This is a genomic window from Peribacillus sp. AS_2 (assembly GCF_026891895.1).
Classification (GTDB): Bacteria; Bacillota; Bacilli; order Bacillales; family DSM-1321; genus Peribacillus; species Peribacillus frigoritolerans.
This window is the reverse complement of sequence record NZ_JAPTGA010000002.1, coordinates 346,030-403,700: the sequence shown is the minus strand read 5'-3', so window position 1 is coordinate 403,700 and position 57,671 is coordinate 346,030. Positions and strand designations below refer to the sequence as shown.

The 57,671-nt window shown below is 39.7% G+C and carries 58 protein-coding genes (2 of these 58 only partly in view); 46 read left to right on the top strand and 12 right to left on the bottom strand.

Going from position 1 to position 57,671, the window contains the following annotated elements; all coding sequences use genetic code 11:
- From OTG27_RS04740 to OTG27_RS04730, 3 genes are all read left to right on the top strand, one after another.
- Positions 1-458: the 3' portion of a sulfurtransferase gene (locus OTG27_RS04740; RefSeq protein ID WP_034307856.1), read on the top strand. It extends 370 nt beyond the left edge of the window; 458 of the gene's 828 nt are visible here — the last part of the coding sequence; its start codon lies beyond the left edge, outside the window; its stop codon occupies positions 456-458.
- A gap of 85 nt (positions 459-543) precedes the next feature.
- Positions 544-1,419: a 5'-3' exonuclease gene (locus OTG27_RS04735; protein WP_057277833.1), complete on the top strand. Its 876-nt coding sequence runs from the start codon at positions 544-546 to the stop codon at positions 1,417-1,419.
- Positions 1,420-1,686: 267 nt separating this feature from the next.
- Positions 1,687-1,980 (top strand): DUF6123 family protein, encoded by a 294-nt coding sequence (locus OTG27_RS04730; protein WP_057277834.1) that lies wholly within the window; start codon positions 1,687-1,689, stop codon positions 1,978-1,980.
- A 41-nt stretch (positions 1,981-2,021) separates the two neighbouring features.
- Here OTG27_RS04730 and OTG27_RS04725 read toward each other — a convergent pair whose 3' ends face one another.
- Both OTG27_RS04725 and OTG27_RS04720 read right to left on the bottom strand, forming a co-directional pair.
- Positions 2,022-2,930 carry a DMT family transporter gene (locus OTG27_RS04725; protein WP_063575783.1) on the bottom strand — a complete coding sequence of 303 codons (909 nt, stop codon included), beginning with the start codon at positions 2,928-2,930 and terminating at the stop codon, positions 2,022-2,024.
- The gene (locus tag OTG27_RS04720) at positions 2,914-3,327 is read right to left on the bottom strand and encodes a reverse transcriptase-like protein (protein ID WP_095679364.1); all 414 of its coding nucleotides are present in this window, start codon (positions 3,325-3,327) and stop codon (positions 2,914-2,916) included. Before OTG27_RS04720 ends, OTG27_RS04725 begins: the two co-directional genes overlap by 17 nt.
- 221 nt (positions 3,328-3,548) lie before the next feature.
- On the opposite strand from OTG27_RS04720, the gene OTG27_RS04715 reads away from it, so the two are divergent.
- The 5 genes from OTG27_RS04715 to OTG27_RS04695 all read left to right on the top strand — a co-directional run bounded on the left by OTG27_RS04715 (position 3,549) and on the right by OTG27_RS04695 (position 5,486).
- Positions 3,549-4,220 carry a reverse transcriptase-like protein gene (locus OTG27_RS04715; protein WP_268936367.1) on the top strand — a complete coding sequence of 224 codons (672 nt, stop codon included), beginning with the start codon at positions 3,549-3,551 and terminating at the stop codon, positions 4,218-4,220.
- A 5-nt stretch (positions 4,221-4,225) separates the two neighbouring features.
- Complete coding sequence (locus OTG27_RS04710) at positions 4,226-4,411, top strand: zinc-finger domain-containing protein (RefSeq protein WP_268936366.1); 186 nt, start codon at positions 4,226-4,228, stop codon at positions 4,409-4,411.
- 146 nt (positions 4,412-4,557) lie between these two features.
- A complete protein-coding gene (locus tag OTG27_RS04705) occupies positions 4,558-4,893 on the top strand; it encodes a hypothetical protein (protein ID WP_268936365.1) in 336 nt (111 codons plus the stop codon).
- Positions 4,784-5,185, top strand: coding sequence for an HD-GYP domain-containing protein (locus OTG27_RS04700; protein ID WP_268936364.1), 402 nt, complete (start codon positions 4,784-4,786; stop codon positions 5,183-5,185). Before OTG27_RS04705 ends, OTG27_RS04700 begins: the two co-directional genes overlap by 110 nt.
- Complete coding sequence (locus OTG27_RS04695; protein ID WP_268936441.1) at positions 5,148-5,486, top strand: hypothetical protein; 339 nt, start codon at positions 5,148-5,150, stop codon at positions 5,484-5,486. The genes OTG27_RS04700 and OTG27_RS04695 overlap by 38 nt, the downstream gene beginning before the upstream one ends.
- Here OTG27_RS04695 and OTG27_RS04690 read toward each other — a convergent pair.
- Positions 5,431-5,895, bottom strand: coding sequence for an RrF2 family transcriptional regulator (locus OTG27_RS04690; RefSeq protein WP_057277839.1), 465 nt, complete (start codon positions 5,893-5,895; stop codon positions 5,431-5,433). The genes OTG27_RS04695 and OTG27_RS04690 overlap by 56 nt on opposite strands.
- A 170-nt stretch (positions 5,896-6,065) precedes the next feature.
- On the opposite strand from OTG27_RS04690, the gene hmpA reads away from it, so the two are divergent.
- The 13 genes from hmpA to OTG27_RS04625 all read left to right on the top strand — a co-directional run bounded on the left by hmpA (position 6,066) and on the right by OTG27_RS04625 (position 23,132).
- Positions 6,066-7,274, top strand: coding sequence for an NO-inducible flavohemoprotein (gene hmpA / locus OTG27_RS04685; protein ID WP_268936363.1), 1,209 nt, complete (start codon positions 6,066-6,068; stop codon positions 7,272-7,274).
- Between the two features lie 334 nt (positions 7,275-7,608).
- Positions 7,609-8,697, top strand: coding sequence for a glutamate 5-kinase (proB, locus tag OTG27_RS04680; protein WP_268936362.1), 1,089 nt, complete (start codon positions 7,609-7,611; stop codon positions 8,695-8,697).
- A 35-nt stretch (positions 8,698-8,732) separates the two neighbouring features.
- Positions 8,733-9,980: a glutamate-5-semialdehyde dehydrogenase gene (locus OTG27_RS04675; protein WP_187049678.1), complete on the top strand. Its 1,248-nt coding sequence runs from the start codon at positions 8,733-8,735 to the stop codon at positions 9,978-9,980.
- Between the two features lie 80 nt (positions 9,981-10,060).
- On the top strand, positions 10,061-10,495 hold the full coding sequence (locus OTG27_RS04670) for a general stress protein (RefSeq protein ID WP_063575789.1): 435 nt from the start codon (positions 10,061-10,063) through the stop codon (positions 10,493-10,495).
- A 646-nt stretch (positions 10,496-11,141) separates the two neighbouring features.
- The gene (locus tag OTG27_RS04665) at positions 11,142-13,076 is read left to right on the top strand and encodes a sigma 54-interacting transcriptional regulator (RefSeq protein ID WP_268936361.1); all 1,935 of its coding nucleotides are present in this window, start codon (positions 11,142-11,144) and stop codon (positions 13,074-13,076) included.
- Between the two features lie 167 nt (positions 13,077-13,243).
- The gene (locus OTG27_RS04660) at positions 13,244-14,239 is read left to right on the top strand and encodes a hydroxyacid dehydrogenase (protein WP_268936360.1); all 996 of its coding nucleotides are present in this window, start codon (positions 13,244-13,246) and stop codon (positions 14,237-14,239) included.
- 86 nt (positions 14,240-14,325) lie between these two features.
- Positions 14,326-14,517 carry a DUF3311 domain-containing protein gene (locus OTG27_RS04655; protein ID WP_268936359.1) on the top strand — a complete coding sequence of 64 codons (192 nt, stop codon included), beginning with the start codon at positions 14,326-14,328 and terminating at the stop codon, positions 14,515-14,517.
- Complete coding sequence (locus OTG27_RS04650; protein WP_268936358.1) at positions 14,517-16,013, top strand: sodium:solute symporter family protein; 1,497 nt, start codon at positions 14,517-14,519, stop codon at positions 16,011-16,013. Before OTG27_RS04655 ends, OTG27_RS04650 begins: the two co-directional genes overlap by 1 nt.
- Before the next feature lie 79 nt (positions 16,014-16,092).
- Entirely contained in the window at positions 16,093-17,757 is a 1,665-nt protein-coding gene (locus OTG27_RS04645) for a thiamine pyrophosphate-dependent enzyme (protein ID WP_268936357.1), read from the top strand.
- Between the two features lie 51 nt (positions 17,758-17,808).
- Positions 17,809-18,990: a Glu/Leu/Phe/Val family dehydrogenase gene (locus OTG27_RS04640; protein ID WP_268936356.1), complete on the top strand. Its 1,182-nt coding sequence runs from the start codon at positions 17,809-17,811 to the stop codon at positions 18,988-18,990.
- A 58-nt stretch (positions 18,991-19,048) separates the two neighbouring features.
- Positions 19,049-20,479: an amino acid permease gene (locus tag OTG27_RS04635; protein ID WP_268936355.1), complete on the top strand. Its 1,431-nt coding sequence runs from the start codon at positions 19,049-19,051 to the stop codon at positions 20,477-20,479.
- Between the two features lie 115 nt (positions 20,480-20,594).
- On the top strand, positions 20,595-22,037 hold the full coding sequence (locus tag OTG27_RS04630) for an aldehyde dehydrogenase family protein (RefSeq protein ID WP_268936354.1): 1,443 nt from the start codon (positions 20,595-20,597) through the stop codon (positions 22,035-22,037).
- 63 nt (positions 22,038-22,100) lie between these two features.
- A complete protein-coding gene (locus OTG27_RS04625; RefSeq protein ID WP_063575797.1) occupies positions 22,101-23,132 on the top strand; it encodes an aromatic ring-hydroxylating oxygenase subunit alpha in 1,032 nt (343 codons plus the stop codon).
- Positions 23,133-23,313: 181 nt separating this feature from the next.
- Here OTG27_RS04625 and OTG27_RS04620 read toward each other — a convergent pair whose 3' ends face one another.
- On the bottom strand, positions 23,314-23,760 hold the full coding sequence (locus tag OTG27_RS04620; RefSeq protein ID WP_063575798.1) for a DUF5392 family protein: 447 nt from the start codon (positions 23,758-23,760) through the stop codon (positions 23,314-23,316).
- A 483-nt stretch (positions 23,761-24,243) separates the two neighbouring features.
- Here OTG27_RS04620 and OTG27_RS04615 point away from each other — a divergent pair, with 483 nt between their 5' ends.
- A complete protein-coding gene (locus OTG27_RS04615) occupies positions 24,244-24,624 on the top strand; it encodes a hypothetical protein (protein WP_268936353.1) in 381 nt (126 codons plus the stop codon).
- The gene (locus tag OTG27_RS04610; RefSeq protein WP_057277853.1) at positions 24,614-25,084 is read left to right on the top strand and encodes an endolytic transglycosylase MltG; all 471 of its coding nucleotides are present in this window, start codon (positions 24,614-24,616) and stop codon (positions 25,082-25,084) included. Before OTG27_RS04615 ends, OTG27_RS04610 begins: the two co-directional genes overlap by 11 nt.
- A 186-nt stretch (positions 25,085-25,270) precedes the next feature.
- Here the strand turns inward: OTG27_RS04610 and OTG27_RS04605 are convergent, their stop codons facing one another.
- From OTG27_RS04605 to OTG27_RS04595, 3 genes are all read right to left on the bottom strand, one after another.
- Positions 25,271-25,846 carry a DUF2238 domain-containing protein gene (locus OTG27_RS04605; protein ID WP_048680232.1) on the bottom strand — a complete coding sequence of 192 codons (576 nt, stop codon included), beginning with the start codon at positions 25,844-25,846 and terminating at the stop codon, positions 25,271-25,273.
- 20 nt (positions 25,847-25,866) lie between these two features.
- A complete protein-coding gene (locus OTG27_RS04600) occupies positions 25,867-26,442 on the bottom strand; it encodes a DUF2238 domain-containing protein (RefSeq protein ID WP_268936352.1) in 576 nt (191 codons plus the stop codon).
- A 97-nt stretch (positions 26,443-26,539) separates the two neighbouring features.
- On the bottom strand, positions 26,540-27,652 hold the full coding sequence (locus OTG27_RS04595) for a GerAB/ArcD/ProY family transporter (protein WP_268936351.1): 1,113 nt from the start codon (positions 27,650-27,652) through the stop codon (positions 26,540-26,542).
- A 551-nt stretch (positions 27,653-28,203) separates the two neighbouring features.
- On the opposite strand from OTG27_RS04595, the gene OTG27_RS04590 reads away from it, so the two are divergent.
- The 10 genes from OTG27_RS04590 to OTG27_RS04545 all read left to right on the top strand — a co-directional run bounded on the left by OTG27_RS04590 (position 28,204) and on the right by OTG27_RS04545 (position 38,663).
- Positions 28,204-28,557 (top strand): GNAT family N-acetyltransferase, encoded by a 354-nt coding sequence (locus OTG27_RS04590; RefSeq protein ID WP_057277857.1) that lies wholly within the window; start codon positions 28,204-28,206, stop codon positions 28,555-28,557.
- A 706-nt stretch (positions 28,558-29,263) separates the two neighbouring features.
- A complete protein-coding gene (locus OTG27_RS04585) occupies positions 29,264-30,862 on the top strand; it encodes a spore germination protein (protein WP_374941239.1) in 1,599 nt (532 codons plus the stop codon).
- Positions 30,863-30,888: 26 nt separating this feature from the next.
- On the top strand, positions 30,889-32,076 hold the full coding sequence (locus tag OTG27_RS04580) for a Ger(x)C family spore germination protein (RefSeq protein WP_268936350.1): 1,188 nt from the start codon (positions 30,889-30,891) through the stop codon (positions 32,074-32,076).
- Positions 32,077-32,082: 6 nt separating this feature from the next.
- Positions 32,083-32,316 carry a hypothetical protein gene (locus OTG27_RS04575; protein ID WP_063590757.1) on the top strand — a complete coding sequence of 78 codons (234 nt, stop codon included), beginning with the start codon at positions 32,083-32,085 and terminating at the stop codon, positions 32,314-32,316.
- Between the two features lie 13 nt (positions 32,317-32,329).
- Entirely contained in the window at positions 32,330-33,415 is a 1,086-nt protein-coding gene (locus OTG27_RS04570; RefSeq protein WP_268936349.1) for a GerAB/ArcD/ProY family transporter, read from the top strand.
- Positions 33,416-33,606: 191 nt separating this feature from the next.
- Positions 33,607-34,593: an SIS domain-containing protein gene (locus tag OTG27_RS04565; RefSeq protein WP_268936348.1), complete on the top strand. Its 987-nt coding sequence runs from the start codon at positions 33,607-33,609 to the stop codon at positions 34,591-34,593.
- Between the two features lie 116 nt (positions 34,594-34,709).
- Positions 34,710-35,996 (top strand): ABC transporter substrate-binding protein, encoded by a 1,287-nt coding sequence (locus OTG27_RS04560; protein WP_268936347.1) that lies wholly within the window; start codon positions 34,710-34,712, stop codon positions 35,994-35,996.
- Between the two features lie 41 nt (positions 35,997-36,037).
- Positions 36,038-36,916, top strand: coding sequence for a carbohydrate ABC transporter permease (locus OTG27_RS04555; protein ID WP_034307788.1), 879 nt, complete (start codon positions 36,038-36,040; stop codon positions 36,914-36,916).
- Positions 36,917-37,002: 86 nt separating this feature from the next.
- Entirely contained in the window at positions 37,003-37,809 is an 807-nt protein-coding gene (locus tag OTG27_RS04550; RefSeq protein ID WP_226990416.1) for a carbohydrate ABC transporter permease, read from the top strand.
- A gap of 17 nt (positions 37,810-37,826) precedes the next feature.
- Positions 37,827-38,663: a PfkB family carbohydrate kinase gene (locus OTG27_RS04545; protein WP_268936346.1), complete on the top strand. Its 837-nt coding sequence runs from the start codon at positions 37,827-37,829 to the stop codon at positions 38,661-38,663.
- A gap of 38 nt (positions 38,664-38,701) precedes the next feature.
- Here the strand turns inward: OTG27_RS04545 and OTG27_RS04540 are convergent, their stop codons facing one another.
- A complete protein-coding gene (locus tag OTG27_RS04540; RefSeq protein ID WP_063575808.1) occupies positions 38,702-39,460 on the bottom strand; it encodes a GntR family transcriptional regulator in 759 nt (252 codons plus the stop codon).
- Positions 39,461-39,778: 318 nt separating this feature from the next.
- Here OTG27_RS04540 and OTG27_RS04535 point away from each other — a divergent pair, with 318 nt between their 5' ends.
- Complete coding sequence (locus tag OTG27_RS04535) at positions 39,779-40,972, top strand: M14 family zinc carboxypeptidase (protein WP_268936345.1); 1,194 nt, start codon at positions 39,779-39,781, stop codon at positions 40,970-40,972.
- 399 nt (positions 40,973-41,371) lie between these two features.
- On the top strand, positions 41,372-42,436 hold the full coding sequence (locus OTG27_RS04530) for a M14 family zinc carboxypeptidase (RefSeq protein WP_268936344.1): 1,065 nt from the start codon (positions 41,372-41,374) through the stop codon (positions 42,434-42,436).
- Positions 42,437-42,747: 311 nt separating this feature from the next.
- On the opposite strand, the gene OTG27_RS04525 is transcribed toward OTG27_RS04530, so the two are convergent.
- Positions 42,748-43,365 (bottom strand): transposase, encoded by a 618-nt coding sequence (locus OTG27_RS04525; protein ID WP_268936343.1) that lies wholly within the window; start codon positions 43,363-43,365, stop codon positions 42,748-42,750.
- Between the two features lie 414 nt (positions 43,366-43,779).
- Entirely contained in the window at positions 43,780-44,748 is a 969-nt protein-coding gene (speB, locus tag OTG27_RS04520; RefSeq protein ID WP_063575810.1) for an agmatinase, read from the bottom strand.
- 409 nt (positions 44,749-45,157) lie between these two features.
- Between speB and OTG27_RS04515 the strand changes: the two genes are divergently transcribed.
- The gene (locus OTG27_RS04515) at positions 45,158-46,504 is read left to right on the top strand and encodes an APC family permease (RefSeq protein WP_053535505.1); all 1,347 of its coding nucleotides are present in this window, start codon (positions 45,158-45,160) and stop codon (positions 46,502-46,504) included.
- A gap of 380 nt (positions 46,505-46,884) precedes the next feature.
- Here the strand turns inward: OTG27_RS04515 and OTG27_RS04510 are convergent, their stop codons facing one another.
- The gene (locus OTG27_RS04510; protein WP_374941238.1) at positions 46,885-47,739 is read right to left on the bottom strand and encodes a MurR/RpiR family transcriptional regulator; all 855 of its coding nucleotides are present in this window, start codon (positions 47,737-47,739) and stop codon (positions 46,885-46,887) included.
- 214 nt (positions 47,740-47,953) lie between these two features.
- On the opposite strand from OTG27_RS04510, the gene OTG27_RS04505 reads away from it, so the two are divergent.
- The 7 genes from OTG27_RS04505 to OTG27_RS04475 all read left to right on the top strand — a co-directional run bounded on the left by OTG27_RS04505 (position 47,954) and on the right by OTG27_RS04475 (position 53,402).
- Entirely contained in the window at positions 47,954-48,361 is a 408-nt protein-coding gene (locus OTG27_RS04505) for a PTS sugar transporter subunit IIA (protein ID WP_268936341.1), read from the top strand.
- Positions 48,358-48,828, top strand: coding sequence for a PTS sugar transporter subunit IIB (locus tag OTG27_RS04500; protein WP_268936340.1), 471 nt, complete (start codon positions 48,358-48,360; stop codon positions 48,826-48,828). Before OTG27_RS04505 ends, OTG27_RS04500 begins: the two co-directional genes overlap by 4 nt.
- 39 nt (positions 48,829-48,867) lie before the next feature.
- Positions 48,868-50,454 carry a PTS system mannose/fructose/sorbose family transporter subunit IID gene (locus OTG27_RS04495; RefSeq protein WP_268936339.1) on the top strand — a complete coding sequence of 529 codons (1,587 nt, stop codon included), beginning with the start codon at positions 48,868-48,870 and terminating at the stop codon, positions 50,452-50,454.
- 9 nt (positions 50,455-50,463) lie between these two features.
- A complete protein-coding gene (locus OTG27_RS04490) occupies positions 50,464-51,165 on the top strand; it encodes an N-acetylmannosamine-6-phosphate 2-epimerase (RefSeq protein WP_268936338.1) in 702 nt (233 codons plus the stop codon).
- A gap of 368 nt (positions 51,166-51,533) precedes the next feature.
- Positions 51,534-52,811, top strand: coding sequence for a Glu/Leu/Phe/Val family dehydrogenase (locus OTG27_RS04485; protein ID WP_268936337.1), 1,278 nt, complete (start codon positions 51,534-51,536; stop codon positions 52,809-52,811).
- 34 nt (positions 52,812-52,845) lie between these two features.
- Positions 52,846-53,136, top strand: a complete 291-nt coding sequence (locus OTG27_RS04480) for an SAV0927 family protein (protein ID WP_034307765.1) — start codon at positions 52,846-52,848, stop codon at positions 53,134-53,136.
- A gap of 17 nt (positions 53,137-53,153) precedes the next feature.
- Positions 53,154-53,402, top strand: a complete 249-nt coding sequence (locus OTG27_RS04475; protein WP_057277871.1) for a biotin/lipoyl attachment domain-containing protein — start codon at positions 53,154-53,156, stop codon at positions 53,400-53,402.
- Positions 53,403-53,477: 75 nt separating this feature from the next.
- Here OTG27_RS04475 and OTG27_RS04470 read toward each other — a convergent pair whose 3' ends face one another.
- Positions 53,478-54,218 (bottom strand): IclR family transcriptional regulator, encoded by a 741-nt coding sequence (locus OTG27_RS04470; RefSeq protein ID WP_268936336.1) that lies wholly within the window; start codon positions 54,216-54,218, stop codon positions 53,478-53,480.
- Between the two features lie 175 nt (positions 54,219-54,393).
- Here OTG27_RS04470 and OTG27_RS04465 point away from each other — a divergent pair, with 175 nt between their 5' ends.
- The 3 genes from OTG27_RS04465 to OTG27_RS04455 form a co-directional block, all read left to right on the top strand.
- A complete protein-coding gene (locus OTG27_RS04465; protein WP_048687576.1) occupies positions 54,394-55,272 on the top strand; it encodes a dimethylarginine dimethylaminohydrolase family protein in 879 nt (292 codons plus the stop codon).
- Positions 55,269-56,885 carry a M20/M25/M40 family metallo-hydrolase gene (locus tag OTG27_RS04460; RefSeq protein WP_268936335.1) on the top strand — a complete coding sequence of 539 codons (1,617 nt, stop codon included), beginning with the start codon at positions 55,269-55,271 and terminating at the stop codon, positions 56,883-56,885. The genes OTG27_RS04465 and OTG27_RS04460 overlap by 4 nt, the downstream gene beginning before the upstream one ends.
- A 166-nt stretch (positions 56,886-57,051) precedes the next feature.
- Positions 57,052-57,671 carry the beginning of a YfcC family protein gene (locus OTG27_RS04455; RefSeq protein ID WP_268936435.1) on the top strand. It continues 724 nt past the right edge of the window, so only the first 620 of its 1,344 coding nucleotides appear in the window; it begins with the start codon at positions 57,052-57,054; the stop codon falls past the right edge of the window.

Here is a 57,671-nt window from a genome sequence, read left to right as displayed (position 1 = left end):
CCTGGAGGGATGCGGGCTATCCGATTGACTCGATTCAAATGAATTATATGCCAACCGAATATCGTATCGATTTAAATGAACACGTTTTTGCATCTTTTCGAAAAGTGAAGGATTACACTTTGAATAGACCTGACGATATCGTATTAATGGATTCACGGGAATCTAAGCGCTACGAGGGAATCGAGGAGCCAATTGATAAAAAAGCCGGCCATATACCTGGTGCAGTAAATAAGGTGTGGACGAACGTTCTGGAAAATGGCTATTTTAAAAAGAAGGAAGATCTTCAGTCGAATTTCACAAGCATCGGTAAAGATAAGGAAATCATTGTGTACTGCGGTTCAGGTGTAACGGCCTCACCCAATTATATCGCCCTGAAAGAAGCGGGCTTTAAAGATGTAAAGATTTATATTGGCAGTTTCAGTGACTGGATCTCGTATGATGATAATCCAATTGAATAATATTTTTTCCAATTAAACGATCCTTAAAAAAAGGGACAGTTATGTTAAAATGGAAGTACATCATGATAGAGGTGATAATGTGTTAATGAAAGAAAATGAGCAGCATCCATCCTTTATGCTTGTCGATGGAATGGCGCTTTTATTTAGAGCTTTTTATGCAACGGCCGTTACTGGTCAATTCATGATTAACTCCAAAGGCATCCCGACCAATGCCGTTCAAGGTTTTTTGAAGCATATGCTGACGGCGGTGAATCACTTTTCACCCAGTCATGTAGCGGTATGCTGGGATATGGGCAGCAAGACTTTCAGAAATGAATTATTTGATGGATACAAGGCGAATCGATCAGAAGCTCCAGTCGAAATGATCCCTCAATTCGACTTAGCGAAAAAAGCGGTTGAAGCATTCGATATCCCTAACATAGGACTATCTGGTTATGAGGCGGATGACTGTATCGGAACAATTGCCAAAGCATCTGCACAGCATAGCCGAGTGGGTATATTGACTGGCGATCAAGATATGCTTCAGTTAATAGAGGAAAACATTTCCGTACTATTATTAAAAAAAGGGTATGGTAACTATGAGGTGCATAATCCCGATAGCTTTTTTGAGTGGAAAGGGATTACACCAAGGCAAATGATCGATTTAAAAGCTTTAATGGGTGATACAGCTGATAACTATCCCGGAGTTAAAGGAATTGGGGAGAAGACAGCGTTGAAATTATTGATACAGTATCAAAGTATCGAAGGCATTCTTGAAAATGTTGCATCATTGACGAATGGGCAACGTGCTAAAATTGAATCCGCTGTCGATATGCTTCATTTATCCAGAAAGCTAGCAGAAATAAAATGCGATGTACCAATTTCATGTCCTTTGGACGATGCGGTTTATCAGTATGATCGCGAAAAGGTCAAAAACCTGGCTAGGGATCATGAATTCAGGACATTACTGCGCATGATTTAATCAAACAAGGGGGGCTTCCTAATGGGAGCTCCCCCTTTTGAAATTCCCTTTAAATTTTCGCCTGAATTTAAGAGTTTGGGGATCTGCTAGCCCGCGAGTCGAAGGGAGACCCCGCAGGCGGACCGCCCGCGGAAAGCGAGTGCCCTAGTTCAAATCAACGTTCAAATTGTACAGTCCGGGACATCGGTCCTTTATTTTGTACGATGATTTTTTTGTCGAAAAATGGATAGTCAAATTCTTTGATATACGGTAAGATGAAAATAAGGCATGAAGTATGGAGTGGATGAGCAAGTGGCGAAATCAACTGAAGAGTATGTTAGTTTTTTAGAGGGTAAGGGATTCACTTTTGGTAATGACGCGATTGGTTTTATTTATTTTGGTAAGCGCTACACGGATGCAAGTGATATTTTAGTCAATGCAGCAATAGAGTTGACATTAAAGGTACAAAAGAATTTTGATGGCAGCTTTTATATCTCCTTTTTGGAAAACTTAAAACAAAATGGCATTGAAACGCGTAGTGCAGCGGTATCGTTTGCAAAAGAACAGGGGCTACTTAAATAAATCGGACTTCGTAACTGGAAGTCCGATTTATTTTGGGCTTTTCAAGAAAACCCCTGTGTCACCGGTTTCTTTTTCTTAACAGGCAGTTCTGCAAAAATCATTCCCAAGAATATGAATGCGCAGCCGATGATGGAAGCGGAAGTCAATTTTTCCCCTATCAATATGTATGAGGATAACGCTGCAAAAACCGGTTCCATTGAAAAGATCAGCGCCACTCTTGTAGGTGTCGTATAGGCTTGAAAGAAGGTTTGTGCGAAAAAGGCGAAGGCCGTGGCAAGTGCTGCCGTAACCAACAAAGCAGTCCATACATCTCTCTGTAACATGACCTCTGAGCTGAAGATGACGGAATGATTCTCTTTGAAAATGAAAGCTGAAACAAATGATAATAAAGATACGGTGGAAACCTGAATCAACGTCAGCGGTAAAGCGGGAAGGGTCTTGGCATATTTAGCGGTAGTGATGATTTGCATGGCAAAACTGATTGCACACAAAAATACCAGCAAATCACCGATATTCAAATTGGAGCGGTCAGCGAAAGTCATTAAATAAAGTCCGATGGTTGCCGCTGCGACACCTATTATTGTATTGCGGGAAAGCCTATGCTTTAATAGCAGCAGGGAAAAAACAGGTACCATGACAACACTTAATCCTGTTATAAAGCCAGTCTTGGCAGGTGTTGTATAATTCAATCCGATCGTTTGAAGTCCATAGCCGAGAAAAAGCCATACACCAATGTGAAACCCAGCTTTAAAAAGACCTTTGCTCCCGTTTTTCCCCTTTTTGTGAAGAGTAAATAAATAAGGGATGAGCAAGAATACGAACGCCATGAAAAATCGGACGGCATTAAACGTGAAGGGGTCAAGAAAAGATAGCGCATTTTGGACCATGACAAAAGTGACGCCCCAGATGAATACAACGAATAATAATGAAAAATCAGCTGTCTTGTTCATGATTTTCCTCAGCCTTATTCAAGCGAATGGCCCGTCTCGCCAACTCATCCGCGGACTTATTTTCGATATTTGGAATCCATTTCATGAAAAATAAATCAAGCCCGTCGGAAAGCTTTAACGCCCGTTCCAGCAAAAGGGCATACTTATTTTTTGCAAATCTTTTTTCAATGGCTTGGTTGATGGCTTGGGAGTCTGTACGAAAAGAAACGACTTGATACTCATTGGCCACACAAATCTCCAATGCTTTGATTAAGGCATGGTACTCCGCTTCATGGTTTTCCATATTCCCAAGCGGAAAGGAATGCCTCTCGACCACACCGTTATTATTTATGAAAACACCTGCACCGCTAGGCCCTGGATTGCCCGCACTGGCACCATCAATATACACTTCGATCAAGATGTGCTCCTCCTCGAGTTTAACTGTTTAAATGTTCGATATAATAACGTTTCATTTAAAATTAAGATTGAAACATGAGAATTTCAGGCTGATATGGGAACTATAATTAAAAAGAGTGATTAAAATGCTTACAATATATTATAAAGGGTATGACGAAAAAAAGGTATGAAAATTGTAAGCTGTTCTGCATGAATCGTGAATGGATAAGGAGCTGGAAATCTTTGAAGGTAATTATGCAATGGACATATCAAGCTTCAAAAAAACCATCTGCCGATTTCGTTTCGGATTGGCTTGATGCCGGGACTGCACTGGTCATTACAGAAGATCTTGAAAAGGCAGGAAGGCTGAAAGAAGTGGAATTCAAGGATGAATTCGATACAACATGGAACAAGAAGGAGTTAAAGAAACTCCTGACGGAAATTGAGGAAGAACCGCAGGATGTGACGGTCTACTTTGATGGAGGTTTTCAAAAAGATGAAAAGGTGGCAGGAATTGGTGTTGCCATTTATTATCGTCAAGGAAAGAAGTTCTTGCGGTTACGCACCAATGTGAAATTGGAGCAATTCGAATCCAATAATGAAGCTGAATATGCGGCTTTTCATGAAGCGGTCAGGCAGATGGACGAACTTGGAATCCACCATCAAAGCTGTGTCTTTAAAGGTGATTCTCTAGTCGTCTTAAATCAACTTTCCGGTGAATGGCCTTGTATGGAAGAAAACTTAAATAAATGGCTGGACCGCATTGAAGCGAAATTGGATAAATTAAAGATCATTCCTGTCTGCAAGCCGATTTCTCGAAAGGAAAACCAGGAAGCCGATCGCCTGGCCACACTTGCACTGCAGGGAAAGGCCATTTTCAGTAAAATAGAAATTGCTGGGTCAAAGGAGCCATAACAACAATGAACAGGAAAAAAATATATGAAGAAGTGGAAGATGTTCTCGCTTCATTTTGCCAAGATTGTTTTTTAAGAAAGCATTTTCGAAAAGAGAAGGGGCGTACGTATGCCCATCAGTTCTGTATTTCTGAATGCACGGTTGGTGAAAAACTAAAACAGCTCGGCAATGAACTTAGTGACGGAACTTAATTGCTTTCATTAAGACACAAGAGAAAGAGGGATATGGTATTACAGATAAAAAATAGAGAAAAGTGTGAGAGCAATGAAAAATAGAAGAGGGAAGCATGTGAAACAGCCTCTTACCATACCCCCAAAATGATTTCATAAGGGAAGAATTGAAAAAAGATGCATTTGCTTTAAGGGTAGAACATGTACAACCTTACGTAAATATTCAGGATAGAATCAACGAAGCTTCGCTTCATTTGAAAAACATCTTTCAAGATATACGTAAAGAAGGAAAAATACAGCTTGAAAAGATTGTATGGATTAAAGCAAAAGTTGCACCTGTCATTGCAGAAGCTGCAATGAACCCTGATATTTATTCCCTTTTCGATGAACCGCATGCAGATCACGAGTACACGTATCGGCATAATCGCCACTTATCTAGGGATGAAGCTTGGATTATCCAAGGAAAACCTTTCAGCCCTGACTTTGGCAGCCATGCTGCATGATGTGGGGAAAACAAGGATTTCGGATAATATAGTGGAAAAACCGGGTAAACTGAATGAGGCAGAATATGAAGATATGAAACGCCATGCCATTTATGGATATGAATTACTTAAAAATATCCCTGGAATCCCACCATCGATTGCATTAACAGCCATCCAGCACCATGAACGGGAAGATGGACAAGGCTATCCTCAAGGGAAGAGTGGAAAGGGTATCCATCTTCATGCGAAAATCGTCGCTATAGCCGACGTATTCCATGCGATGTCATCATCTTCAGGCCATGCCGTTTTATAAGGTGATTGAGCAAAAGAACAGGGATATGGTCAGTAAATTCAATCCTGAGATCCTAATGGAGCTTGTAAGCCGATTAATGTCCACGTTGGCAGGAAAAGAAGTCATGCTTACCAATGGACGATTCGGGACGATCATCAAGATCGATCCATACAATCCCCATAAAGCTTTATTGATAACCGGTACAGAGATCATAGATTTACGAATGGAAAATCGAATGAATCATCGGTTAATGGAAAAAAGCCCGATTATAAAAAATCGGGCTCTTCGTCATTCTGCTTTACCGAATCAAAATAGGTTTTGAGCATCACTTTATTTTCGCTGAAGTCTGCAATCGTATATTGATCAAGGACTTGAAGAAAAGCATCCAAGGCATTGTTAAGGACAAATTTCAATGAACAAACGGGAGAAATCACACAGTTATCGTGATCTTTAAAACATTCCACTAGATAAAAATCTTCTTCGGTTCTCCGCACAAGTTCCCCTACATTTATTTCAGCGGGTGATTTTGCAAGCCGGAAACCGCCATTTCTTCCACGTATCGTCTCAATATAGCCTAATTTACCTAGATTATGAACAATTTTCATCAAATGATTTTTAGACAGTTGATATACTTCAGAAATCTCTTTGATATTTGATAATTTGCTTTGGTCGTGGGTAGCCAGGTAAATCAACACTCTAAGTGAGTAATCGGAATAACTCGTCAACCTCATGTTTATCGCCTCACATTCTATCCCCATTTGACTATATCATAAATGTGAACATTTTATAAACATGAAAACTTATTATCTGAAAAGATGTATAAAAAATATTGCTTTTAATGCATTTAAGTTCTAATATAAACATGTATTCAAAATACTTGTTTATGAAAAGAGGTTTACCTATGCTATCCCAGAAAACTATCGATATTATAAAATCAACCGTACCTGTATTAGAAGTGCATGGTACAACTATCACAACTGTATTCTATAAAAATCTTTTCGAAGCACATCCTGAATTATTAAATGTTTTCAATCATGCCAATCAAAAAAAGGGGCGCCAGCAAACTGCACTTGCCAACACGGTATTGGCAGCAGCTAAATATATAGATCAACTTGAAACGATTTTACCTGCCGTGAAGCAAATAGCACAAAAACATAGAAGCCTTGCAGTCAAAGCCGAACATTATCCGATTGTTGGTGAACACCTATTAGGCGCAATCAAAGAAGTGTTACAAGATTCGGCTACAGAAGAAATCCTTCAAGCTTGGGGAGAGGCGTACGGAGTCATTGCGGATGTTTTCATTAGCATCGAAAAGGAAATGTACGACGAAGCTTCCAATCAGGTCGGCGGATGGTCTGATTTCAAACGATTCACAGTGGTGGAAAAAGTACGGGAAAGTGACGTAATCACATCCTTTTATCTAAAGCCATCAGATGGAAATCAGGTTCCGGCATTTCTTCCAGGGCAATATATTACCGTTCGGATCGAGATACCGGGTGAATCTCATTTATTCAACCGTCAGTATAGTTTATCTGATGTTCCGGGAAAAGATTATTTCCGTATTTCCGTTAAAAAAGAAAAGCCGGGAACCTCTCCTGATGGAAGGGTCTCTAACTACTTGCATGAATCCATTCAGATGGGTGACAGTATTGACGTAACGGCTCCTGCAGGTGATTTCACCATCGACTTGGGTAAACGAACACCGGCAGTATTCTTGAGCGGAGGCGTTGGCATAACGCCTTTCATGAGCATGGTACATGCGTTGGCTGAAAAGACACCTGAGCGTGATGTACAATTCATTCATGCAACCGATAATGGCCATTTACAGCCGTTCAGAATGGAACTGACAGAACTAGGACACAAACTTACCAACTATCAATTATCCTTTGTCTTTAAAAATCCGAGTGAGGATGATAAGAACCTGCCGAATTTTGCAAAGCAAGGGTATGTAGATAAGGAATTATTGAGCAGTATTGTTAAACCTGAAGCTGATTATTATGTGTGCGGCCCTGTGCCTTTCATGAAGGCCATCATCACTTACATGAAAGAGCTTGGGGTAGATACGGATAAAATCCACTATGAATTCTTCGGCCCGGCCATGGCGCTATAAGGTTCATTCACCGAAGGAATGTTATTGACATCAAGCAGATAATTTTGCATACTATATTAAAACAATGAACGTTGAGAGAAGATTAGTATGCGAGAATCACTGTGACAGAGAGCGGAGTCATTTGCTGGAAGGCCCGCGACAGGAATGCGCTGAACCTGCTTCTTGAGTCCTATGCAAAACATAGGCGCAAATCCTGGCGTTATCAGGCAAAGTGGAATGCATGAATTTGCATTCAATGAAGGTGGTACCACGGAGAGCAGCCCTTTTCGTCCTTATTTCGAGGATGAAAAGGGCTTTTTTTCATGTCTTAGATATTTATTGGAGGAAGTAATCGATGGAAAAGAAACGCATCGTTGTAAAGATAGGAAGTAGTTCTTTGACCAACACACAAGGTGAAATCGACCAGAATAAATTTTCCGATCATATCCAGGCAGTGGCAGCTTTAAGGAAAGCCGGACATGAAGTTGTCCTTGTTTCATCAGGTGCTGTAGCGACAGGTTTTCGCAAGCTTGGCTACCCTACGCGACCTGTCACTCTCAAAGGAAAACAAGCTGCTGCAGCTGTAGGTCAAAGCCTATTGATTCAATCGTATATGGAACAATTGGGGCATTTTGGAATCGTTCCGGCGCAGATTTTATTAACAAGGAAAGATTTCTCGAAAAAAGATCGATATAAAAATGCATATGCCACATTGATGGAATTGCTTGAACGCGGCATCCTTCCGATCATAAATGAAAATGATACAGTATCGGTCGAGGAGTTGACTTTTGGTGATAATGATATGCTATCTGCCTTGGTAAGCGGGTTAGTCCACGCCACGAACTTGATCATATTAACGGACATTAATGGGCTCTATGATTCCAATCCACAGACAAACCCAGGGGCGAAACGATTTGATGAATTATCCGAAGTTACGGATGATTTATTGCAAATGGCAGAAGGTGCAGGATCTAATGTAGGAACCGGTGGGATGAAATCGAAGCTGATTGCAGCGCAAACGGCATTGTCACTAGGGGTGAAAGTATTCATCGGATCTGGTTTGGGGAGTGATAAACTTCTAACTATCCTTGAAGGCAATGGTGATGGCACATATATAGGGAATGAAGACATGGCGATGGTAACGAAAAACAAACAATGGATATCCCTTCATTCAAAAGTATCCGGGAAAATTTTCGTTGATGAAGGTGCCGAAAGGGCCTTAGTTTCAAATGGAAGCAGTCTGCTGCCAGCTGGAATTTATGAAATTAAAGGAGTCTTCAATAAGGGTGATGTTGTCGAAGTCTTTGGTGCAAATGGGTTATTAGGGCGGGGTGAGATCCTTTATTCCGACGAAGAATTAAAACAGGCGATGGGAAAGAGGACATCCGAGCTTATAATCACTTCCATAGAAGTTATTCATCGCGATAAATGGGTGAAAGCATAAAAAATCAATTTCAAGAAAAAAGGGGGAGTTTAGAAATGAGTGAAGTGACGGCGAAAGGAAAGGCAGCCAAAAAAGCCAGTTATCAGCTAATCGGATTGAGTACGGAAAAAAAGAATGAGGCACTTGGGAAAATTGCTAAACAACTTATTATCGATAAAGATTTTTTGATAAAGGAAAACCAAAAGGATCTGGAAGATGGCAGGAAAAAAGGTCTCAGCGAGTCTATCTTAGATCGAATTATGTTGAATGGTAACCGTATTGATGACATGGCAGCGGCCATTATGCTTTTAATCGATTTAAATGATCCGATTGGGGAACGCTTGGAAACGATTGAAAAAGAGAATGGTTTATTGGTTAAAAAACAACGGGTGCCTATCGGGGTAATCGGAATGATTTATGAAGCAAGGCCGAATGTGACCATCGATGCAGCTACATTATCCTTGAAAACGGGGAATGCTGTCATCTTAAGAGGCAGCTCGTCAGCCAAATACTCCAATATCGCACTAGTCTCTTCCATTCATAAAGCATTGGAGAATACGGAAATCCCTGTAGAAGCTGTTCAGTTGATCGAGGATACGAGTCGTGAAACCGCTAAGGAACTTTTTCATCTAAATGACTATTTAGATGTCTTGATTCCACGCGGCGGAAAGAACTTAATTGAAACGGTGATTAAGGAGTCCACTGTCCCCGTCCTTGAAACAGGAGCAGGCAATTGCCATATCTTCATCGATCAGACCGCAGATATCACGATGGTCGAGAAAATTGTCTTAAACGGTAAAACTCAGCGACCATCCGTATGCAATGCCATTGAAGGGCTTCTGATCCATGAAAAATGGTTTGAAGAAAATGGAGTGCGTATTCTGGAACTCCTGGACGAAAAGGGTATTGAATTATATGGAGATGAAGCGGTTTGCAGCTCCTTTCCGAGAGCGAAAACGGCTACGGAGGAAGATTGGTCAACTGAGTACCTGGCTTTAAAACTCAGCGTGAAAACTGTAAAAGGTGTATCCGATGCCATTGACCACATAAACCGATACGGTTCCAAGCATTCTGAAGCAATCCTAACGAGGGATGAACAAAATGCTTACGCATTTTTGAATAAAGTGGATGCCGCAGCCGTTTATCACAATGCTTCCACCCGTTTTACCGACGGCTTTGAATTCGGTTATGGCGCAGAAATCGGCATTTCCACTCAAAAGCTGCATGCACGCGGACCAATGGGTTTACCTGCCTTAACATCAAGCAAGTACTTCATATACGGCCAGGGGCAAATCCGGGAATAGAATTCATTTCTTTCATGGAAGGTTATTAAACCTCAATTAAGGGTATTGTACAATACATTACTTTTAAAGGAGCAGATACCATGGACAAGAGGTTTATAGCAATATATGATAATGAAAATGAAGCGACTTCAGCAGTCAAAAATTTAAAGGAACAAGGATATACATCCGATCAAATATCAGTAGTGGCAAAAAACATCGATAAATTACCAACTGAAGCAGAGGAAGTCAGCCCGGCAAAAACTGATGGATTAGTAGCCGGGGCAGCAGCCGGCGGAGCTGTCGGATTGACAGGCCTGCTTATTGGAATGAGTGCATTGGCCGTACCAGGAATAGGTCCGATATTGGCAGCGGGTCCGATTTTCACCACATTTGGCGGAGCCGCAGCCGGGGCAGCATCGGGAGCAGGCGGATTGAGAAAACCATTATTGGACATTGGACTGGAGGAAGCCGAAGCCGATCAATATCTAGAGGATATTAAGGCAGGGAAAATCCTTGTCATCGCCGATCCTTTTTAAGTTCGTAAGTAAAACCACCTTGAATGAACAGACTTATGATGTTTGAGAACTAAACTCCATAAAAACTCAAAATTAAACAGCTCTTATTTATTGATAAACCCCGTTCAGGATTCTTGAACGGGGTTAATCTGTTTGTAGGCTAATTTTATTGTCACTAACGATAAAATCAAAAGGAATTCCACATTTGTATGAAGAATAAAAGGAATATAGTCCTGTTAGCGTGAAAGGAAGGGGAATTATGGAAAATAACGTAGATGGAAGCCGCCCTTTAAGAAATTAAAGAGGCATGATGAAGTTCACCATAAGGATCATTATGATGATGTTGATGTTAAAAATCGTTCTCTAGTTTTAAATGAGATGACTGAATGTCCATTCTTTTTGTAATGATTAATATCATTCGAAATCCTTAAAAACCCAGGATAACAGGGTTTTTTATTTTTCAAAATGAAAAATCTTAATAAAATGCAGAAATAACCTCAAGCGTACTTATGGCCATTACTTTTCTTATCGCGGCTTTAAATGAAAACTTTTGCGGCGTATTAGCTACCTTTATTATATCTCGTCCTTATTTGACCTGGCTAGAATAACAGGTTGCCAGAGCTTACATCCAATAAGCCAAATTGATTTTACGCTGGAGGTGGGTATTTTGATAAAAATAAAACTCGTTGTTCCCCGAAAAGGGTATATTACGGATGCTTTTGAAAGATTTGAGGAGTTCAACAAGTTGGAAGATTCGGAAAATGGTGGTAACGTTTCAGTGAAGTTTGTTTTAGAGGAGGTAGTTGAGGATGCCGATAAGATTGGGAAGTTGAAACTTGATGCCGATGTAATCATCTCAAGGGGATTAATCACGAAACTATTAAAAGAATGCAATGAATCCATTCCTATCGTTGATATTCCTGTGCAGGGCATTGACCTCATTCGTTCCCTGCATGATTGCAAGGCACGTTTCGGCAGTAAAAAAGTGGCCGTCATAGGAGCTTTGAATATGATTTATGGCGTGGAAAACCTTTCGGATATCGTTGATTTGCCAATTCAGTCCTATATATTAAATGATATCGAGTCCTCAGTCAGTTTAGTGGATTTAGCCGCCAGAGATGGCTGTGAGGTTGTGTTAAGTGGGTTAAGTACCTGTAAATATGCTGAAGAGATAGGGTTGGGGGCCATTCTGGTTGATACTGGAAAGGAATCATTTCGGCAGGCGTTGATTGAGGCGAAAAGGGTAGCTCTTGTCAGCAGAAGGGAACAGGAGAAGACCAAGCGTTACCAAACGATTCTTAATTATGCCTATGAAGGGGTTATTGCAATAGATTTAAAAGGACAAATATCCGTATTCAATACGGCCGCTCAGGAGATATTAGCCATTTCCAAGGGGAGCTTAATTGGAAATTCTGTATACGATATATTAAAGCCCGGAACATTTCGTAATATGCTTTTAAGCGACGATGAATACGAAAAAGATACCGTTGCTTACCAATCCATTCAATTATCGGTAAAAAAGGTCGGGATATTTTTAAAAGGTAAAAAAGTGGGGGATATGGTCGCCTTTCAAGATGTTACCCGCATTCAGGAGATGGAAGGGAAGTTCTTTAGAAAGCTTCATTCACGCGGACATGTGGCAAAGTACACATTTGATGATATATTGTATCGGAGTTCGGAAATCAAGAGGACGATTGAAACAGCTCAACGTTATAGTGAAGTGGATTCAAACATTCTTATAATTGGAGAAACTGGAACGGGCAAGGAAATATTCGCCCAAAGCATACATAATCATAGCAATCGGAAAAATAACCCATTTGTTGCCATTAATTGCGCAGCGCTTCCCGAAAATTTATTGGAAAGTGAGCTTTTCGGATATGCAGAAGGAGCTTTCACGGGAGCCATGAAAGGCGGAAAGCAAGGATTTTTTGAACTGGCTCATAGAGGTACGATTTTTTTGGATGAAATAGGAGAAATCTCCCCAAAAATGCAAAGCCGGCTGCTGCGTGTCCTGCAGGAGCGTGAAATCATGCGCATCGGTGATGATAAAGTAATCCCTGTTGATGTGAGAATAGTGTCGGCAACGAACAAAGACCTCATGCAAATGGTAAAGAGTAATGACTTTCGGGAGGATCTGTATTATCGCTTGAGTGTGCTGGACCTTGTATTGCCTCCGCTTCGGGAACGCAGAGAAGATATTCCGTTATTGGTGAATGCCTTTATTCGGAAAGGTCATTCGGATCAGAAACAAATCAAAATTTCGGAAACTGCCATGAAAAGGCTGAGTGATGGGAATTGGGAAGGGAATATTCGCCAATTGCAAAATTTTTGTGAGCGATTATGCGCTCTTTATAAGAACAAGATAATTGATGTGTACGATATCGAAATGTATTTTCCGAATAAAAGTAATCAGAAAATACTTCTTTCGGAACAAAACGAAGAGATGGATATATCACCTGGGATACATTTATCCGAGCGTGAAAGAATTGTTCAAACGTTAATGAAGGTGAATTTTAACAAAGGAAAAGCTGCTTTTGAGTTAGGGATGAGTCGGACGACTTTATGGAGAAAGATGAAAAATTTGAATATCGAAACAAATTGAAACGGATTGAAACAAATTCATTCATTATGAAACAATTTGTTTACTTTATTTATCTCTTAATTTGAGAACGAATTGGCTTCTTTCTTGAATAAACGGATGTTTTTTATGTTGGCACAATAATTGTATATAAACAATGCAGTAGGAAAGGTTTTTCCTTCAAGGTTAACATGAAAGGTTGGTGGGAATGTGTGAGTCATTTAGTGTATATTCCTCAAGATATTGAGAAAGAGGGGAAAAGTTATTTAGTAGAAAAAGGCTTTAAGATTAAAGTAGGATCTGATTTGTCGCAAGAAATTCTTATGGAAGAAATCAAGGGTTGTGATGCAGTACTAACGAGATCAACGGCTGTAATAAATAGAGAAGTTATTACAGCAGCTGAAAACCTCAAAGTAATAGCCAAGTATGGAGTGGGCTTGGACAATATTGATATTGAAACTGCTACAGAGCGTGGCATTTATGTAACAAATACCCCAGAGGCAAATGCGAATTCTGTAGCGGAACATGTAATGGCATTAATTTTATCTTTGTCCAAAAACTTAAGCTTGGCTGACAAAGAGCTGCGCAGCGGGAATTTTGCTATCCGTAATCAACTTTTTGGTATGGACTTGGAAGGCAAGACTTTGGGGATTATCGGACTGGGGAGAATCGGTAGAATACTGGCAAAAAAAGCTTCCGAAGGCTTCGATATGAAAGTGATTGGCTACGACCCTTATGTTACCGCCAGCCCGAATTCTGGGCTGGAGATAGCAACAGATTTAGAATGGGTATTAAGAAACGCTGATGTTATTAGTCTGCATCTGCCGTTAACGAAAACAACAAAAGGAATAATAGGAAGCCGTGAGTTTTCCTGGATGAAAACTTCCTCCTTTTTTGTAAACGCTTCCAGGGGCGGTGTGGTGAAGGAAAGTGATCTAGTAAACGCTTTGCAAGCAGGCGAGATTGCCGGTGCCGGAATAGACGTATTTGAAGTTGAACCTCCTGATAAATGGAATCCACTTTTTAAATTGGATAATGTGATTGTCAGCCCTCATAATGCCGCTTTGACGAAGGAAGGTTCCGTACGCATGGCTGTACATGCCGCAATGCAGGTGGAACAAGTTCTTTCTGGGGTGAAACCGAACTGGGCTGTAAATGAGCCTTTAACTAAAGGGGTGTCAATGTAATCATACAAAGAAAATTATCTGTATTTTCTGATAAATGAGGTTTGAAAGATTCGAGTTTGGCATTTGTTGATAAGGGTGGTGAACAAATGAAGAAAATAATCTATGTGATAAGTGCAATACCGGCACTTGGCTCGCTAGTGGTTATCAATCGAATTGAACCTTATGTGTTAGGGATTCCATTTGTTCTTTTTTGGGCGATATTATGGGTTTGTCTTACATCAATTTTTTTGATAATCGCCAATAGACTTGATCCTGCAACCGAGGAGGAAGAAGACTGATGAATGAAGCCCTGCTCGTTATCCTTTTCTTTCTGGTTCTGTGTATTTGGTTAGGGCTTCAAGCTCGAAAAGGTAAAAAAATGAGTTTGGAACAATGGGCCATTGGCGGAAGAGGCTTCGGCAGCTTTTTGCTATTCTTTTTGATAGCAGGTGAAATGTTTACGACATATACGTTTTTGGGGGCGAGCGGCGGAGCTTATCGATCTGGTATGCCTCCTGCCTTATACGCTTTTAATTGCTTCTATTTTGTAATCGCCTATTGGCTGTTGCCGCCTATTTGGAGATATGCAAAAAAAAATAATGTCATTTCTCAATCTGATTTTTATGACAAAAAGTACAACAGTCCGGCTTTAGGTGTTCTTGTGGCGGTAATTAGCGTCATTTCAATTATTCCATATCTGATCATGCAGTTGAAAGGGTTAGGTATTATCGTATCGGAAACCTCCTATGGTTCCATATCTCCAAATGTGGCTATAGTTTTTGGGGTAATTGCAATCACAATTTATGTAACGGCTTCAGGGATGCATGGAGTGGCGTGGACCGCGGTCATTAAAGATATCATGATTCTGACAGTTGTCGTCTTTATGGGGATTTATTTTCCACTTCATTATTACGGTGGTATACAGCCGATGTTTGAAGCAATCGATACAGCAAAACAAGGATTTTTGATTTTCCCGGAACAAGGTTTGAGTATCTCTTGGTTTATTTCAGCTACGATCATGACAGCATTGGCATTCTATATGTTTCCTCATATGTTGGCGGGAGTGTTCTCAGCAAAAAGTCCGAAATCACTCCGTTGGAATGCTGGGGTTATGCCAATTTATCAAGTAATCATCATTTTTTCATTATTTATTGGTTTTTCTGCGATTCTCCAAGTCCCGAATTTACAGGGAGCAGAAGCAGATTTAGCTTTATTTAAAATGGCGAAGATGTCATTTGATCCCTGGTTTGTAGGAGTTATTGGAGCATCAGGGGCAATGGCCGCCCTTATTCCCAGTTCACTCGTTTTGACGGCTACGGCCACGATACTTTCAAAAAATGTATATAAGGTATGGAAGCCGAATACATCGGATGACCAGCTACAAAGATTGAGCAGGATGTTAGTACCTGTCATTTCTATAGTGACTCTATATTTTACGTTCAATGGCGGGGAGTCGATTTTTACCTTGTATCTTATGGCATATAGCTTCATGGCACAGTTGTTTCCAGCACTATTTTTCAGTTTGTGGAAAAAGAATCCTGTCACGGTTCAAGGTGCATTTGCCGGCATGATCGTTGGAATTCTAATTGTTGTATACTCGACTACATCAGGTACGACACTTGCTACATTATTTCCATCTCTGCCGCAAGCCATACAAGATCTTGATGTAGGGTTAGCTGTATTATTCATCAACATCGCAGTAACTTTAGGAGTGAGTGCAGTTACTAGAAAAACTTCATTTGGGATGAAAGAAGATATTAAACAGGCTTCAGGAATGGAAAAGCTTGTTAAATGACAGTGGGAATCAGTCCAATATTCATATAATCATAGATTAATAGAATAAAAACACGTTTTCGAAAGCGGGAGGCTTGATTATGAAAGTCAGTGGAGGAAGAGCAGTCGTAGAAGTAATGGCTAAAGAAGGGGTAAAAAAAGCTTTTTGTGTACCAGGTGAAAGTTATCTTAGTGTAATGGATGCACTATACCAACATCCTGAAATAGAACTTATTTCCGCAAGACATGAAGGAGGTGCCTCCTTTATGGCGGAAGGGTATGCCAAGGCTTCAGGAGAGGTGGGGGTCTGTATGGCAACGCGTGGAGTGGGTGCTACAAACTTAGCTATCGGCATTCATACTGCTGCTCAGGATTCAACCCCTTTGATTGCGCTTATTGGCCAAGTCGAACGCCCTTTTAAAGAAAAGGAAGCATTCCAGGAAGTGAATTTGACGGGTTTTTTCAGTCATTTATGTAAATGGACGGTAGAGATCGATCGTGTGGAAAGAATCCCGGAATTATTGCAACGGGCTTTCCATATTGCGAGATCGGGGCGTCCTGGCCCTGTATTAGTGGCTTTGCCGCATGACATGTTGGAAGACGAGGCAGAGTTGAACATGAACCCTTCATATCGCTCGCTTCCTCCTCAACCACATATGGAAGATGTGAAGCAGGCGATGGATACGATACGAAACGCGGAGCGCCCCGTATTGATTGCTGGCGGAGGTGTGATTCATGCTAAGGCCAACAGGTTGCTTGTACAGTTTGCGGAGGCAATGAAACTTCCTGTCGTTACAGCTTTCCGTCGGTTTGACGCGTTTCCAAACTCACATCCTTGCTATGCAGGGTGGCTTGGATTTGGGACACCTCAATATTTACTTGATGCAATCCGGGATGCGGATGTAGTTTTGGCATTAGGGACACGATTCTCTCAAGTAGGAACACAAGATTACACCTTGCTTTCTAAAAGTTCAAAGCTGATCCATGTGGATATTTGTCCCGATATTTTTGGTAAAGTGTATGCTCCTTCTCTTGCCATTGAAGCGGATGCCAAGAGCTTTTTGGAACAAGCACTGCAAGCGCCAGAATCAGGATCTTTTATTTCAGGCGAAGATCATCTGAAAGAATTGCACGATGAATATATGGAATTTTCTGAACCGAAGGCCGATTACACAGAGGATTTCGTGGATATGGACGGATTGATGCATGATCTGGCTGTCTGTCTGCCGAAGGATACCATCATTACAAATGATGCAGGCAACTTTTTTGGATGGCTATCAAGATATTATCGTTTTGAACAAGAAAACACATATGTGGGGCCAACGTCGGGTGCAATGGGATATGGACTGCCTGCTGCTATTGGGGCAAAACTGGCGCAGCCTCACAAACATGTTGTTTCTATTTCGGGGGATGGTGGCTTCATGATGACTCTCCAAGAGATTGAAACCGCTGTAAGGTATAAAATTCCGACCATATCAATTGTTGTGAACAACAATATTTACGGAACAATTCGAGCACATCAAGAAAGGCATTTTCCAAACCGGGCTGTTGGAACTGACATATCTAATCCTGATTTTGCTGGATTGGCCCGCTTATTTGGGGCACATGGTGAAAAGGTTGAAAAAAATATTGATTTTGCGCCAGCGCTGCAACGGGCGATTACTTCAGGGCTGCCGTCTGTAATAGAAGTTGCAGTCAATCCAAAGATTCTATCTGTAGGCCAGGACAAGAAGGAAGTATACGAAAAGTTAATGTCTAATAATTAACTTTAGAAGTTAGCAGGACCCAATAAAAGGCATGTAAGGGAGGTATCATAGATGTTAAAACCATATATAGTTGTTGAATGGAATGATACGGAAACAGATGCTAAAGGCTGGCTGGTCGTCCATAACTTTGTAAAAGGATACACAGGCGGCGGTACAAGAATGCACCCAACGGTTACAAGAGAAGAGGTAGAAAGGCTGGCCGAGGCGATGGCTTATAAGTATGTAGCCTGTGAGTCTGAGACGACTGGCGGTTGTAAAGCGGGCATTGCCTATGATTATAAAGCGCCAGACGCATATGCAGTGTTAAGAAGATTTCTGATTGCGATGATGCCTTATATAGATATAGGGGTATCGTTAGGCAGTGATTTAGGTACCAAATATGAAGATGTACTCAAAATATTTAATGAATTTGGCATTGATATCCCCCTAACGAAATCAATGAAGCAGAATCCGAATGTTCTGCAAGGGATAAAAGATTTCGATGAACTGTTGACGACAAAAATCGACGGGTTGTTTTTAAACGATGTCGTTACAGGCTATGGTGTGGCATTTTCCGCAGATGAGGCTTGGAAATTTAAAGGCGGAAAAGCCGGAGCGAGAGTCGTCATTCAAGGGTTCGGCTGTGTAGGCGCAAGCTGTGCATTGAAAATGTTCCAGTTAGGTTATAAAGTTGTGGGAATTTCCGATGCAGCCCTTTTGGTTACATGTGACGAAGGATTGGATGTCCAAAAGCTCATTGATCATAAAAATATGTACGGGGAAATGGATAAAGCCTTTTTTGAACCGAGTTATGATGTAAGGCCAAACACGGAATGGCTCGACATTGATTGCGACATTTTAATTCCGTCCGCATTGGAGGATGTCATCCACATATCCAATGCTAAAAGCGTAAAAGCGAGTTTGATTGTGGAGGCGGCAAACATTCCCCTTTCTCCCGAGGGAGACGAGATCATAAAACAAAGTGGTATTGATGTTGTCAATGATTTCGTTGCCAACCTGGGGGCGATAAGATTTTATGATGCGGTTATTTTCGGACTGATTAAACCAAATCCACAAGCTGTCGTCGATGATATAGAAAAACTATGCAGGAAAAATACGTATCATTTGTTTACTCAAGCAAAAAAACAAAAAAAATATCAAAGAGAAGTAGCTTATGAAATATTTAAACCGACAATCAGCGACTTGCCGGAATATGCAGTGCCTTCCGAAGCGTTATCGGGGAACTCTCGTTAACTTGTGTTAATCATGAAAGTGTTCAGGCAGTTTATCAATCAGGAACGGGGGGGAATTCATGCAAACAGAAGATGAAAATCAGCCAAAAGAATTACAGCGTTCAATGAAGAGCAGGCATTTATTCATGCTCTCCTTAGGTGGGGTAATTGGAACAGGTCTTTTCCTGGGATCAGGATATGCAATCGGTGAAGCTGGACCCTTAGGAGCGATTGTTGCCTATTTGGTCGGTGGTTTATTAATGTACTTGGCGATGATTTGTCTCGGTGAATTATCGGTAGTGATGCCGGTGTCCGGTTCCTTTCAGGTCCATGCAACGAAATTTATTGGTCCCGCCACTGGATTTGTCATTGGCTGGATTTACTGGCTAAGCTGGGCTCTTTACGTAGGCCTGGAATTTGTAGCGGCCGGTTTGCTCATGACCAGATGGTTTCCCGATATACCAGTATGGATATGGTGTGTGATATTTACGGTCCTTTTATTCACTATAAATGCATTGACTACGCGAAGTTTTGCAGAGACCGAGTATTGGTTCTCCGGGATTAAAGTGCTTGCCGTCATTCTCTTCATAATTATCGGTGCAGCAGCGATGTTTGGCTTGATTCATATGGAGGATGCACAACCTGCTCCGTTCCTTTCCAATTTTATAGGAGATGGACTATTTCCTACAGGGTTCACGGGTGTTTTCATATCGATGATGACAGTCGTATATGCTTTCCAGGGATCGGAAATCATGGGTGTTGCAGCAGGAGAGACGGAAAACCCGCAACAAAGCATTCCGAGAGCGATTCGAAACATCGTAATACGTGTGCTGCTTTTCTATGTACTGGCAATCATTGTTCTATCGGCCATCGTTCCTTGGAAAGAAGTCGGTGTACTGGAAAGTCCATTTGTTACCGTGTTTGAAATGGTAGGCATTCCTTATGCAGCAGACATTATGAATTTCGTAATTTTGACGGCGGTCCTCTCTGTAGGAAACACGGGTCTGTTTGCTTGTACAAGAATCCTTTTCTCCCTTTCTCAAAACGGTATGGCACATTCTTCATTTGGAAAGCTCAATCGGCGCGGTGTACCTATGAACGCCTTACTAGTCACCATGGTCTTTGCCTTGCTGTCGCTGCTTACTAGTGTAGTAGCGGAAGAAACGTTATTCGTTGTGCTGCTTTCCATAAGCGGGGTTGGAGGGGTGCTTACTTGGATGGCGATTGCGTTCGCACAGTACAGATTCCGCAAGCAGTATATCAGAGCAGGCGGAAAGGTTGAAAATCTGAAGTTTAGAGTACCTTTTTTCCCGTTTGCCCCGATTCTCTGCATCATTATGTGTCTAGGTATTTTCGTATTCACCGCTTATGATCCGACACAGCGAACTTCGTTGTATTGGGGATTGGGCTTCGTCGTTGCTTGCTATATATTTTACTATTTCAGATATGCGCGAAGGAACGTCGAGGTTCCAGCCTTAAAAACTGAACAGACCAATGATTTTATTCAATAGTGATTATTATATGCAAGATATAAGAAAACGGTCGTTTAAGATTCATTTAGAAGTGCAGTTAAAAGCAAAACCTATAATTTATAGAAGTAGAATAATAGAATACGGAGGAAATAGTATGCGTTACTTAAATTATATTAATGGAAAATGGAAAGAACCCACTACAGGGGAGTATAGAGAAAATCTTAGTCCCCATGATGGTGAAAATTTAGGAGAATTTCCATCTAGTGCGGCGGCTGATTTACATGATGCAGTGGCAGCCGCAAAAAGTTCATTCCCTTTATGGAAAAAACTTTCGTTTCAGCAACGGGCTTCATATTTGCAAAAAGCAGCTGATATTTTGAAAAAGAACATGCAGGAAGTAGGTCAAGATTTGATAAAGGAAGAAGGGAAAACATTCTTGGAAGGGATGGGGGAAGCCAATCGGGCTGCCAGCATACTTGAATATTATGCTGCTGAAGCTCGGCAGCCACTCGGGGAAGTAATTCCTTCAGCCAATGCCAATACATTTTTATATACTACCCGCACACCGCTCGGTCCGGTGGGTTTGATTACACCATGGAACTTTCCTATCGCCATCCCTGTATGGAAATTGGCGCCGGCCCTGATTTACGGGAATACAGTCGTGATTAAACCTGCTGATCTTACACCTAAATCTGTCCATCATGTGCTAAAGGCATTTGATGAAGCGGGTCTTCCGCCCGGTGTCATCAATTGTGTATTCGGAAGGGGTTCCGTCATTGGTGCTGCATTAGTGGAACATCCTGATGTGAAGGCTATATCTTTTACGGGCTCGAATCAAGTAGGTCAGCAAATTCAAAAACAAGCCATTGAACATGGAAAGAAAGTGCAAGCGGAAATGGGAGGGAAAAACCCGCTTGTCGTCCTCGCCGATGCTGATCTTGAAAAAGCAGTGGAAATAGCTATAGGCGGAGCTTTTAAATCCACAGGGCAAAAATGCACAGCCACTAGCCGGGTGATTGTGGAGGAAGGAATTTATGAAGAGTTCCGGGAACGGCTTGTCGCACGGACGAAAGAATTAAAAGTGGGCAACCCGCTCAACGAAGAAACATATATAGGTCCGGCTGTATCTAAATCACAACGCGATGGCGTGCTTGAAATGATCGATGTTGGGAAATTAGAAGCTACACTTTTATGCGGAGGGGAGATCCCGGCAGAAGCGGAATTGGCGAATGGTTTTTATGTCCTGCCGGCTATCTTTGAAAATGTTCCTCAACATGCCCGCATTGCACGTGAAGAAATCTTCGGACCAGTCATCGCCCTTTTTAAGGCTGGAAATTATGAGGAAGCAGTTAAGATGGCAAATGATACAGAGTATGGATTGAGCGCAGCCATTTGTACAAACAATTTAACATTGGCTCAACGGTTTATTGAAGATGTTGAAGTGGGTCTTGTTCATGTCAATTCGGAAACGGCAGGAACCGAACCGCAAATGCCATTTGGCGGATGTAAAAGTTCAAGTGCGGGCAGCCGTGAACAAGGGAAGAGTGCCGTTGAATTCTATACAGAAGTCAAGACAGTCTATATGGATCGGATATAACTAAAATAGAATTAAGCGTTTTTAAACTTGTAAATTAGATCAAAAACAGGAGGGGATTTCAAAATGTCCACGAAAGAAAATGTACAGTTCAGCCCAACACTGCCTTATTCACGGTATGTCGATCCAGAGGTATTCAATGAAGAAAGCAAAAAGATTTTCAGAAAGAGTTGGATTTTGGCGGGGCATGCAAGCCAAGTGGAAAAGGTAGGCGATTTCATGACATTGGATATCGCCGGAGAGCCTATTATCGTTTCTCACGGGACCGATGGTGAACTGCGTGCTTTCTACAATATTTGCCCTCATCGCGGAATGAAAGTAGAAAACGCCGATAAAGGAAATAAGAAAATTTTACAATGCGGATACCATGGATGGACGTTCAAATTAGATGGAAGTGTAAATAGAGCCCCTAATTTTAAAACGAATGAGCTGGGGATACACAGCTGTATGAAATCCATTCGCATAGAAGTTCAGAATGCCATGATTTTTGTCAATCTTGACAAAAATGCACCCCCTATGGCAGAAGCATATCGGGAATTTTTAGAGGAAATGAAAGAGTATCCATTCTTTGATTCACTGAAACTAGTTAGGGAAACCCGTCGTGTGGTAAAAGCTAATTGGAAGGCCGTTGTTGACAATTACCTTGAATGTGATCATTGTTCCATTGCTCATCCTGGCTTTGCTAAATCCTTTGATTTAGCAAACTTTTGCACAACGACACATGACAAATTCACCTATCAATATATGACAGCAAGCAAGAATGGCGAAGGGGACCAAGCGCGTTTTTATTGGGTTTGGCCAAATATGATGATTAACGTTTATCCAGGAGACGGAAACGTGAATACCATTCAAGTAATTCCCGTTGATGCTGTGACGTCGTTAGGTATTTATCGGGATTATTCCTTAGATGAAAAAACAACCATAGAAAAAGAAGAATATTTTAAATTTGTTGATCAAGTACGTCAGGAAGATTTTGATTTAGTGGAAAAACTGCAAAAAGGATTAAGTTCCGAGGCATTTACAAATGGAATCTTTTCTCCAACAGAACATGCTGCAGTCTATTTTCATGAACTCATTGAAAATAAGCTCCAGAACTAACCACTGAGCTCTCAATTGGAATGCACTAAAATAGGAACGTTCATGGAGAATTTGTAAATGAAAAAACCTAAGCAACCAACCAGTGTGGTTCGGCAGTTTACCGGAGCATACTGGTTGAGTTGTTTTTTTTGTGCCGCCTTTTTTGCCTTATTTGTTATGAAATTTGCGAACTTCCTTTTATTTATTCGGAGTGGGAGGATTTGTTCTTCCATTGTTGTTCTTCAGCAAGAAACTCAAAAAAAACATTCATGGCAGTAAGCGGTTGCTCATTTACTCGTTTAAAGTAGTTGTTTTTTCTGGCATCTGTTAAATAGTTGCTTTTTTTGATTCTCTCCAACATATATTTTTGACTCATTTTCACTATTTCTCTTTGGTTGTGTTTGTTTTCTTTTAATAAGGCAAATCCTACAGCTCCCACCAATGCATAGATTCCAAGTGCGATTTTCGAAATGGGTAAAGAGTCGTTCTTAAATAAGAGAAAAAAAAGATTAATGATGGAAAAGCCTATCATCACTGTTGAAAAAAAACCGTATTTCATATTTTTCTTCAACAAGGGGGACAACTTTAATTGAAGTTGTTCGATTTCGTTTTGCATGAAACCGGGTATATTATTTATTTTGATATTCATTGTTTCCTCCTTATTATCTTGCACCAATAAATATATGGCACTGTAAAATCGTATTTATTAATGAAATAGGAAAAGGAACCTATATATATCTTATCGTTTGGAAACATGTTTGTCATTTAATATACTCTTGGACCTTTTTGAGAGAAAAGTAAACGCAGTGACACATGTGGATAATCAATGGAATGCCCTGTTATATGTGTTGAAAAAATTTTTGAAGTATGAGGAGTCGAAATACAGATCATTTACCTTAATAAATCAATAGTGGTATGAATGATGAATAGATTATGGTAAAATGGTCCTCAAATGGAAGTTTTATTTTTCGTTTTTTCATTATTTATAGTTATGGATGACCTTCCCGCGCCTTTTTTTGTCATAATTACGTGACTAATGTGGTATTTAGTACTTTTAAATCGAGTTTTGGAACAAATCAATATATAATTAGAAGGCGAGATAGTAGATTCAAAGATTAAGGAGGGACATAGAATGATGGAATGGGCTCTGATCATTTTGTTCACTGCAGCAGTATTACTGTTCATTTTATCGTTTATTAAAAAGGACTCTGTAAAAGTGGACAGTCAATTGGAACAGATTGCCAGCACTTTTGGGGATGAAATGAATGTATTACAGGAAAAAATCAGGAACATCGAGATAGATGCTGAAATTACGGTGCAAGAGGCAGGCATTTTGGCAATGTCTTCCGAAAAGCGAAATATGTTGCGTGAAGTACTCGACCTACATAAGCGAGGCTATTCATTTGAAAGCATCGCACTTAAGACAAAACAGCCGGAAGAAGAAATAGAACGGATGCTTACTCCTTACATGAAAACGACGAATGAAAGGAGAAATGTGGCCAATGACATCTAAATCAATGCGCAGCTTTGCCGGAGGCCTTGTTGTTGCCGCAGGCTTATGCGGTGCAGTGTACTTCTTTGGTCCAGGTGAAGCGACCGGCACGTCTGAGAAACTATCAGAAGATGAAATGAAAGAGTCTCTGGCTTCAGAAGGGTATGTCATACATTCCGAAAAAGAATGGGAAGATCAGATTGCTGAAGCACAGTCGGTTAAAGATAAGGCGGAGGCGGAAAAAGAAACGGTAAAAGAACCAACGGAAAAAATCATATACCGTACAGTTCTTACTGTGTCTAAAGGCTCGACAAGCATCGATGTGGGTAAAAACCTGCAAAAAGCAAAAGTCATCAAAAATGCCAATGAGTTTTCCGACGCGGTTGAAAAGAAGGGCAAGGCCAACGGATTACGACCTGGAACATATGTGGTGGATAGTGCGATGACGACGGAAAAAATAATTTCCATCATATTTAAATGAACATAAAAATGACCATCGGTAAGATGGTCGTTTCAGACTGTAGACAAACTCGATTTTCATCGAGTTTGTCTACAGTTTTTTTGCTTGTACAAATTTGGAGTTTGATTGGAGACGCTTGCGTCGAGGAGGCTTGGCAGACAGTCGGCGGAAAGGGAGCGGGTTTCTGAAATCAACTGGCATGCTTTTTTATATTTTTTTTAACTTAATCTTTGTCCGCACTCCGGCCCACACTGCAATGATAAGTCCTCCAATCGTATCCGCGATTAAATCGATCATTGTATCTTTATTTCCCCCGCCTTGCAGTGTCATTCCGAATAATTGATCAGAACTAAATTCGTAGATCTCCCATATGACACCTCCAAGTGCCGAGAAAGAAAGGGTGAACAAAAAGACGAACCAAGGGGATATCTCTTTGCCCGCATTTCTGTATACCAATCGTTCATATAAAGCAATTCCCGTAAAAGCAAGAAGGGAACCGCTTAACAAATGCAAAAATGTGTCCCACCAACCCAGTCCATACCAACCTAAAATAGATCCTAAAAATTGTGAACCGAATAAGAAGATCAAATAGGAAATGACAATTGGCAAATTGAATTGAAGCTTGGTAAATAAGGCCAGTGAAAGGGGAATTGCCCCACATACCACACCGCCTATCGAAACCAGTGATTTGAAAGTTTCATCGGCTGTATAGTAATAAATAGATAAAGCTCCCATGAAAAGTACATACACTAAACTTAATGAAATAACTAGCTTACGATTCATATGATTACCTCAACAAATCATCATAATTTTAATTTTTGTATACTAGAATAAATGGAAATGAGCAGGCCGCCGGTTAGTCCGAAAATTATATCATACATGGTATCTTTGTTCCCGCCTCGCTGCATGGTATGAGTAAAAGTGAGATCTCCCACAAATTCATATATTTCCCAAAAAACAGTGACACAAGCTGAAAGTGAAAGAACAAAAAGGAAAATGACCCACCTTGAAGTGTCTTTTCTCGCTTTTTGAGGGATGTAAAGTTTATAAAGGGCAATCCCCACAAATCCCACGAAGATGCCTTTGTAGAAGTGAAGTCCAGAGTCCCACCATTTAAAATCAATATAAAAATTTGCGATGGATCCTAAAAATGCCGTACAGAAAACCAAAACATAATAGCCGATTATGATTGGAATGTTAAAGGGATTATTTTTTACAAATAGCAATGAAATGGGCAAGGCACTTACCACCATTCCGCCAAGAGCTACCATCCATCGGGAAGAATCATCTTTTTTAAGGTAAAAGATGAGTAACCCAGTCATGAATGCTATAAATACCAAACTAAAAATAATGATTATTTTATGTTTCAATATACTCACCTCATTCGTAAATATTCATTACGATCATCCAATCGAGCCAGATTGAACCCGGAAAAAATGACTAAGTCTCCAACTCACTCAGTATATGATCACATTTTTATTGGCTACCATGGTGCTTTTTAAAGATGTTTCTAAATTTAGCCGTTATAAACAATAATAAAGGCATGACCAGACCAAAAGCCGCTGCATGAAATAACCATATATTTTTATTGTATTCCCCGGATGAAGAGACCGTCGGAAAAACAATCAATGAATAAAAAACCATTATCACCCCTAAAGCTGTAGTAAATGGCCGATAATCCTTTATATTGAAAATGTTTGAAAATACGACAACCGAAACATAAAAATACATAACCGTCCTCGTATAGGTTGTGAAAATCCAAATAGTGGCAATTACTGCTTCGATCCGCATGAGGAAATTCCCTACATTTATTTTTTTTGCCATCGTGTAACTTGGAGCAATATTTCTTGCGGTGTTATCGGGTCCAAGAACCAAGATATCCAGCATGATAACCAGAATTAATATGATTCCTCCGATCAAAGTGCCAATATAAAAGGCTTTTCCCCCTTGTTTTCTTTCATTTACTTTTGAAGGGAAAATCATTAAAAACATAACAGGGGAAAGCGTGAACACGCTGACATAAAAAAGTATCGCCCGTATTAAGGGTTTAGTGCCTCCTTCAAATACTGGCTGAATGTTTTGAATGTTTGCTTGAGGAATGATGGAAACCAAAAAAATAATCAGTAATAGTAATACGGGAATGAAGAATATTTCCAACGTGCGTGTAAAAGTTTCAAAACCAAGGCGGACTGTAAAGATCACTACTGCAGCTAACAATATATTTAAAGCTACAAGAGGAGTATCCGGCATCCAGAAAGTTTTAATGAAATTCCCCACATAATAGGTGGTCTCAGCAGCAGTTGAAAAAGACCAGAAGAAAAATGTGAGATTGATCATCTTTCCGATTAACTTACCGAAAACCTTTTCATTTATTTGATCTAAAGCGAGATCAGGATATAAATTTCCAACCCTGATGTAAAACCATACAAAAATTAATGCGATTCCTGTTCCAAATAATGCAGCAAGCCACGCATCCTGCTTTGCAAAACCAGCTAAAGGAGAAGGAGTATGTAAAATAACCGTTCCTACCGAATACAAGAGGATTAAAATCATCAATTGATGTGATGAAATTTTGAAACTACCAGGCATTATTTTTCACCTATATGTTTGTTCCTTCCTTCTTAATACTCCCTATTTTTGGCTATTCTTGTTCAAGTTATTCACACGGACATCAATTGCCTATCTTCAACAATCCACCCCCGTTACATCAATCGGTCGCGAATTTTCTGCCTTTTTACTGATGTAGCTCTACTATACAATCATAGAATTACTGACCAAGAGAAAGTAATTTAATTCCTTAGTCCCGAACCATAATGGTTTAGGAAACGTTTATTGTTTTAATCATTGCCTAACTTTTTCAGTAATTCCTCCTATTACTTGATAGGGACCTTCTTAACTTTCCTGGAAGATATTAATTGCACTGAACGTGAACATTTCCTTTGATATGGCACAATTCTTGCAAATGATTTATTGGTATATCTAATATTTGGAGAAAGGAAGAGGAACTGTTGGACATATTGAAAAATATTTAAGCTCTAGGTTATCAAGCATATTTGATAGGCTTTAATGTCAGAAACTAAATCCGGATTCATAAAGGGCAAGGCGAAGCGGTTAAACTTAAAATGTTAGGAGAAATTAGTATGAAAATACCAGTGGAAAATATAGTAGAGTTAACTGTAGAACATCAATTTTTACAGGCTTTTCCTATATTGAGTCAGTTACGTACAGATTTGACTTTAAAGGAATATCTAGATTTATTAAATGATATGCGTAAGGAGGGGAAACGGTTATTTGCTTTATATCATGATACAAGCATTGTAGCATTAGCAGGTATTAGCTGGCGTGAAGATTCATATAATGAACGCTATGTTTATGTACAAGATTTGGTTACTGATGTAAATCATCGTCCTAGTGGCCTTGGATATAATCTGCTCAGTTATATACATAATTGGGCAAAAGAACAAGGAGCTGAATATATTACATTGGAAGCTTGAAATAGGCGCCTTGTCACCCATATTAGGATGGGGAAGAGGCGTAGTCTTTTTATCGTACATATGTACCGGAAATGAAATGTTGCGACTTCAAGAGTGTAGGGAAAATGGGGACGAAACAATTATAAAAGTTGAGTTTGGAAAAAATAGGTATTAATATACTTGGAATGAAAACAAGTAGAAGGAAAAAGCTCTTTACTCCCTAATTCTTGCCATCCAAAAATTAGTTGAAAGCTTTTAAAAACTCTGTGGAAATCTGCAGGGTTTTTTTTTGCTCTAAACCATCCCTTTTTCTGTAAATTTAGTCCAATATTGGATTATGCGAAGATTGGGCAATCTATGCATTTACTCATAGAGAATGCTTTTATACATAATTTCCAATGGATTTGATTTAGATTGTGCACCCTGCCAAATTGATTCTAAAAGGCAAATTTTTTCCGAGTTTGAAAAGATGGCGGGATGTGGTTGATAACAATCGTGGATTTAAGGGAAAAAGTGAAATTTTGATAAAAGATTATCATGTGTATAATGTTTTTTTGCACAGCGATTTATTTTACCTACATGGATATAATTGCTGCGAAGGTGAAAACCTAATTTTAACAAGCTTTTGGTTATGAGGGGGTTAGCATTGAAATCTCGAGTTCCTATCCCATTGAGGAAGTTAATTGAAGATAAACAATCGGTGAAAAATAAAAAACAACAAGAAGACCTGAATCAAAGCGAAAATCCAAACTCCAACAAAACTAAAAATCAAAACCAAAATCCAGTTACATCCCAAAACAGAAGTAAGGACTCAAAGAATCATCAAACAAAACTTATATCCCCTGATCTTCAATATAATATAGACCATATTAAGAAAACGTTAGGAAATAGTTCAGACATCGTTATAAGGGATTTCCAAGCAGGTAAAAATGGGGAAATTAAGTTAGGCATCGTATACACAGATGGATTAACGGATTCTGCTTCCATCCAGGATTTAATCCTCGACACTTTGATGGTACAAATTCGGAACTCTGACTCGGACGTAGCGGTCCCTGATTGTTTTGAATTGATAAAATCACATACTCTTCCTGTAGGGGGAATAGTGGAAATAACAGAGTTTCAAAAGCTTTTCAACCATGTTTTATCAGGAGACACGATGTTATTGATGGACGGCTCCCCAAAAGGATTGGCACTCGGCTCGAGAGGGTGGGTCGATCGCGGAGTTCAAGAACCTTCCTCCCAAACAGTAGTAAGAGGGCCAAAGGATGGATTTACTGAAACGCTGCGAACAAATACTGCCTTAATAAGACGGAGAATAAAAGATCCTAACCTTTGGCTTGAAACAAAGCAGATTGGAGAAAAAACGCAAACGGACGTTGCGATTATGTATTTAAAAGGTGTTGCCAATGATAAAACGGTTTCAGAATTGCAAAGCCGGTTAAATCGAATCAATATAGATGCGATTCTTGAGAGTGGATACATTGAAGAGCTTATTCAGGATGAAGTATACACTCCATTTCCAACGGTTTATAATACGGAGCGTCCTGATGCTGTAGCCGCTGCCATTTTAGAAGGGAGAATTGCGATAATGGTTGACGGAACGCCATTTGTCCTTATCGTTCCAGCACTGATGGTGCATTTTTTTCAGTCCAGTGAAGACTATTATCAACGGGCAGATATTGCCACATTAATTCGAGTATTACGGTATTTATCCTTTTTCCTAGCTTTGCTAACACCGTCACTTTATGTAGCTGTTTCGACTTTTCATCAAGAAATGCTTCCTACTCCATTACTCATAAGTCTTGCTTCCCAACGAGAGGGAGTTCCTTTTCCTGCTTTTGTGGAGGCGATGCTGATGGAGGTAGTGTTTGAAATTTTGCGTGAGGCAGGTGTGAGGATGCCAAGGGCAATCGGTTCATCCATTTCCATCGTTGGTGCATTAGTAATTGGACAGGCTGCTGTGGAAGCAGGGTTCGTTTCAGCAACAATGGTTATCATCGTGTCCTTAACAGCCATCTGCAGCTTTGTGTTTCCAGCCAATAGTATGGCCAGCGCTTTTCGGATGCTTCGATTCTTGTTTATGATCCTTGCCGCTACATTTGGATTATACGGGATCATTTTGGGGCTGATCGTGATGGTCCTGCATTTAAATAGCTTAAGATCTTTTGGTTTACCATATTTAGCTCCAAATGCACCATTCATTTTACAAGATCAAAAAGACAACATCATTCGTATGCCACATTGGTCATTATTAAAGCGGCCCCGATTGATCAGTAAAAATGATACAGACAGGGGAGATGTCAGTTCTCCGAAACCACCTAGTTAAAATGATGAGATTATGAGGGTTTTTCGATGAAAAAAATGCTAAAGGTATTTTTAATGTTACCTATAATTTGTTTATCCGGCTGCTGGAGCAGCATTGAGTTGAATGAACTTGCCATCGTTACTGCCATGGGAATTGATAAAACGGAAGATGGGTATCTTGTAAGCGTCCAAGTTCTAAATCCGAGTGAGCTGGCAGGTGATGCCAGGTCTGGCCGCACGGAAGTTGTAACCTTCAGGAAAAGCGGTGTAACCATTGCTGAAGCAATAAGAAGCCTATCAACTGATGTACCAAGGAGGTTATATGTCGCACATCTTCGTGAAATTGTCTTTGGTGAGGAAATGGCCAGGGCAGGAATTGCAAAGCCTCTGGATGTCCTTTCCCGGCAAAAGGAATTGCGTTCCGATTTCTATATGACTGTTGCGAAGGGTTCAACTGCTTATGATACGCTTAATGTGCAAACGGCCCTTGAAAAAATACCGGCAAATAAAGTTTTTGACTCCTTGGAAAATTCGGAGAGAAGATGGGCGCCGACAAGGACGGTCACTTTGGATGAGCTGGTCAGCAGTATCGTCAGCAAAGGCAGGCAGGCCATGCTAACGGGGATTCTAGTTTATGGTGATCCCGAATCCGGAAGCAATGTTACGAATGCACAAAATATCTCCCCGAAATCCGGTTTGCGATTGGATTATCTTGGAGTATTCAAGAAGGATAAACTTGTCGGCTGGTTAAACAGGAACGACAGTAAAGGTGTTAGTTACATTACAGATCATGTTAAGTCCACTGCGGTAAACATACCATGTGAAGGTGAGCAAATTACGGTCAACACGACTAGTTCAAAAACGAAAATCAAGGGGAAAGTGAAAAACGGAAATCCAAAAATTGATATAAATGTAACGTCAGAAGGGAGTATAGGTGAAGTTGAATGCACTATCGATTTAACCAAACCTGAAAAAATCGAAGAATTGAATAAAAGATACGCAAAAGACATTAAGGATAAAATAGAAGGATCCATAAAAACGCTTCAAACGAAGTATCGAAGTGACATCTTCGGTTTTGGTGACGAAATTCATAGAACCGATCCTAAAGAATGGAAGCGTTTAAAAGGAAATTGGGATCAGGAATTCGCAAATTTGGACGTGAATGTAACCGTTACTGCAAAGATTCGCAATTTAGGGACGATATCAGATTCTTTTCAAAAAGAAATTGAGGAGTAAAGACCAATGTGGGCAATTATTGGAACAGTTTGTACTGGAGCTATTATTTCATTTTTCGAAATACCGCCTCTTATTAAAAAGAAATGCTGGAAGGAAATTGTCATTTTTATTTTATTGCTTTTAATTGGCATGACGTTGAGTATTTTAATAATCAAGGATATTACCATTCCCACCCCTATCGACTGGATAACGAAAATATATAGTCCACTCGCTCATTTCATGGATCGCATTTTATCCTAGGGAGGAATGGAATATGCTTGAAAAAGGAAAAATCAGCTCTGGTGAATTTCTTATAATGGTCATCATATTCACCATTGGAGGAGCGATACTTACTTTACCTTCCGTACTAGTTTCATTAGCAAAACAGGATGGCTGGATTGCTTATATTATAGCTACTCTCATCGGGTTATGTTTCGTTCTGTTATTTACCCGGCTCGCCTTACTTTACCCATCCATGAATTATATAGAAGTTAATGAAAAAATATTTGGGATATGGATCGGGAAGATCTCGGCACTGCTTTTCCTATTATATTTATATTACCTTTCTTCAGCGTTACTTAGTGAAATTGGGAATTTTTTTTCAACACAGGTTCTAGTTGAGACACCTATGGAAATGATTATGATCTTGTTTATATTAACAAGCTTATTTGGTGCACGGCTAGGATTGGAAGTCATCTGCCGAACGGCATTAATCTTTTTCCCTTGGCTAGTACTGCTGCTTTTCATATTATTCGTGTTTCTTATCCCGGACATCAAAATCGATAATATGCTACCTGTATTTGAAGAAGGCATGAAACCGATAATGAGGGGATCATATCACTCTTTAGCCCTGCCTTATGTTCAGCTTGTTTTCTTTTTAATGATCACTCCATATGTACATGAAAAGGCTGAAATGAAGAAAAGCTTTTATTTAGGAACCATATTAGGTGGCGGCGTTCTATTCTTAGTGATCATTTTCTGTATCCTTGTATTGGGTGCTGATAATACAGCAAGATTAACCTACCCTTCGTATAAACTGGGAATGAGGATAAGCATTGGTGATTTTTTTGAAAGGGTCGAGGTCATTGTAGCCTTCATATGGGTTTTTACAGAGTATTTTAAGTTGACCATATGCTTTTATGGACTCGCCTTGGGACTAGCACAATTGATGGGACTGCAAAATTACAAAATACTTCTATTCCCATTAGCTTTTCTAATTCTCACGTTTACCATCTTTTCGCATCCCGATCTTGTGCATTATCAACACTTTATGGCTACAGCTTGGACACCCTTATCCTTAACGATTTGTTTTATTCTGCCATTGTTATTATTAACAGTTGGGAAAATTAGGGGAAGGTAAGGGGGCGTCACTTGTCCAGGTGGACATTACTTACATCTGGAAAAAATTTAACATGAAAATTTTGATGGGACATGGAAATGGAGTAAATAAAATATTCTGACAAATCCATTGACTAAAGAAAGCTGATGATTTAATATAACAATATATAACATTACATAATGTTGTATATCAAATATTAAAGGAGTGGGAAAATGAGTAAATCGGTTATGAATGTAAAAAGTAATGTAAAAACAGTATTGGATCAATTAAAGGGTAAGAAAATTAACAATATTTATTTGGTAGCATGCGGGGGATCTTCTGCCATTATGTATTCAGCCAAGTATATACTGGATCGTGAAGCTAAAAATATAACCTCCGATCTGTATAGTTCAAATGAGTTTATACATCGCAATCCACAACAACTAGGGAGGGAATCTTTAGTCATTTTATGCTCGATGTCCGGAACAACTCCTGAAACAGCTGAAGCGGCTAAGTTTGCAAAAAGTAAAGGTGCGTTTACAGTGGCATTAACGAACGAACCAGCATCACCATTGGCCCAAAATGCGGACCTTTATATTAAATATGAATGGGGGAACGGTGTAAACGCCTTCGATACAAACCTCAGTGTTTTATATCAATTAGTTTTTGGTGTACTTCATATGGCGGAAAACAATGAAAAGTTCGGCAAACTGGTATCAAGTTTGGAGAACTTACAGCCAGTGTATGAAAAAGCCCTTGAGCAAGAAGCTTCCAATGCAAGGGTATTCGCACAATCTCATGCAAAAGAACCTGTTATCTATACAATGGCAAGTGGTTCAAACTATGGGACAGCCTATTCTTTCAGCATTTGTATCTTAATGGAAATGCAATGGATACACTCACATGCCATTCATGCTGGTGAGTACTTCCATGGACCATTCGAAATTATTGACGAAAATGTACCGTTTATCATTCTAATGGGATTGGATGAAACAAGACCATTGGAAGAAAGAGCATTATCTTTTTCTCAGCGTTATGGCAAAAAGCTAACGGTGTTAGATGCAAAACAGTATGAACTTGATGGTATTGATGAAGAAGTAAAAGGATATATTGCACCGCTTATCTTAAATCGTGTATTACGTCAATATGCAGATGAATTAGCGGAAGCGCGTAATCATCCCTTAAGCAAAAGGCGTTATATGTGGAAAGTAGAATACTGATAGCCGGAGAAAACTTAATATTCTGTATATTTTATTTGCAAATTATACTATAATGTTTTATAACATTATAGTATAATTTCCTGATGATAAAAGCATTTATAAAAAGGAGGGTATTCATGAGAAAAACAAAACTTATATTCGCATCATTTTTAAGTTTATCTTTAATGCTTGGGGGATGTTCTGGTGAAAGAACATCTTCAGAATCAGAAGTTGGAAAAACCACCTTAACATTTTTCCATAGGTGGCCAAAGGAACCGGAAAAAACTTACTTTAATGAAGTTGTAAAAGAATTTGAAAAACAAAACCCCGATATCCATATTAAAACCGAAGCAGTCCTAAACGATTCGTATAAAGACAAAATTAAAGTAATGACAGGTACAAATAATCCACCTGATATTTATTTCTCTTGGAGTGATGAATTTGCCAGTCAGTTTGTGCGAGGCAATAAAGCTTTGGATTTAACTTCTTATTATAAAAACGATCCGACATGGTCTTCTCAACTCGTTCCATCCCAAGTCAAACCATATACATTTAATGATAAGGTGTATGGTGTCCCCGTAACAATGGATGGGAAAATGTTTTTCTATAACAAGGATGTCTTCGAAAAGTTGAACATACACCCACCTAAAACCTGGAATGATTTTATCGATGTATTAAAAGTGTTAAAAAAGAATAACTACACACCTCTTCAATTCGGCAGTCAAGATACTTGGACAATTTCCCATTATGTGGGCACATTGAATCAACGTCTGGTTAGTCCGGAAGTGCTGGCAATGGATTATAATCGAAAAACCGGAAAATTCAAGGATGACGACTACATAAAAGCGCTTGAGAAATTCCAAGAGTTGTTACCTTACTTTAATAAGAATACTAATTCAATAGATCATGAATATGCAAGACAGCAATTTTCAAATGGTAAAGCACCTTTGTTTTATGCAGAAACGGCAGAGATCAAGTTATTTGGACCCACTAAGTTTGAACTTGGAATGTTTAACTTTCCTGAGGTAGAAGGCGGAAAGGGTAATCAAACAAATCTAACGGGATCGCCTGAAGGCTTTATGGTTTCTTCCAAGACAAAGCATCCCAAAGAAGCGATGGAGTTTTTAAAGTTTCTAACCACTAAACATATGGGAGAAAAACTAGTCACTGATGTGGGCAAGTATAGTGCAGTTAAAGGTACGGTGAATGAAAATAATTCTTCCCCGGAACAGCTGGAAGCGGTTCAAAGCATATTAAACACAAAAGAAATGGCCCCATGGTTTGACATGAGCATTGATGCGCGAATTGCAGATGCCTATTTAACAGGAACACAAATGATGTTAAATGGAGATAAAACACCTAAACAAATTATGCGTGATGTTCAAAAAGCTGCTGATACCGTTAGATTTGAAGCGGGGAAATAAGGGAATTCATTTTTCCGTTTTATTAAGGGAGTGATATTTTAATGATAAAACCCGATAAATTTGTACCTTATCTATATCTTCTTCCAGCCTTAGTTTTTTTATTGCTTGTTTATATTCCCATTTTCCAGAATATTGGCGATAGTATGTATAATTGGAGTACATTTTCACCAGATAAAGCATTTGTAGGGATGGATAACTACTTTACTTTATTTAAAGATCCCGTATTTTATGAAGCTTTAAAAAATAATATTCTTTATGCTGTCATTTCGATTGTTTTCCAGGTTTTTGGAGGGTTAATTGTTGCAGCCGTTTTAGAAGATAAATTAATCCGTAAATTTTCACCTATATTTCGCACAGTCTATTTTTTGCCGGTCGTCGTTTCAATGACAGTCATCGCATTGCTGTTTTCATTTTTTTACAACCCGGAAGTAGGGTTGTTAAATCAGTTTCTTAAAATGATTGGATTGAATAATTTAGCACTGCCATGGTTGGGTGATAGTGAAACGGCAATCTATGCAGTCATTGCTGTCTCACAGTGGCAATCAATTGGTTATATAGCCATGCTATATATCGTTTCCATTCAAAAAATTTCACCTGAACTATATGAAGCAGCTGAAATGGATGGAGCGAATAAAATAAAAACGTTTTTTCACATTACGGTTCCAGCAACAAAGGAAATGACATTCGTCGCCGTAATATTAACATTGACAGGTGCCTTTACAGTGTTTAATGAGCCATATATCTTAACCGGAGGGGGCCCGGGAACTTCTTCGGAAGTCCTGAGCACCTATTTATATAAAACGGCTTTTTCAAAAGATATGATGGGATATGCTTCTGCCATAGCAACGGTTATCTTAATTATTACGTTACTTATTTCTCTTGTACAAATGAAAATATTTAAAACGGGAAAGGAGGACTAATAATGGAGATGCCTAAATCAACGATCGGAGTACCGGAATTAGTTGTGGAAGATCTAGAGTATGCCAGGAAAAGAAAAACCTATAATATGAGAATAGCCCTTGTTTATGCAGGTTTGATCGCCTACTTTCTTGTTGTTGCATATCCCTTATTATGGATGGTCATCAGTTCTTTCAAAAGCACAGAGGAAATTTTTAACCATAGTTGGTCACTTCCTCATACATGGTTGTTTGAAAATTATGTTACAGCTTGGAATAGTGGGATTTCTTCCTACTTTTTAAATAGTGTCATGGTTACTGGCATGACTTGTATGCTAACGGTTTTAGTAAGTGCGTTAGGTGCATACGGATTATCTCGCTTCGATTTTCGTGGAAAGGCTTTCATTTTGGTCATATGCTTAGGCGGTTTGATGCTATCTCCTCAAGTAAGCCTGATCCCTTTGTATAATATCATTCAGAAGCTTGGGATATATAACACCCATTGGGCGCTAATCTTACCCTATGTGGCATACAGAATTCCGCTAACCATCTTGTTGATTCGTGCCTACTTCCTGTCCATTCCGAAAGAACTGGAAGAGGCTGCCCGGCTGGATGGGTGCACAAACCTTGGAATCCTTTTTAGGATTTTCATACCCATGAGTAAACCTATTTTATTAACGACGGTAATTTTAACAGCTTACTATACATGGAATGAATTCATGTTCGCCATCATCTTTATTGATGATGATAGTTTACGTACGATACCTGCCGGTTTAATGCAATTCCGAGATGCATTGCAAACCGATTGGGGAGTGTTGCTTTCTGGATTAACGATTTCAGCGGCACCTATCGTCATTTTATTTTTATTCATGCAGAAGTATTTTATCCGTGGAATTGCTAGTGGAAGTGTAAAATGATAACAGGGGGAACAGGCATGAAGCTAATTGGAATTGGGGATAACGTAGTAGATTATTATAAAGACCAAGGAAAGATATATCCCGGCGGCAATTCATTAAACGTGGCAGTCATGTACAATCGTTTAAATGATGAGCAATCTTCATATATTGGCATTGTAGGAAATGATGGGGCGGCAGACCATGTGTTGGAGGTATTGCAAAAGGAAAAGATGGAGATTAGTAGAGTAAGACAAGCGGTAGGAGAGAACGGTATGGCCGTCGTCGCGTTGGATAAGGACGGGGACCGAATTTTCATTGGTTCCAATAGAGGGGGAATTCAATCCAGATTGGGGATTGTACTGAATGACAAGGATTTGGATTATATTCGGCAACACGACCTTCTTCATACAAGTGTTTATAGTCATATAGAGCATAACCTCCCATCATTAAGCCAACTCATTGACATTTCTTTTGATTTTTCGACAAATCAAGAGGAACACTATTTACAAAAAGTTTGTCCGTATGTGACATATGCATTTTTTTCAGGAAGTAATTTAAACACTGCAGAGTGCCATGCACTGATTCAAAAGGTGCATTCGTTCGGCTCAAAAGTGGTATGTGTTACTCGTGGGGAAAAGGGAGCACTCTTATCAATTGAAAATCAATTATATGAACAAGCTATTATCCAAACCAAAGTTGTAGATACATTGGGGGCGGGAGATTCATTTATTGCTGGTTTTCTCTCATCGTATGTCCAAGGGCAAGATGTAAATAAAGCTTTACAAAAAGGAGTTTTAGCTGCCTCCCAAACCTGTCAGGATTATGGAGCTTTTGGGTATGGTAAAGAATATATTCCTGACCATATGCTGGTTTAACATGATTTATAGATGGAAAAAGGTAACGAGATCCCGGATTAGGAGGGGGATTCGTTACCTTTTTCTTGCGACATGGAACTATCAATCGTAAAGGTCACGCGATTGGCAGGATAATATAAGAAGGAGGAATGGATGGGCTGCTTCTTTGCGTCATATGCCACTTTCTCCACTTTGAAAAGGGGATCTCCCACTTCGCACTCTAAAAATTTTGCTTCATCTGCATTTGCCAATACCATATTTAAGAGTTTCGTGTTATGAACAGGAGTAATATTATATTTATGCTTTATGATGTCATACATGGAAACGGAGTTATGGACATGGTCATTTAAATTAGGCAGAACCTTTAAGGAATAATGAGAAATTTCCAAGGTGAGAGGTTGATTATCATAGTATAAGATCCGTTGTAATTCAAGAACATCACTTTCAGGAGTAATCTCCAAGGATTTAGAAATATTAGCCGGTGCGGGTATGATTCCAAATGAAAGGATTTTAGTTTGAGGTATCTTCCCTAATTCTGACATATATTCAGCATGACCGTTAACAGCAAATAGTTCCCTTTTTACTTTAGGATATTGGACAAATGTTCCCTTTCCTTGTTGGCGTATTAGAAGACCCTCTTCCACCAAGTCCAAAACCGCTTTTCTAACAGTAATGCGACTTACTCCATATATGTCACATAATTCTGTTTCCGTTGGTAATCTTTCGCCAGGAGAGTAAATCCCTTTGTTTATATCTTCAATAATAGATTGTTTCAATTGCATATATAATGGCGTAGAACTATGAGTGTTGAGTTTCATATTTTCCCCTTTCTCTTATTTTTTTCTTTTATTATAACGTAATGTGATGTTATAGTACAAATCATCAATTCGACTAAATGCATAGCCAATATATATATGGTTAAAGGCATCCGGCAACAAGGATCGTTGTTGTGGGAAAATATGCATTTTTGCACTAACATAAAAAGAGTATATATTAGTGCAGCTCCCAACTTTTAGCTCAAGCTAGTGGCAGCATCATAAAATAGCCATAATACGACACCAAATTCCAACATATTTCTACTTTTCCATTTTGTATAATGAGATAGAAAAATATTTTAAGGGAGTGATTGTTGTCATATGAAAAACAGGAAGGTTATTTCAACTCTGGGAGTTGCCGTTTTATCGGCGATTATTGCGGCACCAGCATTTGCAGCTAATGAAACACCCCCGGGAACACCCATTCAACAAACTTATTCGGTTTCAGGTTTTACAGATCATGCTGAACTAGGGAAAAAGCTAGAACAAATTGCGAGTGATAGCCAAGGTAAAGTAAAAGTGGAGGTAGCTGGATATTCCAATAGACATAGAGAAATCTATAAAGCAACCGTAGGAACTGGCGACAAAGTCGTTTTCATTCAAAGTGAGATCCATGGGAATGAGAAAACTGGTACGGATGCCATCTTGAATATCTTGAAGTTTTTGGGGACCAACTCACCTGAAGCGGAAAAAATTCGTAAAGAAATTACCTTGGTAGCTTTGCCTAAAATGAATCCCGATGCCGCTGAATTGAACCGTCGCGGAAATGATATGACCTGGGCAGAGGTCGTCGACCAGTTTCCGCAGTTAGCAGGAGCCAATCCAACTTGGAACTACTATACATACAAAAATGAATCATTCGATTATGAGTCCAAACCAGGTTTCGATGTTAATCGTGACTTTAATCCTGATTTAAATTATATTCCTCAAGCTAAAGACTTCCCTGGAAAATCATCCACCCCTGGTTGGTTCATAACACCTGAATCACAAACAACACGTGATGTTTACAAGGCTCTACTGAAGCAATACGGTAAGGTGGAGATTTTTGTGGACCTGCATCACCAAGCTCCCTATTATGAAGTTGATGGAACGGATGATTTAGTCACCTACTCGATTTCCGCTCAATTTGTTCCTGATCCAAGCTCGCCTTCAGGACAGGATTATGCAAAATATGCAAAAAACTATAATTATGATTTTTCCAGACAATTGAATGTGGCGGTATATAATGCCATGAAAGCACAAGGTAATTCTCCATATGGGAATATATCCTTGTATCCGCAAAATCAAAACCTTCCTGGAACGGCTTTAGGAGCCTTTGCTTTAAACGGAAGCGGGACAGTACTCTTTGAAGTTAGAGGTCAAACTCAGTCTTTTGGCCAAAAGAAAAAAGGCATACTCATTAAAGCAGTTGAAAGAGGCCTATATGGAATAATCGATGGAGTTACTGATGGCTCTGTATATAAAATCAATCCGGAACAATACGAGTCAATTCCACTGACGGAGGGCAGGCAATAATTAAAAGTGAGGAAAAGATAGTTTTATAACTTCCAGCATATATTGAAGTAACCAGACGGAACTCTAGGCAAATGTGTTCTATCTAAAAGGTAAGACAAAGTTGATTGGAGCGGGTGTTCGAGACTCCTGCTTAGAAAAGCGCGTCTAGGGGAGATCCCGCAGGCGAAAGCCGAGGAGGCTCCCCCGGCCGGCCGCGGAAAGCGAGTGCCCTACGTTCCAATCAACGTCAGACGGGTGTCCGTCTGGTTTTTCTTCATCGGGAACAAAAGTGTTTTTTGGTAGAAGAAAACTATTTGGAAACATAGTCATTTTTCACTATTAACATAAAGTGGCAAAAGTGTCAGAATATTATTAATAGTAATTTTTTCTGATTATTATATTTGATAAGGAGGGTTTTTATTGAATTTTAAAAAGAAGGTTCTATCAGTTTCATTATCTAGTTTAATGACGTTAAGCGCAGTAACAGCTGTTGCGTTACCTGTCGGAGCGGTTGGAAATGGTCCCAGTGCTGGAAATGGACAAGTGACAACTTCAAATCTTCATACATATGAAAGCCTGGTGAGCTATCTTAAAACGCAGGATGCTAAACAAGAAAGGCTGGCACTGGAAGTAATCGGGGAAACGGTAAAAGGAAGGGACATTTACCTAGCGAAGTACATTTCAAATCCTAAGAATCCAACCATACTATTTTTGACGCAACAGCATGGAAATGAACAACTGACTACCGAGGGTGCACTCGAATTCATTAAACATCTAGGCACGAACAAGACTAAAGGTATTTTGGATAATGTCAATATATTGATCATTCCCATGTTAAATGCAGATGGAGCCATGGGAGATGTTAATTTCCCTCTTGATGATTATTTAGCAAAAGGTGATCGGCATTTAACACGGGCAAATGCAAATGGGGTTGACTTGAACCGTGAGCATGATAAAAAAACTGATAATATGCAAGTAGAGGTAAAGGCTTTACACGAAAATGTATTTGCGAAATACGATATAGATTACATGATAGATTTACATCATCAAGGGACGTTAAGTGAAACGGACGGTGAACTTGTTTCAGGTTCAATTCTTTATCCTACAAACGCGAACGTAAAGCCTGAAGTGTTAGAAGCCTCAAAAAAATTGGGTGCTGTCGTATATAACTCCATTGAACCAACTGGTTGGGGGCATATTGGTAGGTATGATGGCGGTTCTGGAGCAAATATAGGCCGTAATGGTGCAGCCGTTCGCTATGATATTGCCACACTGCTCTTTGAGATGCGAGGTATGTCGGACCACAATGTCGAGTCAGTAGCGCTAGGACAAAAAAGTAATGGCTATCTAATAAAGCAAACGGTAACCACTTTGGATGCAGCTGTCAGAGCTATTGCCGATGATTCAATTGAAACTGTCGATGCAAGCTTTTGGGACACCCTGCCAACACAATCCAATCGTCCCGGGATAGAATCGGACGAATAAAATGAAGACACATTCCATTCTTTCAGATGGGATGTGTTTTTTTATTTTCCTACACCGATAGACGAAGTTGTTATATGGAATGATTTATAGTCGAAGTAGCAGAACAAGGATAAAGATGACATAGAAAAAAAGCATCTGCTTTTACCTAAGAAGATGCTCAGTTTGTCGACAAAAGGGGTTCGGAATTAAAGGATTCCGAACCCCTTTTGAAATTCCTTTGAAATTTTTCCCAAAAGTTAAGTGATTTGGGCTGTTCGAGCCACAATGTTAAGCCATTTTAGGACCTTGCCATGACCAAGTGGCCATCTTCTTTAAATTAATGGCAGCGAAAGTAAGCATCGCTTGCATCGACAATTTTTAAGTCCCCTTAAAGTAGTCCAACGCATACCATGCTTTTCTTTTGCATCCGCGAATACACGCTCAATCGTTTCTTTGCGTACGATTTTCTTTTCAAATTTGCGCTTATTCGCATTGGCTTTCACATGTGTGGAATCGACGAATACGTGTTCAGCACTTATTAACTTTCTATCAGCAGCTGTCATTAAGATGCGATAGAAAATCTGTTCAAACAGGTCTGTATCTTTAAATCGTCGTTCAAAATTTTTCCCGAACGTTGAGAAATGGGGTACTTTATCATGGAAACCATAGCCTAAGAACCAACGGTAAGCCATATTTGTTTCAACTTCTTCAATCGTTTTACGCATGGAACGAATACCGAAGGTATATTGAATGAATGTCAGTTTAACTAAAATAACTGGATCAATACTTGGGCGTCCTACCTCTGAATACATATCTATCACCAAATCATAAATGAAAGTGAAGTCAATGGAAGCCTCCATTTTACGAACCAAATGATTCGCCGGCACCAGTTGATCTAAAGTAAGCATTTCAAGTTGATCTCGCTGAATAGAATGATGTTTCGAAAGCATCCTCATCACCTCAAGTTTTAATAGTTCTATTTTAAAACAAAAAAGACTGTAGGCAAAAGGAGTTTCCATCTAAAATTTTAAACATAGTTGATTGGAACGGAAGGTGCGAGACTCCTGCGGGAATAGCGAGTCTAAGGGAGACCCCACAGGCGCAATAGCGCCGAGGAGGCTCCCGGACCGCCCGCGGAAAGCGAGTGCCTGAAGTGGAAATTAACGTCCAAATTTGAACAAGCCAAAAAAAATGTAGACAAACTCGATTTTCATCGAGTTTGTCTACAGTCTGAGCATCTGTTTTCATAAACAGGTGCTTTTTTGAATTTCAGGACTTTTTTATTTTGTACTTAGACTTTTATATCATTAGCTTGGATCTATCTGATCGATTAACAGTATCGGCCTATATGGCCAGTGTTTGTCCTATAAACTTTTTTCGGCTGAATTCTCCTTTTTTTCTTCTTCTTTTAGTTGTAAGGCTACTAGACTGGCAAAGTCATGAATGATGGTGGCTGCCAATAGTGATGTAATTTGTGTTGGATCATACGGCGGGAGGACTTCCACCAGGTCGAACCCAATAAAGTTGAATCCTTGCAGAGAGCGTATCATCTCAAGGGTTTCAAAGCTATTTAGACCGCCGACCTCCAATGTGCCAGTTCCAGGAGCGCAGGATGGATCGACAAAATCAATATCGAATGTCAAGAAACATGGTGTATCCCCAATGGTTTTCTTGACTTCCTTCACGACATCTTCGATTCCTCTCTTCTTCAGCTCCGGCGTAGTTATCACATTGTACCCTAGTTCTGTACTGGAATCTAAATCTCCTGGATGATTGAGCGTACCTCTGATGCCAATCTGGAAAACTTTATCCGTTTGGAGCAAACCTTCCTCATATGCACGGATAAACGGGGAACCATGCCAGTATTTTTCTTCGTAATAAGTATCCCAGGTATCTGTATGTGAATCAAAATGAAGAAGTGCAACAGGACCGTGGATTTTTGCGGCTGCTCTTAAATTAGCCAATGTTACTGAATGATCTCCTCCGATGCCTATTGGAATGATCCCGTTTTTCATCAAGTCTGACATAGCCTTTTCAATTAACTCATAGCTTCGATGTATATTATGGGGAATCACCGAAACATCCCCGATATCAATTGCATTACATTCGTCAAACGGAAATACCTTGTGAATGGGATGATAAGGAAACAACGTCATGGATGCTTGGCGGACTGCCTGTGGAGCAAACCGGGCTCCTACCCTGAATGAAGCAGCTGTATCAAAAGGCATACCTACCACTGCCAATTTGGCATTTTCTCTTGTAGAAGGTAAGCGCATAAATGATCCGGTGGTACAAAACTCTGGTTTAACATCAGGTGATAAAGGATATTTCATTTTTCTATTCCTCCATTTTCTTATAACTATAGTAGTTTTGAAACTCATTAAATGAATTCCTATAGATGATTAATCATGCAATTATCATGCCAAGTCACTGTGAGTGATTTAATGAGGGTTTTTACAAGATAACATGGGCTTTGTGTATGCATAGGCGAATAAGTTATGGGAAATTGAATCGCCGATGAAGAGATGCTGGAAGACTTCATATCTGTGAATCAATCAATTGCGGGTAAGAATACAGGAATTAAGGCGTTTTTCGTTTGTCGAAATAAACCGAAATCATATGGCACAGAAATTGCATAAAGGAATACAGGTAAAACTTTTAAAAAAGAGGGAGGCATGGGGATTATTCTAGTTAAGAAATTGAATTCACTAGTTTGAAAGCGGTTTCAAGGAGGAATGATAGGTGGAAAATGAGGTTACATTGAAAAGATCACTGAAATTATGGCAAATCGTAATGATGGGGTTAGCATATATGACCCCCATGGTTGTATTTGATACATTCGGCATTGTATCTGGGATTACGGGCGGCCATGTGCCGACTGCTTATATCGTTGCATTGGTGGGGATGCTTTTTACAGCTGCCAGCTATGGAAAACTTGTAAAGGTTTTTCCTGCTGCAGGTTCTGCCTACACTTATACGCAAAAGGCGATAAACCCGCATTTAGGATTCCTGGTAGGATGGTCCTCGTTGTTAGACTATTTGTTTTTACCTATGGTCAATGCATTGTTGACCAAAATTTATTTGACAGCATTATTTCCAGGAGTTCCTACATGGATTTGGGTAGTATTGTTCGTAGCAATCGTCACCATTCTCAATCTCAGGAGCGTCAATGTACTTGCTAACTTTAATGCGCTTTTTGTTTTAATTCAGATTGCCATCATGGCAGTGTTCATCATTCTTGTTGTCAAAGGTTTAAATGATGGAGAAGGTACAGGAGAAGTGTTTACATTAATGCCTTTCGTAAATGAAGGGATGGACTTCTCGGCCATAATAACCGGGGCTACGATCCTTTGTTTTTCCTTTTTGGGATTCGATGCGGTAACGACACTATCTGAGGAAACGCCGGATCCGAAAAAAACGATTCCAAAAGCGATATTTTTAACTGCGCTATGGGGTGGAATCATCTTCATTACCGCATCTTTCTTTATTCAGCTCTTTTTTCCGGATATATCCCGTTTTAAGGAACCGGATGCTGCATTACCGGAAATCGCCCTTTATGTAGGCGGGAAGCTATTTCAATCCATTTTTCTTTGTACGACTTTCGTCAATACGCTAGCCTCGGGACTAGCATCACATGCCAGCGTTTCCCGTCTTTTGTATGTTATGGGCCGTGATAAAGTGTTTCCGGAAAAATGGTTTGGATTCATTCATCCCAAGTGGAAAACACCAGCCATTAATGTACTCATAGTTGGAGTCATTTCAATGTCGGCTTTATTCTTTGATTTAGTGACAGCAACGTCACTGATCAACTTTGGTGCATTAATGGCATTTACCTTTGTAAATCTTTCAGTGATCAGCCATTTTATCATTCGGGAAAAGGAGCACCGAACGATAAAGGGGTGTATTAAATACTTAATTATGCCTTTAATTGGAGCTATAGCAATTGGCATTCTATGGATCAACCTTGAGGCAAGTTCCCTAATAATGGGGACAAGTTGGTTCATTATTGGTTTTTGTTATCTATTATATATCACAAAGGCATTCAGGAAGGCACCGCCCCAATACCAAGTTGAAGAAATTCAGCTATAAGACTTTGCAAGGAAAAACGCATCCGATAAGGATGCTTCAGAATGTAGACAAACTCGATGAAAATCGAGTTTGTCTACATTTTTTTTTGGCTTGTACAAATTTGGACGTTGATCGGAACGTAGGCACTCGCTTTCCGCGGGCGGTCCGGGAGCCTCCTCGGCGCAATTGCGCCTGTGGGGTCTCCCTTAGACTCGCTATTCCCGCAGGAGTCTCGCACCTTCCGTTCCAATCAACTATGTTTAAAATTTTAGATGGAAACTCCTTTTGTCTACAAACTGACGCATAAGGATGCGTTTTTTTATATGCAATCCTGAAATGCCTATGAATTAATACATACCAAGCCTCTTAACGAAATGTAGTAAAACACATCCTTAAGCAGGCTATCTTCTTAGACGTAGAATTTCTTCACGTGCTTTTTGATAGTTATCTATGGTTTTTTTATCGATTCGATGAAAAACACTTAAGTAAAGAGCATCAACCATGTTAAGTTGCATGATTCTAGATGCTATACTACCGATTCGTTGATCATGTTCGATGTCAGGAAAACAAAGTTGTATATTTGCTATTTTCAATAAAGGCGACTTTGTATAAGCGGTTATTGCCAATACTGGTACGTTTATCTTTTTCGCATATGAAGCCATCTCCAATATATCTTTTGTTTTTCCGGATGTAGAAAAAATGACCAATGCGTCTTCTGATGTGAAATTGGAAATATAGGAAATCACTGCATGAAAGTCAGTGTTCATTCCTGTAGTAACGCCAAGTTTAGCAAATTTATTACTAGCATCCAATGCAGCCGTAGAGGAGCCCCCAACACCAAAAAATGCAATTTTCTTTGCTTGGCTTAAGCATTCTACTGCTTTTTCAAACTCTTTTTTGTTAAGCGTTTGTACTAAAGAGTCTAAAGCAAATTTATTGCTCATAGTTACTTTTTGGAAAAGTTGATAGGGCGTATCATTTTCACGCAGTAAAGAAAGATCATTAATGTTGGCATTATTTGAACTCATTTCTTTCACCAATGTATGTTGAAAGGTTTTAAAGCTGTCTATACCCATTCTTTTACAAAAACGCACAACACTAGCTTGGGAAACATTTGCGTTGGTTGATATTTCAGAAATCGTGTAAGTTTGCACCAAATCCGCATGGTCCAATATATATTTGGCTACTTGCCGTTCAGCACGAGACAAGGAATCGGCTTTTTCATTTATTTTTTGTAATAAAGTTAAGCTCATGATATGTCTCCTTTATTATATTTTATTAAATGATGTAAATCCCTATTGTTTCATTTATATCATAAATGAAATGTTTTTTGCACATAATGCAAAAAAAAATGCCATAATTGAAATTTTATTTCTTATATTTTTAATAAAACCTTGATTTTTTAATTCTTTTTCAATAAGATATATTTGTGTGAATATTCAAAAAATTACGTAATAAGGAGGAGATAGTTTGAATCGGGCCATTTTACTTGTAAGTCATGGGAATTTAGCTTCGACTATGAAAGACTGTGTAGAGCTTATAGCAGGGAAACAGAAGCAACTCTTTGCATTGAGCATGGATGATCAAGTAACGTTAGATTCATTTGCAAGAGAACTGGAATCGGCAGTCAATCAATTGTTGGATTGGTACAAAGAAATAATCATTCTGGCAGATATTAAAGGGGGTACCCCATGCAATGCAGCTACACTTCAAGTGTTGAAAGATAGCCGGGTACAAGTAATCGCTGGTTTTCATTTAGGTTTAGTTATTGAATCTTGCCTTTCACCTGTAAGTCCCGAAGAGCTTATAGCAAATACCTCTATGAGTATTAGCTATATAAACTCTACAGTTAACCCCATAAAGGAGGAATTGCAATGAGTATCGTTGTTACCCGTATCGATGAACGACTCATACATGGGCAAGTTGCTTATTCATGGAGTGTTGCTTATCAAGTCACAGAATTTATTGTAATTGATGATAGGGTTGCAGCCGACCCTACACAACATTTGTTACTAAGCTTGGCAGTACCTTCGGGGAAAAGACATGCTATCCTTTCTGTCGAAGATGCAGTCAAATATCTGGTTGAGCAGTCTGATCAGGAAAAAACGTTTATTGTAGTAAAAAGTCCTCGAGTCCTTTTATCTCTCATTGAAAAAGGTATCATTCTGCCTTCTATAAATGTAGGCGGCATGTACTATAAAGTAGGAAAACAGGAAATAAGTAAAACAGTCTATTTGGATGAAGAAGATAAAGCTATTTTTCTCAAGATTAGAGATCACGGAATCCCTTGTGAGATCAGAACCTCTCCTAATGATAAATCGATTGATTTATTCACCAAGATTTAAAGGTCGAAAAGATAGTCAGAGTAAAAAGGGGGAGGAAAAGTGGAAATTGAGTTAATATCAGCGATTTTGTTAAGTGGTTTTGTTGCATTTCTCATGACCGAAAATTATGGATATGGATATTGGATGATTAGCCGTCCCATTTTTGCTGGGCCATTGTTGGGACTAATAATGGGAGACCTACAGACTGGATTGATTGTAGGGGCCAGTGTGGAATTGATGTTTATGGGGGTCTTGCCCATTGGAGGTAGTGTTCCTCCTAATGCACAAATTGCTGGTCTGATTGGGACTATTTTCGCGATTAGTGCTGGGGGGAAGCCTGAGGTTGGAATTGCTCTGGCATTACCAATCGGTATTTTAGCACAATTTTTAATCATGCTAGCTTGGAACTTTAATATATATCTAGTGCATCGGGCAGACAATGCTTTACAAGAGCTAAATCTAAAAAGGGCAGAACGGCTTCACCTTTTTGGATTAATCGTTTTTTTTACAGTGATGTTCATTCCAACTTTTTTAGCCGTTTATTTTGGCAGTGAATTTGTAAATAATATCGTAGGCTCAATGCCTTCTTGGTTTATGGAAGGGTTAAAGATTACAGCAGGGATCCTACCTGCAATTGGAATGGCCATGCTCCTGAAAATGATGAACTTCAAGAAGTTTTGGTCATTTTTCCTAATTGGATTTGTTCTGGCAGTCTACTTGGAACTAAATGTACTTTCGATAGCCTTTTTGGGTCTTGGAATCGCGGTCAGCATTACAGCAGTGGGAACGAAAGGAAATGATAGTGGAACTTCCCGTGATTCCTCCCGCAAGAGTACAGCTAAAACGACGATTCTGACAAGGAAAGATTTAATGAAAACATTCTTCCGCACTTTCTTCAGTATGACGTCTATAAATTATGAGCGTTATGGCAGTTTAGGATTCTGCTATGCGATATTGCCGGCACTCAAAAAACTCTATCCAAATAATCAGGATTTAAAAGAATCGGTTGTTCGTCATAATGAATTTTTTAACTGCCATCCGTATACTTCCAATGCCATCATAGGTGTTACTCTTGCACTTGAAGAACAACGGGCACAAGGTAATCCCATCACATCCGACACAATTTCTTCTACGAAAGCCGCATTGATGGGACCGCTCTCTGGAATTGGCGATTCTGTTTTTAAAGCAACTTTTATGACCATTTTTGCTGCTATCGGCGCTGGTTTGGCGTTGGATGGAAATTCACTTGGACCCATTATATTTATTGTGCCAAACGTCTTGCTCAATATTTTTTCTCGTTACTACGGTATTGTCTATGGGTACCAGTTTGGGATAAGCCTCATCCTTAAAATGAAAGACTCTGATGTGCTAAATAAGTTTGTTCAGGGAGCTACCATTGTAGGATTAATGGTAACAGGATCAATGGTAGTGAATTTTGTTAAAGTGGCCGTGGCTGCTAAATGGAACTTTGGTGGAAAAGAAATAAATTTACAAGAACTTCTTGATTCAATTTTACCTGGGCTTTTACCGCTCCTTTTAACACTTGGTTTCTTATGGGCATTACTTAAATATCAAAAAGCTATCTACTGGTTAATCCTCCTTTGCTTTATGGTTGGATTAGCTGGTAAATTCTTGGGGGTTGTTTAGGTGGTAATTATGGATAAAAAAAACGTACTGGAATCTATTAAGAATGGATTGATAGTTTCGTGCCAGGCTAGAAGGGGATGGCCGATGTATGGGGCGGAAATCATGGGCGCATTAAGCAAGGCTGCAGAAAAGGGAGGCGCAGTTGGTATTAGGGCTACCGGGCCAGAAAATATTAAAGCGATTAAAAAGGTAACAAAATTGCCTGTATTAGGTATTCACAAGCAATGGACCGAAGAATGTGAAGTATATATTACTCCTACCTATGAAAGTGCTATAAGCATTATTGAGGCTGGAGCGTCAATCGTAGCATTAGATGGGACTCAACGAAAGCGCCCCCATGGAGAAACGGTAGAAAGAATCATAGGTAAAATCAATAGTGAGCATCCCAATATTTTAGTGATGGCAGATTGTGCGACTTTTGAAGAGGGACTAATCGCAGAAAAATTCGGTGCTGATATAATATCAACCACATTGTGTGGGTATACAGAGGAAACAAAATACGTGAAGGAGGTTGATTATGACCTTATTCGAAAACTCTCTTCTGCCTTAAATATCCCCATCATCGCTGAAGGGCATATTCATACGAAAGATCATGCTAGAAAAGCTATTGAAAGTGGAGCTTTTGCAGTCGTAGTAGGAACGGCCATTACTCGCCCGGAAATTATCACAAAAAGGTTTGTAGATGAGTTAAACCTGTTGGTTGAAAAATAGAAGTTTCAATATATATATATTTTGAGTATTTTTTAAGATTTCAGTTGGTTCCTAGGATTGACTGCCATTGATTAGATTTGTACCATCATTTGGCATCTGCTACAGGTCAACACTTTCTTTTTCAGGATAAACAAAAAAAGAGCACTCAATGAATGTTTATACATTTATCTGGTGCTTTTTTTTTGTATTTAATCATCATTTTTTACATATGCAAATCTGAATTGCTTATGAATTAATACATATGTCCTGATGATTGTATGTGTGATATGGGTGAGGACAGATGGCGGTATGGTGCCATTCATACAATATCCTCAAAGCTGGCATGAAAGTTGCTTAATATGTAATAAGAATAAAAGTGAGGTGCTAAAATGTCAGAGGAAATTAAGGTTATTGAAAAACGTCAATTGGATAATCCACTGCAAGAATTCCAGGATATCTTAAAAGAAGCGATTCATGTTTTGGACTATCCAGAGCAGGTTTTTGATTTTTTGAAAGCGCCAATGCGTTTTCTGGAAGTCTGTATTCCTATTCAAATGGATAATGGCGAGACAAGGATGTTTCAAGGGTATCGTGCTCAACATAATGATGCAGCCGGTCCAACGAAAGGGGGAATCCGGTTTCACCCGGATGTCACTCCTGAAGAAGTTAAGGCATTGGCCGGGTGGATGAGCTTGAAATGCGGAATAACCGATCTTCCATACGGAGGGGCAAAAGGCGGCATTGTGTGTGATCCGAGACAGATGAGTTCATCTGAGCTTGAACGATTAAGCAGAGGGTATGTCAGGGCAGTAAGTCAAATAGTGGGCCCTACAAAAGATATCCCGGCACCAGATATGTATACGAATTCACAAATCATGGCCTGGATGCTGGATGAATATGATCATATCAGGGAATTCGATTCACCGGGCTTCATTACAGGAAAGCCTCTGAGATTAGGAGGATCTAGGGGCAGGGAAAAAGCCACTTCCAAGGGCGTATTATATACACTTCAAATGATTTGTGATTTAAAGGGGATTCCCATTGAAGGCATGCGGGTAATCATCCAGGGATTCGGGAATGTTGGCAGTCATTTAGCATTGTATTTACATGAAATGGGGGCAAAGGTTGTCGGAATAGCGGATGAACTTGGAGGTTTATATGATCCGAATGGATTGGACATTCCTTACCTTTTGGAGAACAGGGACTCTTTTGGGGTCGTTTCGAACTTATACAAAGATTCATTATCCAATCAAGAATTATTGGAAAAAGAGTGTGATGTGCTGATCCCCGCAGCCATTAGCGGAGTGGTGAATAAGGATAATGCAAAACGACTAAAATGTGAAATCCTGATTGAAGCAGCAAATGGGCCGACGACAAAGGAAGCGATCAAGATTCTCGATGATAAAGGTATAGTGCTAGTCCCGGATATTTTGGCGAATTCAGGAGGGGTGATTGTCTCGTATTTTGAATGGTGCCAGAACAATCAAGGGTATTACTGGACGGAAGAGCTTGTAGATGAACGATTGAAGGAAAAGATAACGGCCAGCTTTTTGAATGTCTACCATACTTCACAAAAATATTCCGTGAACATGAAAGTGGCTGCTTATATTGAAGGGATTCGCAAAATAGCAGAAGCATCCCAGCTTCGGGGGTGGATCAGGTTCTGAACGAATTAGGGTTTACAAGAAAGGAGGCAATCCGTTGAATTTTGATATTCTTTCCGAAAATAAAGAAAACCAGGCTATTCATCATTATTGCTTATTGTCACAAGATTATAGATATGATGTAACCATTGTATATTCGGCCCAGTTTTTCGGTAAAGCAATGGTGACTTCCATGCAAAGCGGAAGAATGATCCTGCTTTGTGCCAATGATATTAATTTAGATCAGTACTGGGCTCCGACCCTTGGCATTGAACAAGAAGATATATCTGAGTTCCAAAACTTTCTAAGGTTAGTTTTACAAACCCCATTTCATTTTGAAGAATACTGAAGGAAGGAATGATGTAAATGTACGTTGATGTAATTCTTAGCCCTTGTGATGGCAGGATTGAAAAAATTTCAATATCCAAAAATTCGAGATTTTACGAATGGGAACAATTATTTCAGATTAAGAAGGCAGATGGAAGTGTGGAAATCATTGATATTGGTGTCAGCGGGAAAATAGAAACTTTGGAGGTATTGGAGGGCGAACCAGTGGTGGCCGGCGAAGTCCTCGCCTATTTTAAAGAAGATTTATTTGTGACCGGCAGCGATTAATATAAAACAAAAAGAAGATGATATGATTCATCTTCTTTTTGTTTTATCCGATAATCCTCCACTTCTCTCTTATTATCATGGTCTCCTATACCCCAATTTTGCAGAAACCCGATTCCCAGTTTCCATCACATTCTTAATGAGAAAATCGAGTCTTTCATCTGTCAGGTTAAAACTGACAAAACCAATGCTCACCGCACCGTGAACCTCCCCAAAATGGTTCAATATCGGTACGGCAACAGAACAGGTTCCCTCTGTTCTTTCACTGTGACTTATCCCATGTCCCTTCGTTTTAGTCTCTTGCAATATATCCCAAAAAGCTGCTCTTTCTTTAGTTGGCAGAAGAGCATCTACGATTTTTTTCGTTTGATTATATGGCATATAGGCGAGCATCGCTTTATTGGCAGCCCCGATATGCATAGGTACACGTGAGCCAAGCTGGTCATAAACCCGGATTTGGCTCTTTTCACTGTCGATCCTTTCGATAACGAGTGATTCCATCCCGATTGGTTGGCTTAGATAGACGCTTTCCTCCACTTTGTTCATAAGCCTTTCGAGTTCAGGCCTTATTTGACTAATGTAATCCATTTTGTCATACATGCGTAAACCATATTCGAGCCAAATATTCCCCAAACCATATTGTTTGGATTGCCTGTCCTGTTGAATTAATCCATGCAAGGACATTGCCTTTAACAAACGATGCATGGAGCTGACAGGAAGATCACATTCTTGGGAAAGTTCCGTAATTGACAGCCAGTTTTCCGAAGAATTGGATACCAGCACCTTTATAACGTTCATGGCGCGGTCGATTGATTGCATATAAAAACCACCTATCTTTCCATACAAGTTAAATAAAAAGTTAATTTATTTGAAAATTTAAAACATATTGACATTATACCAAAACTAAATTTATAATAAAAGAAAAATTCCTATTAGCGGAAATGTTTTCCGCTCTGCGGAAAAGGAGGGGGAGGCAGTGACATTTTGTTCGTCCATGTACAAACCATTGGAACGTGTCATTGTAAAACATCCGAAAGAAGCTTTTATTAGTCAAGAGCATTTAAGCCAAACATGGGAGAACTTCAACTTTTTGGAAGAGCCAGATTTCAACGAAGCGCTAACAGAGTATGGTGACTTTATATCCATTTTGGAGAAATATGTCCCAAACATCGATTATTTGCCAGCATCTTCGGTAGTTGGCATTGACTCCTTATATGCGCATGACCCAGTAAAATTCACTAGCCAAGGGGCCATTATTTTAAAGTCGGGGAAAGAATCGAGGCAGCCTGAAGCGACTGTATACAAGGAATACTGTAAGGAAAAGAACATCCCGATCATTGGGTATTTAACGGGTGATGCGGTCGCGGATGGCGGTGATATCGTTTGGCTTGATGATAAGACCTTGGTTGTCGGGCATGGTTATCGTACAAACGCTGAAGCCATTCGGCAATTAAAGGAAATGACCGCACATCTTGTGGATGAATTCATCGTAGTTCAGCTTCCGCATGATCAAGGAGAGGCAGAGTGTCTCCATCTCATGTCTTTCATCAGCATGGTCGACCATGATTTAGCGGTAGTTCATTCCCGCCTTATGCCTGTCTTTTTCAGAAAACTGCTTATTGAACGAGGCATTCAGCTTATCGAAGTGCCGATTGATGAGTACTTGAACTTGGGGTGTAATGTGCTTGCCATAGCTCCGCGGGTTTGCGTGATACCTTCTGGTAACGCTTACACGAAGCAAAAGTTAATTGATGCGGGAGCGACAGTTTATGAGTACAAAGGAACTGAAATCAGTTTCAAGGGCACTGGAGGTCCTACCTGTTTAACCTGCCCGGTGGTGCGTACAAATATTGATGAAGGGGGATTGAAATGAGTCAATTACTATGGGATACTCCAGAAACGCTCCGTGCTTTGTTGTGTGAACTTGTTAGCTGGGAAAGCCGGACTCTTACACCAGGGGAGCGAATGTTCCCTTATAAGGTGCAAGAGAAATTAAGGGAGCTTGATTATTTTAAAAGGAACCCGGCACACTTATCGCTTCATGAGGCAGATTTAGGAAGGAATTTTGTCAATGCCTTTTATAAACATCCCGATAGCAAGGAGACCGTAGTATTAATTAGCCATTTTGATACGGTTCATACTGAAGAATACGGTGACCTTGAGACTCTTGCATTTCAACCAGAGGAGCTCACGGAAAAACTTCATGATAGGAAAGATGATCTGCCGGAAGAAGCGCGCATTGATCTGGAATCAGGAAAGTACTTGTTTGGTAGAGGAACGATGGATATGAAAATGGGGCTTGCCCTTCATATGGCTATCATCGAAAAGGCAAGCATCGAACAATGGCCGATCAATCTCCTGCTGTTAACGGTTCCGGATGAGGAAGTGAATTCTGCGGGAATGAGGGCTGCAGTTAAAGAACTTGTGGCTTTACGGGATAAATATGACCTTTCCTATAAAATGTTTTTTAATAGTGAACCGTCCTTTTCACAGAAACCGGGTGATAATAATCATTATATTTATTCCGGAACTTTGGGGAAAATCATGCCCGCTGCCCTTTTTTATGGGAAAGAAACTCATGTAGGTGAGCCATTAAAGGGCATAACCGCTAACTATATAGCCTCGTTTCTCACGCAGCTCATGGAGTGGAACACTCTTTTTCTGGAAAGTGACCTTGGCGAGGAAACACCTTTACCAGTATCGCTTCAGCAAAAAGATCTAAAACTACAATATTCAACACAGACACCTTATCGGGCAGCCGCGCTTTATAATGTGTTCATTATGAAAAGAACAGCTGCAGAAATAATGGATCTATTCGAGCAGGTTGCGAACGAAGCAGCGATGAAATGCAATGAAGCTTATAAAGAACTTTGTCTGCGTGAACAAATTGAAGGTGTAGGTAAAGTACAAGTATTGCGCTACGAAAAGTTACTTTCATATGCCGAGGGCAAATTTGGCGGGAGTTTTGTTGAGCAAATAAAAAGTGAAGTTAAAGGAAACAAGGATTTGGATGAACGGGAAAAATCAGTGCGGATCACTGAAAAATTGATGATACAATGTCAGGAGCTTTCACCCGCCATTGTATTGCTGTTCGCACCGCCATATTATCCAGCCGTCAATTCGTCCGATGATCCGCTTATCATCGAATCTGTGAAATTAATGAAGGAGACTGCCAGAAAGTTTGATGAAGAAGTCAGCCAAATTCATTATTTTAATGGCCTTTGCGATTTAAGCTATGTTCAATATACTGATGATTCTGACGGCTGGACGGCTTTTGAAAAAAATACACCAGTCTGGGGCGATACTTACAGCATTCCTTTTGCCGATATGCAAAAACTTCAGGCACCCGTACTTAATGTGGGGCCATTCGGCAAGGATGCCCATCAGCGTACTGAGCGCCTTCACATCGATAGCGCCTTTGTCCATACGCCCGTTTTGCTTGAGAAGTTAATAAAGAGTATGTTTAAGTGTTTGGTTGAGAAGTGATGGTCCGACAGGAAAACTGGATTAATAGCATTAAACTTTAACTGGGGGTATTAAGATGAATGACCTTCCTAATGGTCCAATCACTTCCAAGCCGCTTAATCAGAATAATAAGCCACTTAACCAACTAACGGAGTTGCCGGAAAAAGGGGTAAATCCTTTTGTATTAATGTTTATCGTAATTGTGATAGTGACGGTTCTAACCTATATCTTACCAGCAGGCCAATATGAAAGAATTGAAAAGGATGGCCGAAGTGTAGTCGATCCCACTTCTTTTGAATTCGTAGAATCAACACCTGTGGGATTATTGGAAATGTTCAGCAGTATTCATGCAGGGATGATTGAAGGAGCGTCAATTATCTTGTTCGTCTTTTTGTTTGGCGGAGCACTGGGAATCATGCAGGCAACAGGAGCACTGGATTCCTTCATTAAGTTTGTGGCTGTCCGATTCGGAACAAAAGAAAAATTGCTTATTCCGTTGATGGTATTAATCTTCGCATCATTAGGGACACTGATCGGCTCTGCTGAAGATGCATTAGTTTATATCGCCATCATTGTTCCGATGACGATCGCATTAGGCTTTGATGCACTTACTGGTTTTGCGATCGTCATCCTTGGAACATTGGCGACTGGATTCATTTCGGGCATTACGAACCCATTTAATGTTGGAGTTGCCCAAAGCATTGCAGAATTGCCCATGTATTCGGGAATGGGAATGCGAATCGCTCTTCTTGCAGTTTTTTATGTCGTTACAGTATTGTACATCTATTTTCATGCAATGAAGGTTAA

Excerpts from the sequence above, each read along its gene's own strand:
- OTG27_RS04735 (WP_057277833.1), top strand. The coding sequence starts at position 544 with ATGAAAGAAAATGAGCAGCATCCATCCTTTATGCTTGTCGATGGAATG.
- OTG27_RS04730 (WP_057277834.1), top strand. The coding sequence starts at position 1,687 with ATGAAGTATGGAGTGGATGAGCAAGTGGCGAAATCAACTGAAGAGTAT.
- OTG27_RS04725 (WP_063575783.1), bottom strand. The coding sequence starts at position 2,930 with ATGAACAAGACAGCTGATTTTTCATTATTATTCGTTGTATTCATCTGG.
- OTG27_RS04710 (WP_268936366.1), top strand. The coding sequence starts at position 4,226 with ATGAACAGGAAAAAAATATATGAAGAAGTGGAAGATGTTCTCGCTTCA.
- OTG27_RS04700 (WP_268936364.1), top strand. The coding sequence starts at position 4,784 with ATGCAGATCACGAGTACACGTATCGGCATAATCGCCACTTATCTAGGG.
- OTG27_RS04695 (WP_268936441.1), top strand. The coding sequence starts at position 5,148 with ATGCGATGTCATCATCTTCAGGCCATGCCGTTTTATAAGGTGATTGAG.
- OTG27_RS04690 (WP_057277839.1), bottom strand. The coding sequence starts at position 5,895 with ATGAGGTTGACGAGTTATTCCGATTACTCACTTAGAGTGTTGATTTAC.
- hmpA (WP_268936363.1), top strand. The coding sequence starts at position 6,066 with ATGCTATCCCAGAAAACTATCGATATTATAAAATCAACCGTACCTGTA.
- proB (WP_268936362.1), top strand. The coding sequence starts at position 7,609 with ATGGAAAAGAAACGCATCGTTGTAAAGATAGGAAGTAGTTCTTTGACC.
- OTG27_RS04675 (WP_187049678.1), top strand. The coding sequence starts at position 8,733 with ATGAGTGAAGTGACGGCGAAAGGAAAGGCAGCCAAAAAAGCCAGTTAT.
- OTG27_RS04670 (WP_063575789.1), top strand. The coding sequence starts at position 10,061 with ATGGACAAGAGGTTTATAGCAATATATGATAATGAAAATGAAGCGACT.
- OTG27_RS04660 (WP_268936360.1), top strand. The coding sequence starts at position 13,244 with ATGAAAGGTTGGTGGGAATGTGTGAGTCATTTAGTGTATATTCCTCAA.
- OTG27_RS04655 (WP_268936359.1), top strand. The coding sequence starts at position 14,326 with ATGAAGAAAATAATCTATGTGATAAGTGCAATACCGGCACTTGGCTCG.
- OTG27_RS04650 (WP_268936358.1), top strand. The coding sequence starts at position 14,517 with ATGAATGAAGCCCTGCTCGTTATCCTTTTCTTTCTGGTTCTGTGTATT.
- OTG27_RS04645 (WP_268936357.1), top strand. The coding sequence starts at position 16,093 with ATGAAAGTCAGTGGAGGAAGAGCAGTCGTAGAAGTAATGGCTAAAGAA.
- OTG27_RS04640 (WP_268936356.1), top strand. The coding sequence starts at position 17,809 with ATGTTAAAACCATATATAGTTGTTGAATGGAATGATACGGAAACAGAT.
- OTG27_RS04635 (WP_268936355.1), top strand. The coding sequence starts at position 19,049 with ATGCAAACAGAAGATGAAAATCAGCCAAAAGAATTACAGCGTTCAATG.
- OTG27_RS04630 (WP_268936354.1), top strand. The coding sequence starts at position 20,595 with ATGCGTTACTTAAATTATATTAATGGAAAATGGAAAGAACCCACTACA.
- OTG27_RS04625 (WP_063575797.1), top strand. The coding sequence starts at position 22,101 with ATGTCCACGAAAGAAAATGTACAGTTCAGCCCAACACTGCCTTATTCA.
- OTG27_RS04620 (WP_063575798.1), bottom strand. The coding sequence starts at position 23,760 with ATGAATATCAAAATAAATAATATACCCGGTTTCATGCAAAACGAAATC.
- OTG27_RS04615 (WP_268936353.1), top strand. The coding sequence starts at position 24,244 with ATGATGGAATGGGCTCTGATCATTTTGTTCACTGCAGCAGTATTACTG.
- OTG27_RS04610 (WP_057277853.1), top strand. The coding sequence starts at position 24,614 with ATGACATCTAAATCAATGCGCAGCTTTGCCGGAGGCCTTGTTGTTGCC.
- OTG27_RS04605 (WP_048680232.1), bottom strand. The coding sequence starts at position 25,846 with ATGAATCGTAAGCTAGTTATTTCATTAAGTTTAGTGTATGTACTTTTC.
- OTG27_RS04595 (WP_268936351.1), bottom strand. The coding sequence starts at position 27,652 with ATGCCTGGTAGTTTCAAAATTTCATCACATCAATTGATGATTTTAATC.
- OTG27_RS04590 (WP_057277857.1), top strand. The coding sequence starts at position 28,204 with ATGAAAATACCAGTGGAAAATATAGTAGAGTTAACTGTAGAACATCAA.
- OTG27_RS04580 (WP_268936350.1), top strand. The coding sequence starts at position 30,889 with ATGAAAAAAATGCTAAAGGTATTTTTAATGTTACCTATAATTTGTTTA.
- OTG27_RS04575 (WP_063590757.1), top strand. The coding sequence starts at position 32,083 with ATGTGGGCAATTATTGGAACAGTTTGTACTGGAGCTATTATTTCATTT.
- OTG27_RS04570 (WP_268936349.1), top strand. The coding sequence starts at position 32,330 with ATGCTTGAAAAAGGAAAAATCAGCTCTGGTGAATTTCTTATAATGGTC.
- OTG27_RS04565 (WP_268936348.1), top strand. The coding sequence starts at position 33,607 with ATGAGTAAATCGGTTATGAATGTAAAAAGTAATGTAAAAACAGTATTG.
- OTG27_RS04560 (WP_268936347.1), top strand. The coding sequence starts at position 34,710 with ATGAGAAAAACAAAACTTATATTCGCATCATTTTTAAGTTTATCTTTA.
- OTG27_RS04555 (WP_034307788.1), top strand. The coding sequence starts at position 36,038 with ATGATAAAACCCGATAAATTTGTACCTTATCTATATCTTCTTCCAGCC.
- OTG27_RS04550 (WP_226990416.1), top strand. The coding sequence starts at position 37,003 with ATGAGAATAGCCCTTGTTTATGCAGGTTTGATCGCCTACTTTCTTGTT.
- OTG27_RS04545 (WP_268936346.1), top strand. The coding sequence starts at position 37,827 with ATGAAGCTAATTGGAATTGGGGATAACGTAGTAGATTATTATAAAGAC.
- OTG27_RS04540 (WP_063575808.1), bottom strand. The coding sequence starts at position 39,460 with ATGAAACTCAACACTCATAGTTCTACGCCATTATATATGCAATTGAAA.
- OTG27_RS04535 (WP_268936345.1), top strand. The coding sequence starts at position 39,779 with ATGAAAAACAGGAAGGTTATTTCAACTCTGGGAGTTGCCGTTTTATCG.
- OTG27_RS04525 (WP_268936343.1), bottom strand. The coding sequence starts at position 43,365 with ATGCTTTCGAAACATCATTCTATTCAGCGAGATCAACTTGAAATGCTT.
- speB (WP_063575810.1), bottom strand. The coding sequence starts at position 44,748 with ATGAAATATCCTTTATCACCTGATGTTAAACCAGAGTTTTGTACCACC.
- OTG27_RS04500 (WP_268936340.1), top strand. The coding sequence starts at position 48,358 with ATGAGTATCGTTGTTACCCGTATCGATGAACGACTCATACATGGGCAA.
- OTG27_RS04490 (WP_268936338.1), top strand. The coding sequence starts at position 50,464 with ATGGATAAAAAAAACGTACTGGAATCTATTAAGAATGGATTGATAGTT.
- OTG27_RS04485 (WP_268936337.1), top strand. The coding sequence starts at position 51,534 with ATGTCAGAGGAAATTAAGGTTATTGAAAAACGTCAATTGGATAATCCA.
- OTG27_RS04475 (WP_057277871.1), top strand. The coding sequence starts at position 53,154 with ATGTACGTTGATGTAATTCTTAGCCCTTGTGATGGCAGGATTGAAAAA.
- OTG27_RS04470 (WP_268936336.1), bottom strand. The coding sequence starts at position 54,218 with ATGCAATCAATCGACCGCGCCATGAACGTTATAAAGGTGCTGGTATCC.
- OTG27_RS04465 (WP_048687576.1), top strand. The coding sequence starts at position 54,394 with ATGTACAAACCATTGGAACGTGTCATTGTAAAACATCCGAAAGAAGCT.
- OTG27_RS04460 (WP_268936335.1), top strand. The coding sequence starts at position 55,269 with ATGAGTCAATTACTATGGGATACTCCAGAAACGCTCCGTGCTTTGTTG.